Here is a 56020-nt window from a genome sequence, read left to right on the forward strand (position 1 = left end):
GGTACCCGCTCCGCGGGTACCGAGCCGCTGCGCGGCTCGAAAGCGAACCGGGTTGCTTCGCAACCCCGGGCGCAGTGCTGGAAAGCCGCTTCGCGGCTTTCGGATTTCCGCTTCGCTCCAATCCACGGGCCTCCGCTTCGCTCCACCCCGAACTGCGGGGCGGGTCCGCTTCGCTCCCCCACCCGGTTCCGGCTCTGCCGGAACAGCTGGCTACACGATGACGGTGTATCACCGCAGGTCTGTGTAGCATCCCGAGAACACGGCCACCCCCGGAACCGTGACACCCCATCACCCCGGCCCGAGTGCCAGCCACCAGGCAACAGGTGCGGATTCCGCTGCGCTCCACCCGCATCCGGAAGCACCTCCCCCGCAAGTGGGAGATGGCTTGAAACTCCCCCCGATAGAACACCGAACCGCTACCACGATACCCGTGCATCCCCTGTACATGCATTACATGCATTGCATTATGCATCACCGATGTGCTGTGTAGCATCCCGAGCCAATCACCACCCCCTCTCAGGAGGGCCTGTTAGGGGTTCGAGGAGAGGACGCGGGGCCCGTCACCCCTTCGGATGAGGGCCGGTGCCGGGCTGACCGCATCGTCGTGGCCAGCGTAGTGACGGGCCCCGCGCTGTGGGGGCTGGCCTGAGTGATACGTGCAGGTCAACCCATGGAGCGGACGCGCTCCGCGCGGCGACTGAGAGAGGCGGGGAGCGGCGTCCGCAAATCGCCGCCTGACGGTCGTTCGCGGGTCGGGGGCGGAAAGAAGGGTCACTGGCTCGCGATCGGCGCTCTCCGGGGCGCACAGGGGCCTTCTCGGGCCTCCCTCAGGCCGTGGGTCCACCCGAGAGTGGAGGCGGTGGGCGGACGGCGCACCGATGGTCGGCGGCGTGGGGGCCGGGAGGCGGCCTGGGCCGCTGTGTGCCGGGCGATCGTCCGCCGGAGGCCGCCGGGGAGGGGCGGGGCCCGTTCGCCGCTCCAGCGGCCGCAGACGGCTTCGGGCGCTGGCGGCCGACGAGCTGAGCGGCCCGGCACGATCAGACCGGCGGTCGACCTCAGAAACCGGCGATGACTGGCGGTCCGGCCCGGCAGAATCAGCGGTTCATTCACGCTCTTGGGGGAGCCATGCAGGAACTCCGCTTCGACGACATTCGGTTCACCACGGCGGTCGACAGTGCCCAGACATGGCTGCGCCCCGCGCTGGGCGGCCACGAGCTGAGCGTGCAGCTCGCCGTCGGGGTGTCGCCGTTCGCGGAGGCAGGGAAGATCCTCGCCCTGGAGGCGGAGCTGTTCGGCTTCGGCGCAGCGCCGGCGCAGCGATCCCGGCTCGGCCGGATCACGGCGAACCTCGCGTACACCCCCGTCGTGACGGTCCACCGGGTGAACCTGGTGTTCCCGCTGACATCGCTGCAGGTCCACGCGATCGAGGAAGCCCGCAACGGTGACGTGCGGTTCGAGATCGACCTGAACGCCACCCTGCCGCAGGCGGCCGGATACCCAGGGTGCGCCCAGACCACGGAGAGCATCACCCTGGCCAAGAGCACCTGGGAGCAGCAGATCGCGCAGCTCGGGCCGTCCGCGGCCTTCGAGATGGCCGTGCCCTACCCGCTCGGCGACCCGCAGCGCGCCGAGGTCGGCCGGCTGCTCCGGGAAGCGCAGCGGCTGCTGACCACCGGGGAGATCCGGGCGTCGATCCTGGAAGTCCGGCGGGCGCTGGAGTGGATCCAGCACCACGTGGACTGGGACAGGCCCGGGTCGAAGAAGCTCGCCAACCAGTGCCACCAGTCCGAGCGCTGGTGGCGCATCCAGGAAGCCCTCTACAGCCAGACGTCCGGCGCCATGCACAACGACCCGGTCACCAAGGACTTCCTCTACGACCGGGCCGAGGCGGAGACGCTCCTGGCGATGACCGCCGCACTGCTGCGGAACGTACCCGCTACGACTCCCCAGACCGCCCCGGCCCCCCGCCCGTGATCCGGGACCACCGCACCAAGGGCGGCGCCGCCCAGCTCGGCGCTGCCGGCCCTGGCCTGGCCGGACCGTTCGGCGTCTGGCCCGCCGACGGCCACCAGGACGACGAGGACGAGGACCACGAGCCCGCCGACGAGGCGGGGGAGACGAGGAGCGCATGACCGAGGACCGCGGCATCGCCGGCCCGTATATCGAGTACGACGGACTGCCCGTCCTGCACGGGACGGAGGTGAAGCTGCCGCTGATCCACCCGTACGCCCTGGTGCCCGCCTCCGGCCGCTACATCACGCCCGGCGGCGGGCGGCTGACCATCCGGAAGGCGGAGGAGAAGGCCGCCCACCTGCGGATCACGCTGGACCACCTCGGCTGTCCCGCTCAGTGCACTGAGGAGAAGGACGCCGTCTACCGGCGCCTCGCTCTGGCCGTCGAGGGCTACTGCGTCGCCGCAGGTTGCCGCCACCACCCCGCGTTCTCGGACGGGGTGCTGCGCTGCTTCGAGGTGCGTACCGGCGCCGTCCCGCTCACCGTGTTCATGCGCGCCGTGCTCGCGGTCGAACTGGGCGACCTCAGCCTCGCCAACAGGCTCATCGAGGAGGCCGAGGCCCGGTGCGGGCCCGTCCGTCGGGCGGAGGAACCGGACACGACAATGTGACCGGACTTGCAACCGCGGGGGCGCCCTGGGAAGAGGCGCTCCCGAGAGAACCACACGTCTCAACCCCGGAAACGCCGACCTCGCCCCCGCGGTGGCTCGGGCTCTGGCTCCACCCGCGTGCCCAGTGAACGCACCCAGCGTGCACCTGCTTCGTCGGCGCATACGAGCGTCAGGTGCACGTCCGTCTCGCGCGTGTGGTAGTCAAGTTCCACATACACATCGTGCAGTGCACCGGGACTCGACGTCCCCAGGTCGATCGACGGCTCGCGACGGTAGTCCCAGGCCAAATCGGGGTCGTACGCGCCCCGCATCCCCTCGACTCCGTCCCCCGTCGCGCTGACCGCCACGGAGGCGAGCCGCGGACCGGACGCCTGCTCGATCTTCACCAGAGCGCGAGGCACATTCACGTCCGACTCGTCGGTGTAGGCGCGCTCCACGGAGAAGACAGGTCCCCTGTTCTCGAAGCGGTCCTTCTCCTCCCCCTCGATCTGCCGCCGCATCAGCTCCACCTGCTCCCGCGCGGCCTTGGCAGCATCCTTCGCCGTCTTCGTCTGCGACGACGTGTAGACGATGCCCACCACGCTCACGACCACGGCGACTATCGCAGTGATCAACTCGCCGCCCACTCGTCCCCCTTCTTCGCGCCTCTCCCCGAGGCGCGGCTCTGCCTGGGCCGCCAGTATCAGCGCTGGGCACCGGCGGGTGGCTTCGGCCTGGGCCTGAAGCGGCGGCACCGCAGGTCGTGGGCCTGCCCTCAGCCGGTTTTGCGCAGAAGCGAGATGGTCGGCGTGACACGCCATCGTGCGGTGAGGCCCCGTGCAGCATGTGCAGGTTGCAGAGCTGAGGGGTCCCGGAGCCCATGTCATTTGGTCATCCCAGTTGAACTTTCACCTGGGACTGTCAGGTTGATCTTTCAATTGGCCCTTTCATGTACCCGCTGGGGCGTGCACCTCCGGTAGGGCTGAATCGTTTGGTTTGGGTGCGCTGGGATGGCTATCTTCAGGGCCATGAAGAGGACATCGCACACCGAGCAGGACATGAAGGAACACAAGGCGACCGGCAGGGACACCCGGGCGCAGGTTCTTGAGCGCTCGATCCGGTCCAACGTGCCCTTGCGCAAGGTGTTCGTCCAGGCCCCCAAGGGGGCCGCGAGCCGCCACGGCCCACTCAAGGACTTCGTGACGGGCAGAGACCTCCGGGGCCTGAAGGCGTACCTGATGATCGTGGCCGCGTGCAGCAACGGTGTCTCCGGCTGGTCCACGAGGCACGACAGTGCGGTGTGGGCACGGCTGATGGACATCCAGGCGACCGCGACCGATCAGTCCGCCCGAACTGGCGCCTGGCGGGCGCTGCGCCGGCTGGAGGTTCGGAACCTGATCAAGTGCAGCCGCGCGGGCGCCATGATCACGGTCACCCTGCTGCGGGAGGACGGCAGCGGCAGGGCGTACGACCGCCCTGACGGGAAAACCGAGGAGGACCGCTTTCTGCAGATCCCGACCACGTTCTGGACGAAGGGGTACGACGAGAGCTTGGACCTGCCGGCCCTCGCTCTGCTCTTGGTCATCGCCCGGGAGAAGGCGTGGTCCGCCTTCCCTGCCGAGAAGGCGCCCGAGTGGTACGGCTGGTCGGCGGACACTCACGAACGCGGGCTGAAGAAGCTCCTCGACCTCGGTCTCGTGGAGCGCATCAAGGTCTTCAAGAAGGCTCCGCTCACCCCGGCCGGCGTCACCGTGACGTACCTCTACCAGCGGACCGCGATCGCCAGGCCCCGCAAGGCCCGCAAGGCCGCGCCGGCCACCACGAAGTCCACAACCGCGAAGAAGAGCGCCGCGAGCCCTTCCCGGAACAAGGGGTGACCTGATCAACCAGACCCAGGGGGGACCCCACACCGAAGGCGGACAGAAGCCAGCCTGGCTGGACGAGTCCTTCCACGAGAACAGCGAGAACGGCTTCTACATCCTCGCCGCCACCATCATCGACCCCGCCGTCACCGACGACGTCCGTGCGGCCATGCGGGCGCTGAAGGGACAGCGGGACACCAGCAAGTCCCACTGGACCGAGATGGACCATCGGCAGCGTCGCGACGCCGCCGAGCTCGTAGCCACCCAGAACGGCCTGCACGTGGTGGCCGTTGGTACACCAGTGCCCAAGCGGCGACAGGAACGGGCCCGGAGCAAGTCGCTGACTGCGCTCGTCATCGAACTGCACGCGTTCGAGGTCGACCGGCTCTTCATCGAGGCACGCGAGACCACACTCAACAAAAAGGACATCAGCACGGTCGCCCGTGCCCGGCAAACGGTCCTGCCCAAGGGGGCCGTGTTCCGTGCCGATCATGTGCCCGGTCATACGGAGCCGCTGCTCTGGATCTCCGACATCGTCGCGGGAGCCGTTCACGCCCAGCGCAAGGGCGATCCGCGGTACACCATGCTGCTCGGGGAAACTCTGCTCGACTTCGATGTGCCCACCGACTGCTGAAGCGCCCCGGAAATGCGCCGAGCCAGGCTCCCGGTCTGCCCCAGGTCACCTGGCTCCACTTCCGGCGACCCGCGGTCACCGACTTACCCAACACACTACAGGTCACTTTGCAGGGCGCCAACAGCCTCGATGTCACCGCCATCGTGCGGCGGCTTCCAGCGCTGGCCCGTGATCCAAACACCCGACGGGCAAGGGAGGGGTGTCAGCGGGCTGCTGACACCCCTCCCCCATATAAGTAGCTTTATAGACACCATCTCAGCAATCTTTTTCGCTAGCGAAAAAGATTGCTCATAGAGCTGATCCATCGACTTCAATGATGGTTCCGGATGCCTCTGCAGCGATTTCCGGTGTACTGCGATTCAGCTTTGACTTGAGGTTCTCGAAGCCCCTTCTGGCATACGGGGCGGCCTTGACCGCCGCAGCGGTCACCACGATGCCCACTGCGGCGGCGCCCGCCATGGCCAGCTTGAGCATGGCCTCCGCCTCGGCCTGCGTGAGCCTGGCCCTGTCGTCCGCGAGGGCTTCGGCCTCGGCGCGGGTAAGCAGGTCGCCGTCAGCCGAGTAGAGCACGCTGTGGCCGACGAGGTGGTTACCTTCGTCGCGCAGGAGGCCGTTGCGGCCGCCCGGCGCGATATTCGACTGCGAGAGGCGGGTGTCGACCGGGTACTCAACGATCATTCTCTCTCGGACCATCCCGGGCCCGACTTCAGTGCTCATGGGGCAACTGCAGGGACCGAAAAGGCGGCTGAAAGGTGGAACCCCTCTGACCACGGGTGCCGTTCCCTCGGTGCGGCTGACCCGGCAGGACAAGGACCTGGTCGCCGTCGAGCCCATGGCCCGGTTCACCGGTGCCTACTGGAACCCCGAGCCGTCCATGCCGCTCTCCGAGTTCGTCGGCAGAGTCCTCACCTCGCGGTTCGTCTCGCACGCTCCACGCACGCCGAACCGTCACGTGGTCCGGCCGGTAACGCTGGTGTGGGGCCACCCCAAGTGCGTACTGGCGGAGGCCAAGAAGCTGGGAGATGAGGAAAAGCAGCAGCGGGTAGCGCAGGAGGAGCAGGAGCGTGCCGAGCGGCGGGGGTACGCCCGGGAAGAGGCCGCGTTCGCCGAACGTATGGCACGCTCCGACCCGGACCGGGCGGCCCTGGCCCGGCACTCCGCCCGACTGCCCGGAATCGAACGAGCCAAGGCCCACGCCGCACGCCATGTTCCTCACCCGCGTGACTGTCGGCTGGAGTGTGGGAGACAGCCGCTACTCCAGCGGAGTCCCGCTCGTTAACGAGCGCGGGGCCCTGCTGGCCATCTTCGACCCGCTCCCGCTTACCGGCCCCTGCCCCGACTTCCTCCTGGACGTCGGGCTGCCGATGCTCTTCCTCACGGAGAAACGACGCGAGCGCTTCGAGGAGCACCGAGCTACGAGTGAGCGATTGCGCCGGTTGTGCCAGCAGGACGTAGCCGCGGCGCCCCGCGACGACGAGCGGTCGCCGCGCCCCTAAGCGGACGCAGCGGCGCCCTGCGTCCCGCGGGCGTGGAGGGCCGCAAGGGCATGGCCCTTGCGTGGCCGCGATCGAGACCCCACATTCGACCACTTGGTCTCGTTCGCCGCTTTGGAATCCGTGAAGATGTTCGAGGTTGGCAGACGGTTCGGCGAGTGCAACTCAGGCCAGATGCACTCAAGACGCCCATGACCCTGCGAGTTCTTCATGGGCCTGACAGGAATGGGGACCACTGCTCGCTCAGAGTGTGGTAAGCGTCACGCTTCGCGTTCTATGGCGTGAGGGGCTACTGGGGCACGGCAGGCCAGCTGGGGCCCCTGGCATTACACGGCAAACCGGGCTGGAACGATGAGGATTCGAAGAGGATTGGATCCCGTCGTCCCCTTCTTCCGTGTTACTTCCCGGTAAAGGAGAAGCGGTTGAAGAGGTTCCGAATCTGCTCCCCCGTCAGGCGAAGTAACTTTCTGCGGAGTTGAGCGTTGTGCCGCCCCTGGAGGGCGCCTGGCTGTAGTCGCAACCCGGTAGAGTCTGTCTATCGCCTTTCCCTTTGGGAGCTTCGGTCGTCTTTCTCGATCGGGGTCGACCGCCCCGGGAGGGAGGTGATGCGAGATGGAAGCAACCCCGCCTAAGTGCGGGGAGAGTCGGACCCGCAAGGTCGTGAAGCAGGCTCTCGGCTGGTTGGCACTTCAAGGGCTCAGCGCCCTGCTGCGTCACCTGCTGGACCTGTAAACGGCGACGGGCCCCCTGGTGGAACAGGGAGCCCGTACGGAGCCGAAGCTCCCATTCGCCGGCCTCGCGCCCCCACCTACGGTCTAGCTAACCAAGGGGGCGTGGGGCCACTCTTCTGTGCGCAGGGCGCATGGAGAGGTGTTCCCCCACCGTGCGCTCGATGAGCTCCAACTTCGCTCATTTACCCGCGTCCAGCTAGCTGTTTGGCCACTAAAAAAGGTCTTTCAGCAGGCCCGAACCTTCCGTTACGCTTCGGAGTCACCGACTGGTGGAAACAAACGGTACCTCTAAACCGGTCCCCACCGGTAGTTGAAGGGGATGACCATGGCGCGTGGCCTGGCGGACTTCGATCCATCTGCTCTCCTTGAGTTCCGGACCAGGTACCTCGAGCTAGACGGCAACGGAGTGCCCAGCACGGGGTCCCTGACGGCCAAGGCTCTCGCGGCACGGGTAGGTACGACGAAGTCACAGATCCTGGCCTACGAAAACGGGCACCAGACGCCGGATCCGAAGCGGATTCGTGAGCTTGCAGAGGCCCTGAACGTGGTGCCCCACATGTTGATGCGTAGAGGGCGTCGTCAGCACTGGGACCTGGCGGACATCCGCCGCGCGAGCGGACTCACGGCCAAAGAGGTTGTGAAGGCGCTCTGCATCTCGCCGAAGTCCTACCGCAGGTTCGAGCAGAACGGGATCGTCCCTGCCCGACGCCCCGCGTTCCTTGATGACGTGGCGCAGGTCCTGGGTGTGCAGCAGCGCGCGTTGCAAAGGGCCATCGACAACGTCGCCGCTGTGAAAGACCGGCGTCAACTGACAGCGGTTCTCACCGAAACCTTGGCGAACCGCTACGTGTCCAAGCCCGGTACTTGGAAGGGGCCCGACATCGACGACCCCTGCGTTACTCAGCTCTCGACGTTGTACGGGCGTCCCCCGCAGCGGATACGACGTCTCATGACGCACCTGCTCGGCGAGTTGCGGCAGATGACGGTACGGATGCAGCGGGAGAAGATCATCGCCGACTTCGACCCTGATCCAATGAGGCAACAGCGTGCGTGGGCGGCGATAGAACGGTGGAATGAGCTCTACGAGCAGGAGATCGAGAAGATCCCCCGACTGCTCGAAGGGTTTCATCGGTCAGCTCAGCCATCCGATGCTTGGCACGTCTTGGTGAACCTCTACGACGCGGGCCTACACCCCGAGGGGGCGTGGGTCTTCTCCACCCTGCTGGGGACCCCCGAGACTCTGCGGAGGCTGCCGCGTTCCCTGGTGTGGCAGCAAACGTTCGACGAGGTTGAGGCAGCTCAGCTCACAGGCAACGGCCGAGCGCATGTACGCAATTTCCAAGAGCTGTACGCGGCTCTCTACCCGGGCCTTCGGCGTCCAAAGCCCCAGGCGGTGCGGCAGGCTCAAGGAGCCACGCGAATGATTCGCCCCGAAGCGGCCTTCACTCTGCCCGGCCGGCAGGAGAGATTCGTGATCCCGAACTATGTGCTGGATGAGCTGCATCGCAAGGGCAAGAGCTCCATGGAGCTGACCGTGACGCCAAGCCTTCGCTTCACGCTGGGGTTGAACGGAAGCTCCATGGTGTCTGGGAGTCCGACTCGCCCTTCGATCTCCACAGACCTTTCAGCTACTTGATCAGCGGAGTAATTCCGCTAGCTAAAACACTAGCCATCGGCCTGCTAGCGGTCTGCGGACGCCAGCGATCCCATCCTTTCGGAGCGGCCCAGTTCAGGGCAGCCCTCACTCGCCAAATAGCCCGGCGCAAACAGCCTCCCCCGGGCCAACATGCTGCTGAGGAGGCTAGGTGCCCGCTTCCGCTGCCCGCGAGGGGCGGCCCCAGCCCCCGGCCCGCTCGATCGCGGCGAGCAGTGCCAGCTCCCAGCCGGCGGCCGCGAGCGAGGCCGTGTCGGGCAGGCCCGCGTCGGCGAGGACGGACAGCTGCATCGTGTGCTCGATGCCCTCCGCCCATGCGCCGCGCACCGCCTGGCGCTCGGCGATACGGGCCTGCAGCTCAGCGGTGGAGTTCTCCTCGCCCGCCTGGCGCAGCTCGGTGAGGTCACGGCCGCGGGCGGCGACGTCGTCCAGGAGGACGGCAGCCTTCTCGGCGTCCGGCACTGCCGGGGCCTGCACGGCGGTCGGCTTCACACCCCGGCGCAGCTGCTCCATGCGCGTGGGCAGCGGCTCCCAGGACGGCTGGCCGGCCATCTCGATGTTTGTGTCGACGACGGCGCGGGTCCAGGCGCGGGCCAGGCCGCGGGGCATCAGCGGCGTCCCGGCCGGGACGGCCTGGCCGTCCTGATGGTTGCCGTGCAGGGAGACCCACAGCGCGATCGCGGTGCCGCCGATGCGTTCCAGCAGCCGCAACCGCTCCGGTAACCACCTCTTGAGGGCCGCCCTCGACAGGCCGGACAGGGCGAGCAGCTCGGTGAACGCCTCCGCCTCGCTCCAGCCCTGCGGCCGACGCACCACCCGCAGGTCCTCCAGCGTCGGGGAGAGGTCCTCGATCGTGCGGGCGCACATCTCGCCCGCCCGGATGCCGGTGTCGGAGACGACCGCGCCGATCGCGAGCATCCGCAGCTGGCTGGTGGTCGCGTCGAGGGAGTCGGCGAGCTCGGTGAGCTGGGAGCGCAGCAGGGAGCGGGGGCGCTTGGCGACGGGTGCCTTGCGTGGCGGGTCCGGCTGCGGCGGGAGCTCGGCGAAGTACTCGGCGCCGCATGCCGTGACCAGCAGCTTGAGGACTTCCAGGCGGATCTGCTCGGAGTGGTCGGAGCCCTTGGCCGGGTCGGCGGCCGTACGCACGCGCAGCTGCCCGGTGCGGGCCAGGCGCAGGTAGGCGTCGACCGGGTCGGCGGTGAAGACCTGGCGGACGCCTGCGGTGTCGGCAGCGAGGGGGTGCTCGGCGTGGGCCAGGGCGCGGGTGTACTCGTTCGCCACCCACTTCACCTGGCGGGCCCGGGAGGCGGACACCGAGGGCCAGGACGTCACCTCGGCGGCCGCCACGGCGAGCAGTTCGGCGCCGGTCAGCCTGCTGTCGACGACGTCAACGACCCTGTCTTCGGCGCTCATGACGCCGCCGTGTCGCGCGCGGAGGTGACCCGGTAGCGGGCGGCGGAGCGCTCGCTGATCAGCTTCTTCACGTCGGTCAGGGCCTGCGCGGCGTCGGCAGCCCGCGTACCGGTCGGCTTCACCGCCTCGCCGTCGTGGGGGGCGAGGCGGAAGCGCGAAACGGCCAGAAGGCCGGCGAGCCCCGCCCGGCTCCCGTCGGTGGCCAGCAGCTCCCCGATGCTGTGAACGGCGGCCCGGATGTCGGCGTCGCCGTCGAGGTTCTGCAGGTTCCACGCGCCGGACGTGTCGTAGAACCGTTCGGCGACGTCCCGGATCGTGTCGGCGTTCTCCTCGCACCAAGCCGCCTCGGCCCGGTCGCGGGCCTTGTCCAGGCGTTGCGCGGCAACGTCGCGGCCGTGGTAGCTCTTGGCGCCGCGTTCCAGGCGCAGGGCGCGGGTCTCGGCGGACTGCCGGGTGCCCAGGCCCGTCGCGTCAGCGATCTTCTGCCAAGAGCTGCCGCGGTCACGCGCGGCGCGGATGAGCTTCAGCTCCATGGCGTCCAGGCGCTGACGGGCCTCGTCGATCTGCGAGAGGGCGGCGAGGACGTCTTCCGCCGGCACTTCGGGCCGCTCCTGGCCGCGCGGTGCGTAGCCGTTGAGAGCGGCCGCCACGGCAGTGATCGCCTTCGCCGTCATGATGACCGGTAACGCTCGCTGGCACGCGGGCGCCCCGGCACGAGCCGGACGCTGGGAACGGTCACCGCCGCACCCGATGCCGAGCCCTATGAGCTGGCCTGATGAGTCGGGCGAGCGGATTGGAGGAACTGCAGATGATGACTCGTCCGACGACGGCCCGCCGCGTCGCCATGCTCAACAACAAGGGGGGCGTCGGGAAATCCGGCACCACGGTCCGCGTTGCCGAGGGCCTGGCGAAAGCCGGTAAGAGGGTGCTCGTTGTCGACATGGACCCGCAGGGCAACAGCTCCGGAATGCTCGGCTGGCGGTACGACCCCCAGCTGAAGCAGCCGACGATCAGCCAGGCCATCAAGGCCAACACGGACCCCAACGAGGCACTGGGGTGTGCCCGCGCAGTCTTCCAGCCGATTGGCTGGAAGTGCACCTACGCCGAGCGGATCCAGATCGCCCCCGCGCGGCTCCCGCTGGAAAACCGGATGTCGGAGGCCGGGATCGGTGGCGCCTGGCTCCGGCTGAAGCAGGCCCTGGAAGGCGCCGACGACGGATTCGACTACGTGCTGATCGACTGCCCTCCCAGCCTGCTCCACCTCACCCAGCTCGCTCTCGCGGCCGCGCACGACGCGGTGGTCGTCACCGACGCCGACGTCTACGCCGTCGAGGGTGCGATCCGAGCACGCGACCTCATCGTGAAGAAGGCGGCCACCCACCTGAGCAACCCGGACCTGCAGATCCGGGGCGTGATCCTCAACAAGTACAAGGACACCATCCGTCAGCGGGAGCAGCGCGACTCGATCCACAGCATCTTCGGCCCGCTGGTGTGGGACCCGAAGGTGAAGTTCATCGAGTCCCTGGCGACCGCCAACAACAACGCCGTCTCCCTTGAGGAGTTCAAGGGCGACCGGGTCTCGGAGATCCGCGCGACCTACGAACTGCTCACCCAGACCTTCCTGAAGGAGATTCCGCTCCCGTGAGCCCGGACATCCGTACCGCAGAGAACCCGGAGCTGCCGGACGACGATGACGACATCGCCGTCGGCGGCGACGTGAGGTCGCCGAAGAAGCGCGCGGCCGGCGCTCCGAACAGCCGCAAGCAGCTCGGCCGTCCGGAGCGCCGGCGCGGTCGCAAGCCCGGTCCGACCCGGGTGATGATGAACGTACGCGTCCTGTTGGAGACCGACGACCTAGTCACCGAGATCGGCGAGGAGACCGGCATGGGCCCGCAGGACATCACCGATGCCGCGATCGCCCACTACGCCGCCTATCTGCGGCGGACGGGGAAGCTCCCCAAGGCCGCCAAGCGCGACCAGGAGGAGCAGACCGAAGCGTCCTGACCTCTTTCTCGCCAGCGGCCCCGCAGAAGGCCCACGGGGCCGCTGGCTGTTTCGCTACGAAGGTGACCACTCACCAACGGCCTCCACATCGGCCATCCGGCACAGCAGCGAGCAAGGAGCGTGACCAGCGCCACACTGAATTTCTGGGAAGGTGTTCACCCTTTTCCGTCCCGCGATGCCTGTAGTGGGCAGAGTCGGGGCGCTAGGTCCCGACCGTTCACGGATGGAGTACTGGTGGGGCCGGAGCTGTTGAACGTGGCGGGCGGTTCAGTGGTGATCGTCCTGCTTGGGCTGGTCTTGCGGCCCCGAAAGAACGGCGCGGGCCTGTGGGACGTGCTCCACGAACTGGCCCGGGGCCGGACCGCCAGCGGAATGGAGCGCGAGCGGCGCGCCACCCTCTCGGTGTTGCTGCGTAGGCTGCCGGACCGCCGAGTTCAGGTGGAAGATGTCGTCCACGGACGGCGGACGGTCATTGGCGAACGCGCTGGTACCCCTAGTCGGACGCGTTGACCCGGGCGGCAGAAGGGGGCAGCTCATGGCCCGTGCAGGCTCACTGAGGGCAGACGCAGATGACTACGACCAGTTCTTCCTGCGTTGGGAACCGCAGGTAAGACGCTATTTGCTGTGGCTTGAGGGGGATCATTCGGTAATCGACGATGCGGCCCAGGAGACAATGCTGGCCGCACACACCTACTGGGACTTCGTCAACCACCTGGATAAGCCGCAGGCGTGGCTGTTCAAGGTGGCCGGCCAGCGACTGCAGCGCGTCCATGCCTCTCGGCAACGGCATGGCCTGAGTACTGACCCCGGCGAACTGCCGCAGAGTGAAGGGCCAAACGACGTAGGGTTACGAGAGAGGGAGCTCGTCCTTCTTGAGGCGATGCGCAAACTGCCCGGCCGGCAACGCACGGCGATGGCACTGCGCTGGCAACTCGACTTACCCAACGACGAGATCGCGACCGTCATGGGAGTGTCTGTGAACACGGTGAAGACCTGTTTGCGCCTGGGGCGCGACACCCTGAAAACCCTTGTTGCAGACGTCAGTGGAGGTGAACGATGAGCATCGAGCGCCACCTGTACGGCACGGCCACGGCCGTCTCTGAAATGTGGACAGACGAGAACGCCGCCCGCGCCCGGCTGGCCGCCCTGCATGAGCGAGCCCGTCGCGAGACGTCGGATCAGAACCCACTGGCTCCTTCAAGGGCGCCCCGCGAGCCGTCCGCCGCCGCGCCAGCGCTTCCTGCTTCCCAACGAAGGTCGGAGCACCCGCTGCATGAGGTCGTCTTCCTGACGGTGGCCGAAGTCGCCAACATCATGAGTGTCTCCAAGATTACGGTCTACCGCCTGGTCCACAGCGGACACCTCCCGGCCATCCGCGTCGGCCGTTCCTTCCGTGTGCCCGAACAAGCCGTCTATGAGTATCTGCGGGAGAGCTGGCAGGGCGCCGAAGTCGACAACCGGTGACCTGAGCTACCGCCGGGAACATCGGTTGCTAAGCGGCCGCACTCGCGGCGGAACCTGCAAGGCAGGCTCCGCAAGCCGGGGAGGATAGATCCTGCCGCCACTTCCCGCCGGGATGCCCAGAAGATCAAATACGTAGCAAACCGCCTACTCTAAAGCTTTCTTTTTCGCTAGCGGAATTGATACCCAAGCGGGGAGCTATATACATGATTGATATTGAGAGCTGCATGGGGCCCCAGTGAGCTAAACCGTTGCGGCCTCGGGGTCGTCGGCCCGAACGACCCCCTCGAGGCACTGACCACCCGACCCTTTCGGATCGGTAGTCCCCGCTCAGCGGGGCCAGGCGGCTGGAGTGCTCGGCGGCAGTGGGATCTCGTCCAGCCGCAGCCACCGCTCCTGGCCTCTTTGATCCGGGAGGCGGAACCGTACGTCCTGCGCCTCGTCCGACTCGTACGGGGCGTCTCCGACTGCCTGCAGCAGGGCGTGCAGCCTCGGGTGGGGGGCCTGCATCGCCCGGTCGCGTACGCCCTCGGTGCGCAGGGCGGCCAGCATGAGGGAGGCGGTGTTCACTCCGGTGCGCAGGTGTCCGTCGGCGTGGGCGATCGCCTCCGGGTGTTCCACGATGGAGGCCAGGGCCTCGGGGCCGGCGACGGTGTACGTCAGCACCAGGTCGCCGCGCTGCATGATCACTTGCGCCCCCGGCTCCACCAGCGAGCCGTCCTCGCGGGTCACCATGGCCACCTTGCCGACCATTGGGCCCATGCCGATCTTTCGGACCTCGTCGAACTGCTCGATCGTCGGGTCCACGAACCGTTCGGAGTCGGGGAGTGCGAGGGCGCAGTGCCCGTTCCACTCGGTTCCCGTCCAGGTCGGTGTGAGCGAACCGTAGAGGGTTCCGGCACCGTTCTTCTTCTGGATGGCCACGGTGACCGGCAGCAGTTCGGCTCGCACTCCCAGCTGGCCGTAGGCGTTCCGCAGCGTCATGCACGCATCGACGCAGATGTTCGCCGGCGCGCGTCCGTCGGAGAGGGCCGCCCATAGGAATGGCAGCACCAGTTCCACGATCTGGTCCGGCTTGGCGTGCTCCAGCATCCGCGCCGTGAGATCCATGCTCCCCGGCAGTGCCGTAGCCGCCCTGCGCGGACGCGGTACGGAGGGACGGGCGACCCGCTTCTGCGGTGTCCGGTGCTTCTTGCCCCGCTGCTGCTTCGACATGGGCAGAGCCTAAGGATCTCAACCGGCCTTCCGACAGAGCACGTTCCGGCCGTGATCCCGGCCTGCGGGCCCCTTCCCGAACGGGCGGTCAACGGCTGGCCGGCGAGGGTATGCATCGCGGCATGAACCAACTCACCCGACGCCGCTGGATCTTCTCCCCCATCACTTCATGGCAGGCCAGGCGGCTTTCACGGACGACCGGCATCGACCACAACGCCGCATGGGTCAAGCTCCGCACCGCCACCCACCCCGAGGAAGCCGTCTACGCCTCGCGCCGGTTACCCGGCGGGCAGGACGGCCAGTAGCAGCGAAGCCCCCGGACCATGCGGCCCGGGGGCTTGGTGGTGTCCGCAGTCAGCGCTGGCTGTCGCCGGGGGCGAGCAGGCTGGTGACTTCGGCGAGGGCGGCCGCGCCGGGCTTGAAGTACTTCCTGGCAGCGCTGACGGACTTGTGGCGGGACTTCGCCATGAACAGCAGCATGGAAACGCCCTGCTCGCCGAGATGCGTCAGGCCGGAGTGGCGGAACTCGTGCGGGTCCCAGCCGGTGCCCTCCTCGCCGCCGACGCAGGTGTGCCGGTCCAGCAGGGCGCGCAGCTGACCGCGAGAGGCGGGCCAGACCGGTGTCGGGGCAGACGTCGCGCGGGGTGAGGAGCTTGCCCGGGCCGGGCCTGCGGTGGGTGACGAACAGCGGCCCACGCGTACGGTCCCCGATCAGCCGGGGCAGCAACCGGGCGGTGCCGGCGTCCCAGTAGATCGTCTCCGTCGCGTAGTCCTCGCGGGCCTGACCGCGTCAGCGGACGGCCTTGGCGCCCTTGGCTTTGACCGGGCACTGGCGGCCGCCAACGTTGAGGTCTTCGATGTTGACGCCGAGCAGCTCGTCGGCGCGGGCGACGGTCTCGTAGAGCATCCGGTAGGTGACCTTCTCGCGCAGGCCGACGTCGCGCCGGGCGATCAAGCGGTCGATGGCGGTCTTCGAGCGGACCGGGGTGTCCGAGCCCGGGTCGGGCATCCGCTTGCACCAGGCCGGGATGCGCGGCGGCTCAAGGCCCGTGTCGTGGCACCAGACGAGCCAGCCGCCGACCGCTCCTCGGCGGGCATTCCAGGTGCTGGCGGCCGCCGCGCCCCAGAGCTGTTCGAGCGCCTGGCCGATCTCGTCGTCGGCGACGGCCGACAGGGGCCGGCCCTCGCCGAGCTCGGGGACGACCTTGCCAAGCGCCGTGGTGTAACTCCGGCGGGTGTTGGCGATGGTGATCTGGTCCAGGTAGCGGTCGGCGGCGGTGCACACGGTCGCCACTCCGGAGCCGGTCTTGAGGGGGACGACGGTCGCCACGGATCTCCTTGCCACAGATAACGGGCCCCCTGGGCGTAGGACGGCGGGGACGTTCTCGCTGGTCACCGAACACCTAGTACAGATAACAGAGCAGTTACTGCACTATCAACGCGACTTGGACAACGGTCTCCCCGGAGAACGTCAGGCGTCAGGCCAAGATCCCGCTCTCGCCGAGGTCGGCGGCGGCCGCGCTCAAGAAGGCCCGGTACGCCGTACGCGCTCGCGTCACCAGGAGTTCGAGATCAGGTGCCTCCGGGTTGAACCCGTCCGCCATCAGGAGCTGGGCGTATCCGGGTGACGGTGGTGTGAGGGGTCCGCCGTCCAGGTCGTGCCCCTTGAGGGTCGCGATCGCGCGGCCGGTTGCCCGACTGAGGAGGACACACCACTTGGCCACCTGCTCCGCAGCCTCGGCAACCGGTGGCGTGGCGTCCAACTGCAGGAGGACCCGCTGAGTATCGACATCGCCCTGCCGGTACTTGAGCGCCTCATTCCAGCGCTTGTGGGCTTTCTCGGTCCACGCCTCACGCTGCTCAGGGAAGCGCTCAACCCGCGCCAGCGGGATCAGCGTGGTGGAGAGCTTGTCCAGGTAGTCGTCGACCGTCTTCGCATAGCTGGTGTAGGTGGCCCGCCTCGACTCCCGCAGGGCCCGGAGGGTCTCGACCCTCACCTGGTGGCGGGTGGTACTGCGGCTGAGGAACGCCGCGGTGGCCCCGGCCGCCGCTGTGCCGACGGCTCCGACGGTGGCACCGAGCACGGCGGCGAGTCCTGCGTCCATCGCACCACTGTGGCGACCGCCGTCCGAACAGCGCGAGACGATGATCAGCCATCTACATCCGGACAGCCGCCCACCCGGGGTCCACGGCCGCCGTCGCCGCCGCACCTTCTCCCCGCATCCCCATCCGCCCCGTACACCGCTGATCGACTTCCGTGAGAACGACCCCGCGGGCGGATCGCGCATCCACTACCAGGTCCGCCCCTGGCAACAGAGCAGTTATCTGCGCCATGGGCGATGTCCGATCTGCCCGCTGTCGGGAGGGGACACCTTTTTTCCCGCCCGACAACCAAGGAGGACTCTCTTGCCCATCGAGATGTGGCTTCTGCTGCCGATCACCATGGTGGTCGGCTCGCTCTGCGCGCTGGCCGTCTGCCTGTTCGCCCTGCACCGCGCCAAGCCGGGTGACATCGTCGCCCTCACCCGGGAGCTGCCGGACGTCATTGCGGCCTTCCAGCGTCACCGACGCAAGCGGTGACCCGGCATGGCAGCGCATCAAAGCACCAGCGGCCTCCTGAGCGCAGAGCGGTCCGGTCCTCCGTCTCTCAGGAGGCGGAGGACCGGGCCGGGTACCCGCGGTACCCGCCCGTCAGGAAGTCCGCCGGTGCGTGTCGGCGGCGCCCCAGGCGCGCTCCTTCAGCTCCATCCGGGCGACCGGCCCGTCGGCGACCTGCGTCCAGTGCGGGTCCCGGGTGATCCGGGTGGACAGCCGGAGCAGCCGCCTGCGCAGGGGCGCGGTCTGTTCGGCCGGCGCCTCCGCCATGCGGCCGTAGGTCGCGTACCAGTCGATCTGTGCCTGAAGAAGCCCCTCGGGGAAGACGTGCGCCATACCCGCCATTAGATCAGTTGTTCGATTTTCGACGCGACTCGGCCGCACTGGTGACGTGCCGCGACGTTCGGAGGGGGGCGTCGTTCTTGGTGCAGGGAACGACCGAACCGACGGGCACCGGGATGGGCAAGGACGCCAAGCGCGCGAAGCCGGCCCGCAGGGACAGGCGGCTGCGGGACACTGGGCGTGCGGGCGCCACGGTGACCGTGCACGAGGTGCGCACGCCCGAGGACATCGCCGACGCCCTGGCCGTGATGCTGCCGCAGCCCAAGTCGGGAGACTGGCGGCCCCACGTCCTCGGTGCGGACAGGCTGTCTCTGCGGGCCGGAACCGATTCCTGGCCGCTCCTCAACGGACATCGCGTCCCGGAGGAGATGTGCGCCGCCCTCCGGATGGAGCGGCCCGAGGAGGCCGGCGACTTCGTCCTGGAGGATCTGGTCGCGATGGCCCGGAAGGATGGGTCCGCCGGATCTGAGCGGCCTCGGCGCCGCCCTCAGCAGCATGGGCGGGTGTTCCGGCCGTCAGCTCGACCACGAGGACGGCAGCATGTCCTGCTCGCGGGGCCTGGACTGTCCCGGTGTCGCGCTGCCGCACGCCGGGTGGACCGACTGCCGCTCGCACGGGCCCTGCGCGCACTGCGACGGGCCACCGGTCCGCTGGGAGTGCGACCGGCAGACGGGCTGACCACACCGGGCCGAACGGCGCGCCTCCGGGAACGCCGGCGCGCCGTACACGACCGAGGACGCCGCCGCTTGTCGGCGGACAGGTCGTGTACGGCAACGAACCGCCCCTGGGGCGATCAGAAGAGCGTCTCGGTGTCCCTCTGCTCGCCCAACGGGAAGAGCGAGTCCAAGAACGCCTCTCTACTCGCCTTGGCTGCATGCCGACGCAGAGCAGGGTCGGCGGCCCGGCGCTTCACCCGCGAGGTGGGCACGGTGATCTTGGCGACAAAGGTGTGCCGCTGTCGCGGGACCATCGGCCGGTAGTACTCCGGCCCGCGCATGCCGGAACCCCTGCCCTTGTCACCGACCACCACCGACATGTCCTCCCCGCCGGTTCCCTGGCGGTCTCGGACGGGCCGGGGCATGGCCCACATCTCGCTCAGGCCCGCGTCCTCCTGCTTCTCGAAGCGCCACGCCCGGTTCCAGGCGTCCTCCCACACCTTCCAGTCGGGCGGAACCTCGCAGGCTCGCAGGAAGCCCCGGAACTGTTCGAGGGTGTGCGGCACCATCTGCTTATTCACCACGCGGTGGGCGGAACTGCGCGGAAGAACCCCGAACTCGCCGGCCCTCTTCTCCATGGTCCGCAGCGACGGCGCGCCCGCCTGCTCGTACACGTCTCGCAGGGCGGCGCTCAGGTCGGCGAAATCCCGAACGAGCCGGGGAGACGGTGCCGGGTGCCGAGCGTGCTGGTCACGGACATGCTCACGTCTGGCCTGCCGCCATAGCCTGCGGGCCTCTTCGGGCGGCGCATCACACGCCTGGGCGTATGCCAGTACCGGCGTGAGCCGGGGAACCGAAGCGCCAGAGGCAGCGCGCTGCAGGGTCGTGGCATGCAGCCCGGCACGATCAGCAAGTTCGCGGTAGGTCAGTCCAGCCCAGGCCCGTTGCATCCGCAGCCACTCCGCCAGCCGGCGCAGCCCCACGTTGGACGTGGTGATCTCTTTCTCGCGGCGTCCCACAGCACCTCCTTCAGGGAGCCGTCAGAGCGGCCTTGAGCACCGTCCTGACGGCCCGGAAGGAGAGACGGGTACTGAGCGCGATGGTGGCTCCGGCGATGAGGCCGGCCCCCGCAAGCAGCTGCAGGACTTCAAGGGCGGGTACCCCCGTGAGAGCCGTGAGGGCCGCCGTGATGACGACCACGACGATGATCACGATGGCTTCGGCCCCATTGAGGCGGCGGGCACTGGGCGATCCGTGCTCCACGCAGGGTCTGGTGGAGGGGTGGTGCTTGGACATGGGTGTCCCTGATTCTGTTCAGTTCGGCGGCCTCGCGGCCGCCGAACGCCTGGCTCCATCTGAGTTGCACCACAGGACAGTTGCCGCCGTCCCCGGCGTGGTGCGTGGACAAGATGTTGGCACCCCAGGAACGCCAATTCCCTCGTGGCGGTGGCTAATCGCGCATTTTGATGCGCCACTGTCCCCGCAAGCCCATGCGCAGGTGTGGACCTCTTCTCCGCATTGGGTGGGAACGGCACGTTGAACCCGCATGTCTGAGCTGCGGGTTGTCCGGGTGCGAACGTTGCTGTCAGTGAGCAGTGATAAGGCGAATTGATGCGCGCGCGCTTCAATCTTTGTTGCGTCCCGTACGCGCTGCTGTCACGATCCGGGCCGTACGGGTCGTGCACCTTATGTGTACAACCTCGCCCTGGTGACTCCTGGCTCCATCCACTGATCAGCAGGGAACTGAGTTTCGCGTTGCCGCGCGGACTCGCCGGAGGCCGTTGCCGCAGACGCGGCGCCGGCCTCCTTTCGTTGCCCACGAGAAAGCCGAGCAAGGGCGCTCTTCCCCGGAGGGGAAGAGGTGTCGGCGCTGGTTCCGGCTGACCCGCGCCTCCTGACCTGCGCGGACAGGGCCGCTCGCCAAGACCAGGGTCAACGAGTTGGGCAACCCTGAGCGCCACTCGAGTCCGGCAACCCCGATCGCAACGAGGAGGGCGACCTGTTGGGCGACCGTCGCCGGTCCGTCGGCGAACGACCGGGTCGGGCCGCCGCGCAGGCCGGCCGGGGGACTGGAGGAGAAGGCCCTCTTCCCCCGTGGGGAAGAGGTGTCGGCGGGCGAGCTGGATGACCCGCAGTCCCTGACCTGGGAGAAGACGGCTCCGCGGAATGGCCCCCGGCAACCTGTAGAGCAACGTGTAAGGCAACCCGTACGGCAACCGGTACAGCAATCTGTACGGCAACCTGCAGGGCAACCGTCCCGGCCGGAGTCGCCGAAATGCCGCCGGGAAGTGACCCAAACGATGACCCTTGCAGGTCAGAGCAGCGATGCCGTCATGACGGCATGACGGGCCTACGTCATGCCGTCACTTGCGGTCGGTGGCCAGCGCGGCGAGCAAACGCCTGGCCATGGGGGCTCCGTACCAGGTTCCGTTCCGAGTCCCCTTTGGAGTTCCGTTTGGAGTTCTGTTCCGGGTCCCGTTTCGGGTCCCCTTGCTCCACCACGAGACGAGGGCGAAGGCGCAGCTCAGCAGCCTGGACAAGGGGGCCCGGGCGCGCCGACTACTTCCCTGGGGACCCCTCTGGCTCCCTGGCGATGCCCGGCCCGAGGGTCCGCCGGCCTTTGTGCTCGGCCACCGCCTGGTGCTCGACGTCGTCCAGGAGCCGCTCGGGCTCGACGCGCTCGACGGGCAGCAGCCGCGGTGCGGGCCCGGCCGGGGGCGTGGTCCTGGTGCTCGGGCCGGTGACGAGTCGTCGTCGCGCGGTGCTCATGGGAGGAGTCTCCCGCCTCCGGCACGCGCGCGTGTGCACCCTCGCGACCGGTCGCGGAGCGGCGTTTCGGGGCCCCCGGTATCGGAGCGGAGTGACGAAATCTTGGTCCTCCTCGCTCAGGTCGCCTCCTGAGTCGCGCCCTCGGTCGTCTCCTGCGTGCCGCCCTGGGTGCTCTCCTGAGTCGCGTCCTGGGTCGCATCGCTCGACCCTCGCGCAGGGCCTTGAAGACGTCGTCTGACCTGGACGACAAGGGGTGCGCAGAGCGCCGGTCGCGGCGCCGACTACTTCCCTGGGAGCTCGTCTTCCCGTGAGGAAGTGCCGGCCTGGTCTCGCCGGGTCCCTGGAGCCCGGCGCGCCGGCCGTGCGAATGCTGCGCCGGACCCGCCCAACGACGACCGCCAGGAACACGAACTACTGCCGGGCGTGGTCAGAAGGGGGCCCGGCTGTTCGCTCATCGAGTGCCTCCAGGGGCGAGCGGGCGTGTGCCACTACAGGTATCGGGCGGGCGCGGGATCGGTGTCGTCCACGGCAGCCTTCGCCCTGGGTGACGTGACGGACGCGTGGTTGGGGCGGGTACTCATCGGCCGGACCTCTTCTTGTGGAGGGCCCGCCCGCACACGGTCATGTCGTCATCCGTTCCCCAGCTTCAGAAGGCGCCTAACGGCACCTCGGCGGAGGTCATCGGAATCAGGGCCTCCCAGCTCTGCCCGTGCGCGACGCAGAGCAGAACGTCCGCGAGCTCCGGGTGGCGGTAGGCCGCCACGCCGGGACGAGGTGAAGTGGGGGCGGGCTGGGTGCTCATCGTGGCCTCCTGGAAGGGCGTCGTTTCACCGTACGCGCGCCGGACCGCCCTCCAGGCGGTCATCGGCAAACCGCCCTTGGGCCCGCGGCGTTGACAGCACAGAGCCGGGGCCGGCACGAGTGGCCCCGTGCCGGCCCCGGCCGCTGTTCCTCTCTGCTCAGGCTCCGCCGTCCCGCTGCGCGGCCTTCGCGATCTCCTCGGCCAGCGCTCTGGTAGCGCGCTCCTGCTCTTCGAGCTCGCGGCGCAGCTGTTCCTGGATCTCCTGGGCGTCCATGAGACTTCCTCTTTCTCGTGATGGTGTGCGGGTGGTGGGTATTAGCTCAGTGCGGTGAGGGTGAGGGCGGCGGCGGCCAGGACCAAAACGTGCGCGGCCTGGTCGACGTGGGCGGCACCGCCGGCGGCGGCCCACTTCTGCTGACGGGCGATCCGCATCCAGGCAGCGACGGGCCACCGGCGATCGATCCAGGCATGGGTGGCGCCGATCAGCGCGACCGCGGCCGCGCCGGGCAGGACGCCGACGCTCTCGTCCAGGACGACGGCGGCGGCGACCAGGACGAGCAAGCAGGCGATGACGTGTGTGGTGGCGTGGGTGAGGTTCGCCCGCCACCCGGCCGCGCCGCGGTTGGCTTTGTGGCTGGCCTGGTGGTCGGTCTGCAGCGGGTAGTCCGCGAGTAAATGGGCGACGTAGAGCAGGACGAAGAGGGATGGGAACATGGTCTTCTCCGGTGGCTGGGGCTGTCGGGGGCGTGGGGGCGGCCGGTCTCCTGGCAGTGATTACGGCCGCCCCGAGGCGCACTACTTCTCGTCGTCAGAGTCGGAGAAGGTGACGTTGCCGTGGCCGTAGAACATGCCGCCCTTGATGCCTGTGTGGACCCCGCCGAACACTCCACCGACGATGCCGCCGTTCGCGTCCGTCTGGGCCCCGCCGTTGCTGTTGTTGACGTCGGAGCGGGTGATGTGGAAACCCATGGTGGTGGCCTCTCTGAGGTAGGTGATCGGTGGTGGGTGGTCAGATGCCGATGTGGCGACGGGACGGAGTCGTACATCCGCCTCACCGCGGACTGCCGCTCCGGGGCGTCCAGAACGATGCCGGCGATCCGGCGCCAGGACAGGCCGTAGCTGTCCCTGAGCCGGACGACCTGAACAGCCGCACGCCGCTCCAGAGGCGGGCGAGCGCGGTGGTGTGCTGCGCGGCGAGCAGGGCCTGATCCCCGCTCTCGGCGACGTCACCGCCGCCCAAAGCCTCCAGCGCGTAGGCGAGCTGGTCGGGTTCCACGGCCTTGGCGAGGTAACCGGTGAGGTCGTCCTCCGGGGTCCAGGTGATCTCTGCCGCGAACCCGCCGCCTACACGCCCACGCCGGGCGCCCGGACGGGCCGTCGGTCTGGGACGACGGAGACGTTCCCTGACGACGCTCGCCCGGGCCGCGCACATGCGAACCGGATGATCAAAGTCCGATTCGGCCAGCACTTCCACCACGGTCATGACCCGACACGCGCCGGAGTCACGAGCCGGGCAGCACCAAGCCGCCCAACATCCCTGCCACTAATATTGGCACCTGGCCTGCGGCACACACGGATGCACTACACCGCAAAAAAGATAGTTCCCCATACTTGATGAAGCTGGTTATTCTACCGATGATGTAACCGTCGGCACCTGTGTGACACCAAAGTCCGGTAATCGATAATTCGACAAGGAGACGCGCAAGCATGACAAGTGACTCTAGGCCCGCCACAGGTAAGGATCGTTCACCTAAGCTTCCACCCTCTGAGCTAACAGAGGAAGCAAGACGGCATCCAGGCGGTTGGGTATACGAAATAGATAATGGAATGGTGAGAGATCCATACGGCGAGGTGCCCCCCTCGGCCATCATCGGGGCGTGGAAGGTCGACTCAAATGGAAATCTTACTGGAGAATACCAGGAGAATAAAAATTACACGCCCAAGGCGTGATTAAAACTCGCCGCCCACATTTTAGGGTCCTTCGTATCCTCACCATTCACCTCGGACCGATCGCCAGGTTGTCATGCCTTCATGGTCGATTTCTGGGGCCCAGAACCTCTTCCTGCGGAAGGTTCCTTCGATGGCCTTAAAAAGACGCATTGGATTTCCCGCTCGAAAGATCGCCGGCCCAGTCACGATTTTTTCCCAGAACCTATCCTGCCGCCACACGGAGACAACTGCCCCCACTGGCGCCGGCGCAAAAAGAGGAACCAAGTCGCGTTCCACGACAGGTCGAGCTCTAGGGATTAGATAGACAAGTAGGGAACCTTGGGCGTGACTTGCTGGCGAGGGCCTGGCATTGATTCGGGCGCCATTGCAGCATATGAGGATTCCTCTATCATCCAGTTCTCGCCGCACCTCACGAAGAGCTTCGAAAAGATCGACGCCTGTCGCGGACAGCGTTTCCCCCTCTGCAGTGATGACATGTAGGCCCCATGGGGGTTCATCTTCATAACATACGAGCCATTTCTGCTCAGCACCTCCCGGAATTCTTGCACATACAAACGTTTTGTGCATCATGGACGGTATCCAGGGTTCTCTATCACTTGATCCGTTGGCATGCCCCAACTCCAGCGCACGGCCCTTACTATCCTATACCCAGGAATTGCGGGAAAGATTATTTCCTTCTCGGCTCTGAATACGTACCCGAACCCGAGAGCCTTGTTCATATCTATGCCTACCCCAGGGGATTCAATTTCGTAAACCCACGTGGTGCCTTTCGCCTTCTGCGGAAACATGGCAGCAAGACCCGCTCTCTTACTCGTCCCCACCACCGACGATGAACCAGCGTTATACCAACCGTACTGCTTGAGATCGAGCGGGGCATCCATCGGCGAAGTCTGGAACCCCGTAGAGAAGACCTCAGAAGGGTCACGGCTGTCGCCACGAAAAACTCGCCCAGGACTTACTACAGCCTTACTGGGGGCGTTGACTCCTGGGAAGGGGTTCGCGACAGGAGCTTTACCCTTTAGAGCTCGAAGCCAATTAACCGCCGGTCCTATGAGGCTACTGCTCGCCCCGCCCACCGCGCCCAGTAGAAGGTCCCAGGGGCCTGTAGGACGGCAGTTGACTTTGTTGACTGCCCAGGAAAATCCAGCACCGACACCAGCGTTGACCGCTGTCGAGGCGGCGATGCCGCGCCACCCGGACAGTCCAAGTGCACGCGTTGCGGCCTGCCCTGCACCCGGCATGAGAAGACCAGCGATAGCCCCTGTGACGGCTCCTTCCCCGGTCGCCTTGCCGAAGTCGCTCCAGGAAAAGCCACCATTGCGATGCTTGAAGGCGTAGATGCTTCCCTCTACCACGCCGCCGACGGCAGCACCGAATCCTGCGGATATGCACAGGGGGCAGCGGCCGGATGGGTCTGTGAGGTTGGTGGGTTGGTTGTCGGCGTAGGAATAGTTACTTCTGGCGGGCTGTACTGCGTCGCGGTTGAGAGGGTCCTGGCTGGTAAACCGGCCGAGGACCGGGTCGTAGTTGCGGGCGCGCAGGTAGTAGTGCGCAGATTCAGTCATGGGCTCTGCGTATTGCCCGGTGTAGGTGAAGGGGTTAGCTGGCGCTGTCGTGACGAGTTTGTTGGTGGCGGACTTCCCGAACGCGCTGTAGCTATAGGTGTACTGGTTCGTTCCGACCGCATTGGTAAGCGCTGTGATGGAGCCCTGGCCGTCGCGGTGGTAGTAGAAGGGTCCTGCGCCCGTCTTTACGGTCTCGACCTGTCCCTGGGCGTCGTAGGTATAACTGCTTTGAAGCTGTCCAATTCCATTCGTCTCGGCTGCGACAGTGGTCAGCGGAGTAGAGATGTCCCAATAGGAGGTGCGTTGACGGGTCCCGTTCTTGGCTGCGGCGGTTCTATTTCCGTCGGCGTCGTAGGTGAATGTGACAGTATCGGGGCCGTTCTTGGTGGTGATGAGTTGGTTGCCGGCGTCATAGGTGAGAAGGTCGTTGCCATTGCTGGTTTGGTTGCCGTCGGCGTCGTAGGTGAAGGCATGGGTGGTGCCCCCGGTGGTATGAGTCAGTTGGTCGGCTTCGTCGTAGGTGTAACTGGTAGTGACACCGACGGTGGTTGATGTGGCTCGATTGCCCACCTTGTCGTAGGTGTAGGCGGTATCAGGAGTTGTTTTGGGGCAGGTTTCGGCTTTGGTTGCTGAGGTGCACTCGGTCAGAAGTTGGCCGGTGCTGTCGTAGGTGAAGTAGCGGAATGATTCCGTCTTTCCCTGAGTAACGGAGTCAATCCTCAGGGGCTGTCCGACGGGGTTGAGAATCTGCTGCCAGTTGGTAAGGGTTGTATTCCCCTTGGTGCTCTTTACTGCCGTGAGTTGGCCAGCGTTATCGTAGCTACGACTTTCAGTGTGGCCGTTGCCTGCGGGAAGTGTGGTGGTGGTGAGGTTTCCGGCCTGGTCATAGGCATAACTTATGGTGGTGTTGTTGGCCGTCTCTGAGATGCGACGGCCGTCGTTGTCATAGCTATATGTGGCGCTGGTGTTCGTTATCTGGGAGGCCGTGGAGCGTGACTTGAGGTTGCCGTTGCCATCTCCATGCCAGGCGAGCAAGTGACCGGCCGTGTCGGTGGCAACGGCATCGAGGGTCGCACCGGCGTCGAACTTGCCGGCCAGTGGCTGTCCGTAGTTCTCCCAGCTGTCAGCTTGGGTGATCCGGGTTCCGAAGGTGCCGTCACCCTTGCCGGGGTAGAAGTAGGTGAGTTTGGCTGTGGTGCTGCGGCTGAGGAAGTCCTGCTTGCCGTCGCCGTTGAAATCACCGGGCGTGAGGTTCATGGGGCCCCAGCCGGTTCCCAGGTCAGCTCTAGTACCGAACAGCCCGTTGCCGGTCCCTGGGTAGAAGTAAAGGGTTCCATCGGATTTTATGGCAAGGAGGTCCGGCTTGGTGTCGTTGTTGAAGTCGAGGCTTGCGATGCGGTAAGTGCCCCAGCCAGAGCCAATGGCAATTCGGGTTCCGAAGGTGCCGTCACCCTTGCCGGGGTAGAAATACATTTTGTCTTCGGATGCGTTGATCGCGAGGAAGTCTTGGTTGCCGTCCTTGTTGAAGTCGGCTGCTGTGAGAGACATTGCCGCCCACCCCGAACCGCGGTCGGAAGGGGTGTCAAATCCTCCCTTGCCGTTGCCGTCGTAGCGCAGCAGATGCCCGGTGGATTTCTCGATCGCCAGGAGGTCGAGTTTGCCGTCCCCTGAGTACTCGATGAGTAGTGCCTGGCTGAAGCCGGATCCCGAGCCAGCGATTGTGGTCCCATCGACAAAGGTTCCGTCGGCCGAGCCGAGGTAGGTACGGATGCCGCTATCACCATCCGTGCGGAGCACGTCGGTGATGCCGTCGTCGTTCAGGTCTCCGGTGAGGGTCTGGGCTGCTCCGGTCCAGTCCAGGGCCTGTTCTTGTGTGGGTGCGGACCGTTTGGTGAGGCGGCCTTCGGCGTCGTAGGCGTAGGTGAAGGCGCCACCGCCAGTAGTGGGGGTGACTGCGGTGAGTCGCCCTGTCTTGTCATAGGTGAAGGCGCGGGTGCTGAAGGCGTCCGTGACTCGGCTGGGGTGCCCTATGGCGTCATAGCTGTATGAGACGGCTGGGGTGCCGTCGGAGTACGTTCGTCTGGTGACTTGCCCGCGGACGTCGTAGGTGTTTGAGATGGTCTGGCCACGGGCGTTGGTCAGCTTGGTGAGGTTGCCTTCGGGGTCGTACTGGTAGGTCTGGGACCGATCGAGAGGATCTGTAGTACTGGCAAGGCGTCCTGCGTTGTCGTAGGTGTACGACGTGGCGTGCTGGTTGGCGTCGGTCCGTTTGGTCATGTTGCCGAGCGCGTCGTACTCCATGGTCGTTGCCCCGTTGTCGGGAGCCACGATCTTCTTCAGCCGTCCGAGGCTGTCGTACTCGTAGGAGGTTTTCTTTCCTCGGGGGTCGGTGCGCTCGACCATGTTGTTGAGTTGGTCATAGACTGCATCAACCTTGTTGCCAAGAGGATCGCTCTGGCTGGTGATGTTGCCCGCGGCGTCATAGGCAGTGCGCCAGGTGTACTCGTCCGGGTCAGCACCAGCGATGTTGCCGCGCGGGTCTACCAGTCCGATCTGACGGCCGCTGTCGTCGTAGCTGTAGGTGGTCTTGAATCCGAGTGGTGAAGTTTCTGAGATCAGGTTGCTTGCGGCGTCGTACTCGTACCTGACGATCTTTCCAGTCCGGTCCTTGACCGATTTGAGTCGCCCGACTTTGTCGTAGGTGTTGGTCGTAACTTTCCCGAGGGCATCGGTTGTCGTGAGGACATTTCCCTCACCGTCATACGTGGTCTCGGTGGTGTGTCCTAGCGGATTCGTCACCTTCACCGGACGGTTTTCCGCGTCGTAGTCAGTCTGCGTGGTGTTTCCAGCAGGATCAGTAACTGTGATCTGATTTCCGACTTTGTCGTAGCCGTAGGTCCAGGTGAAGGGCTTCGGGTCCGCTCCCTCGATGTTGCCTCGTGGAGTGGTTATCGAGGTGATGTGCTGGGCTTTGTCGTAGGTACGTGTGGTCTTGGCACCTGTGACATCGGTGGTGGTGACAGGGTTGCCCATGACGTCGTAGGCGGAACTGACGGTCTGCCCCGCCGGATTTTTGGTCTGGGTAAGTTGGTTGGCGGCATCATAGGTGTAGATGGTGGTCTTGCCAGCCGCGTCCGTGGTCGTGGCCAGGTTGCCAGCTGCATCGTAGGTATAGGTCGTCTGCTGACTCTTCGGACCGGCGACATTCAGAAGACGGTTAGCTTCGTCATAGCTGTACTTGGTCGTATATTCAGCCGGGTCCTTGCCGCTGATGTTCCCCCTGGGGTCAACAGTCGAAGCGACTCTCCCAGAGTCATCGAAGGTCTGGGTGGCACGTGAGCCATCTGGGTAGGTCACCGATATCTGATGGCCGGCACTGTCGTATCCGTAATGTGTAATTTTGCCACGGGGGTCCGTGACGGATTCCAACTGCCCTCGGGTCGTATAAGTGAATTTAGTGCTGTTGCTTAGCCCATCGACGATGCTGTCCAGCAAACCGCCGCCATTGTAGGTGTATGTAGTCTCACGCAATTGAGGGTCAGTGTACTTGGTGACATTTTCGCTACTATCGTAGGCGTACTCGAATTGACCCGAAGCCGGCTTTTGGATACCGGTTAGCCGTTGATTTTCATTATATGTGTACCGGGTTACTTTTCCTTCGGGGTCCGTGATCTTGCTGACGTTCGCGGAACTGTCATAACCGTAGAACGTCTTATTTCCGAACGGGTCGTACTGGGCGGTGATGATATTGCCAGAATAGGCATCTGTCCAGACGCCGCCGTCCGGAGCCGTAGTGTCTGTTGTGGACCCGTTGTAGGAGAACTTAGTCACCCGGCCCAGGGCATCTTGCTGGCTGGTTACCTGCCCTTCGCTGTTATAGATGTTTCGGACCGGATAATTTCCCCTAGCGTCCTTAATCGATTCCAACCGACCGGAGGCGTCATACCCGTAAATGGTGTTGCTCTCGTCAAGTCCAGTGACTCCGGACAGTCGCCCTGCAGAGTATGCGTAGTCGACGGTTCGTCCATCGGCAAGAACAATGCGGTTAAGCAGGTCACCGCTATAGCTCGCCGTCGTTACGCGCCCGGCAGAGTCGGTCGCGCTTGTCACACGGCCAGCCTCGCGGTGATAAGTCACGCCATTACCTGACCGGTCCTTTCGTGAGAGCAGCGCACCGTCCTTACTAAAGGCGTAGGTCACTTTCTGCGGCGTTATAAGTGCATATGTATCATCGGACAGCTTAGCGAGGCTCGATCGGGACGTCACCGGCGTGGTGAACGAGGATCCGTCCTTCTCGTACACGTAACTGGCGCCATTCTCGGAGACATAAGTAACTGCCCCATTACTCCCTATGACAAGCCGGGCATCCCACGGAAGCGACCAACCCGGACCAAGCGACCGGCCTGTATCTTCGGCAGAAAGACCAGCGGGATCAGCAGAGTTGGTCGAGGAATAGTGGCGGGTCAGATTAATTCCGCCACCAGGAGAGGACTCATAGACATCATCAACTTCGATCGAGAACGCCCCGGTAGCCGTGTTAACCGAAGATCCCCGATAAGTCTGGGGCTGCGAAAAGGCTGCTATGGAAGATCCGCAGCGACTGCTACAGTCTGCCGTCTGACCGTCAGGGATGCTACCTAGGAGCTCCGCATAGGTAGCAACCAAGCCTGTTCTGTTATTGTCCGTCGTAGTTACCTCTGCCTGTATACCAAAGTCTCCAGGAGTTCCCGTTCCTTCGTCGCACTGGTCCGCAGCCACTGCGGTATTAAAGGTGAAGACCGGGTTGTCAGCGGGCTTGTTGTAGAAATCCCAAAGAGAGGAGTGTGTGACCCCTTTTTGCCCAAGGTCATACTCCTTAGAGACTCCCCGACACACGACAATCCATGTTACTTTTACGGGGTGGAGAGCATCGATTACATTTCCTTCTGCATCCCAACGCTCATCAGAGTTGGTTGCCTCAACCACGCCTGTAACGTTTTCACCTAGAATAACAGTTCCGTGGTCATCATCAGCATATTCAACGTAGGCTCGAATTCCCCCTTCGGCGCCGTAGATACGAATGTAGTTCGCTGACCCCCACCAGAGTTGATCGTCTGGAGAAGACGCGCTGCCGTGGGCTCCTGCATCTTTCTGTGCGGCAGCATACTGACGCAGATCCTGCTTCCGCCTCTCCTCAGGAGAGCTCGGTGACGAGGTCGGAGGAAGAGACTTTTGGGCGTAAGCACGATCCCTCAGCACTTGATCGTGCCGCTCTTTCAGTGTCATTGCCTTTTTTTTCACGGCCGGGCGGGGCCCCTCTTTGGAGGCCCCAACTCCGGCCACTGACTGCTTCTGCGGCAGTGCGACCGCATTGGCGCCAAACAGACTAAGAACTACGCCGAAGACTACGAGACATGTGATCATCGACCGGAGCAACGAACGGCTGGATCTCATATTTCCCCCCACAGCTAGCCCTCTAAAGACACCTGGCCATGATCTTTAAATAGCAGAAGAGAACGCTACCGAAGGCGCCGCGTTCATGACATGGAACACAGTAAGAGTGACACACGTCACTCCGGAATCAATAGTTCCACCCTGTTAACTAAAGGCTGTCCCGTAACTACTGGTGCCCCTCGGCAGAGTCCGGTATGGGCCGATTGGTCGAGGGCTCACTGCGGGTGGCAAGCCGGGCTGCAACAGGACAATCCGGCTCTCCGAGGTGACACTGGCCGGCCCGGCTCTGAGTTACGGGACAGCCTTTACAACGCCTAACAGAATGGGCGCTGCGGGCTGAGCTACAGAGATCCCGGCTCGCTGTCGGCGACAAACCGCGTCAAGGATTGCTCCAGCAGTTCCAGAAACTGCCGCAGGTCGTCCGCTACCTTGTCGAGCTCGGGCTCGTCCAGTGATGACGTCCGCGTCCGATGAACTGACCCGTCAGGGCCCGCAACGTAGAACAGGCCGCCGCCGTTCGAGCCGATGGCAACCTTCTGGTCCGCGCCGGCATCGACAGCGCCGTTCTCCTGGAATCGCAGAAGGACGTCGCTTGCCGCGTCGAGGAAATAGCCGTTGCCGACGTCCGCCCAGGTGACGTTGCCGATGCTGTCGTAGAAAGTGACCAGGTCAGCCGGGATGAGACCCGCTTGAGCAAGCGCGCGAGCCGCAGTTTGATCGTCGCGGCTGGCCGACCGGACCTCGTTGGTGCCGGGAGGAAAACCGTGCCGACGCTCGAACTCGCCCGTCAACGCCACGAGGACCCTGGAGACTCTGCTTGTCCACGAGGCCAGCCAGGCGGGTGAAAGCGAACTGTCACTCATGAGGCTGGATCATTGCATAAGCCACGGAAACCAATGAGGTAACCCAGCGGCCTTGCACCCCGACGTCAAGACAGTGTCTTGAGTTGTCGGTGGGTGATGAGGCAGCAGGCGAGCTTCAGGAACGCTTCGTGGATGTCGGCCCGCCGTTCCCACCGGATCCGCAGCCGTCGGAAGCCGTGCAGCCAGGCAAAACTCCTCTCCACGACCCAGCGGTAGGTGCCCAGCCCGGTGCCGTGTCGGGTGCCGCGTCGGGCGATCGCGGGCACGACGCCACGGGCGCGGACCTGGTCGCGGTAGATGTCATGGTCGTAGCCGCGGTCGGCGAACAGCGAATCCGGCTTACGGCGGGGACGGCCGACCCGGCCGCGGACCGGCGGGATCGCGTCGAGCAGCGGCAGGAGCTGAGTGACGTCGTTGCGGTTGTCGCCGGTCAGAAGAACAGCCAGAGGGGTGCGGTGCCCGTCAGTGATCAAGTGGTGTTTGGAGCCGGCGCGGCCCCGGTCGACTGGCGAGGGGCCCGTCTGGCTCCCTCTTTTAGCGCCCTGACGTGGGAGGAGTCGACCATGCAGCGGGACCAGTCCAGCCGTGAGACCGCGTTCAGTTCGGCCAGCAGGACCTCGTGCAGCCGCTGCCAGACGCCGGCTTGGTTCCAGTCCCGTAAGCGGCGCCAGCACGTCATGCCCGAGCCCGAGCGGTCCGAGGACGAAGCGCGGCACCAGACGGCGCTGTCGGACGAGCACAAGGCGTACCAGGAGCGGATCTGTCGGGTGTCGTCGGCGGAGGGGTGGTTGGCTGGCAGCGAGGTGCGTACGGCGGTGGGGCCGCGGTCGTGGATCCAGACCGACACGCTCGTTCAGGGCGAAGCCGGGCTTTTGATTGGTTGGGAGATCCAGCTTTCGTCGGCCGGGCGGGAGGGGCCGCGCAGTGTGAAGGCGCGTGCGAACAAGGCGGCGAGGCTGGGGATCACCCCGGCGTGGCACACGGACCGTTCCGACTACGCGGCCCGGACTGACACGCACTGGACGCGGAGCAACAGGCTGCCGGCGCATGTGATCGAGAAGTCGGGTGATCTGCGTGTTGTGTCGGGGTTCCGCGTGCTGGACTTCTGGCGGTGCGACGCCCGGGCGCTGTATCGGTGTCCGGACACCTCGAATCGGTGCGGGAAGCAGCACGTCACGGTGAAGCCGCGGGACGTCTTTTTCGACGACCTCGTCCGCAGGACCGCCTCCGGGCTGATCGTGCCGGTCGAGCAGAAGCTCGGCGCGAAGACACACCGCTTCTGGGTCAGCGACTCCGACCGGGACCGGCTTGATGACCACAACGCCGGCCGCCCCGCTCTGCCACCGGTGGAGCCGGAGGCCGAACGCGAACTCCCCCACCGCGCGAGCCACCGGCCACCCACATGCCGTTCAGCTCCCTCCAAATCCACACCGGGCGAAGCGCAGCCCAGGGCCCTGTCCCCCGCCGGTCCGGTCGTCCCGGATCCGGTAGTACGGCTCACGCATATTGGAGCCTGGCCGCTCTTCACACCCTCCACCACGGTACCGACGCCTACACGTCCGGCTCCTTCTGCTCCTCCGGGCCCAGCAACAGTTCCGGCTCAACCGCGGCCGGCGGTTCCGTGCGCATCCTCGGCCTCGGCAGTAGTGCAGGGCGCGCCCACAGTCCCTCGGCAGACCGGCTGGAGCGCGCACCATGTTCTGGACTGGCGGTCGAACGATCACTGGGCACCGGAAGCACGGCCGTGCCGGCACTGCTCCCGCTATACGAATCTTCGCGACAACGACGGCGCCCCTTCCCACAAAACGTGTGCTGAGGGGGCAACGCTGGGACACCGGCCGGTATAGAGGGACGTGCTCCCCGGGCCTGAATTTGTGTGGAGCGGCATGCTGAGCGCGCGGCGAGACCAGTGAGGGCGGCCAAGTCAGGTGAGATGCGGCTCGATGCCAAATTGGTTGATGATGCCTGAAGCGAGCGACTGTACGGCAGCACGCAGATCTGCAATCCCGGCACGGGGAGCGAGCTCGTACGGTGTCTGGCGCACCACGACGGGGCAGCGGCCGGCTTTGGGAACGTCGAAGGCCCCGCGGTGTTGCTCCAGAACCGCGATGAAACCGGGGAACCTGCTCGTAGGTCCTGTTCGGTGTGAGTCGCTGTCGCAAACGATGGTGGCCAAGACATCCGACGAGGAGTTCAGGTGCCGGGTGCCTGCGGCCTCGTGGGCCAGGGCCAGGGCGTCACAGATTCCGTTCTGCACGACCTGTACCTCGACGGGGACGTGAAGGCCTACAGGCACCCGGGCCCTGTACGCCTGGCTTGAGACATCGACCGCGTATACGACGGTGCCATCGTGGTGGAGCTCGACCATGGCAAGGCGCCCAGCGGGGGGCCCTCCTGAGAGGGTAAGGAAGTTTCCGTCGATCCAGCGCCGCAGGCCGACACGGGCACTGCCGGTCAACGCATCGCGCATGGGGCTGCTTCCTCCGAATTCGCCGCGGAGCTTGGCCGCCGTGGACAGGGCCTTCCTCATCGCGAAGGCGGCCTCGTGGTGCTGGGGATCGGGAACCAGCAGCGGAAGTGGTCGAGACGGACGGGAGACCACGATCAGCCATGCTGTGGTGTTGTCGCCCTCACCGAGGACTACCTCGCGAGTTTCGGCGACGCACCGATCCAGCGCCTTGCCGGCGTCTTCCTGGCGCACGAACCGGTCTCGGTAGGCGCGCTCGATTTCGTGCTCCGACAGCCAGGTGGTGTGATCAGTGAAGCGGGCAGGAACGGCAAATGCCTGCTGCTCCTTATCGCGCGACGACGTTCCGAGCACGAAGTGCGGGGCCATGGGGCTCGCGGGGACGTCTACGACGAGGACCGTCCTTGTACGGTCAGGGGACTCCAGGGGATAGATGTCGACTCCGCCGACGAATGGCTGGGTGTGGGCACGAAGCCACTTGTACAGGTGCTCTGTAGCTATCTCATCGGGGTTCACCCCGTCGATGGCTCGGTCGTTGCGGACGCCATAGACGAGGAGGCCGCCACGGGCGTTGGCCATAGCGGCGACGTCCTTGGCGAACTCCGACCAGAGACCAGCCTCAGGTTTCTTCGGCAGGACGCGCTTCCAGTCGAGATCGTCTCGTTCACCGTCGATCTCTTTTGTGGCCCGCTCGATCATCTCAAACGTCAAAGGGCCTGGAGGGAGGCTGAGTTCTTGGTGGATCCGGGTCCATACGCTGACCATCGAGCCAGCATATAGATGCTGATCGTCGTACCACCCCCACCTTCGCTTCCTGGCGATGTAACGGCTCGACGAGGGACGTCGGCGTGCGCTTGTGCGGGCGCGTCCGGTCGGCAGCCCTGGCAGGCCAGTCGCGCACAGTACCCCGGTGGCAGTCGACCAGAACGGGTGCGTGTGCAGGAGGACCACGACATGCGCAGCAACCGCCGGCGCAGCGCGGTGGAGTAGCGGGACGGCCGCCGTACCTCAAAGCTGTGCGAGCTTGGCCGACCTCGCTGTCGGCGACGGACTTCAAGGGCCGGCCCGCGCGCGCTCGGGGACGACTTTGCCGAGCGTCGTGGTGTGGCTCCGGCGGGTGTTCGCCACGGTGAGGGAGTTCAGGTAGCGATCGCCCGGCGGCACGCATGCTCGCCGCAGAGGCGGTCCTGAAGGGGGGTCGCCACCCCTTGCCACAGATGACAGTTATCTGTGCGAGTGGTTCCGGACTATGCCGTGTGGGCTTTCAGTTGGCGCGGCTGAGGTCGCCCCGCCCTCAACCGGCGGGGGGGACCTTCCCCGGACCATGACACCGTTTACAGCTTGAGGTAGAGGGCGAGGGCGACCCAGGCGGCCAGGGCGAGCGTCAGGGCGGGAATGAGTTCCGGGCGCAGAACAGCGATGATTCCGGCGACGACCGCCCCAACAAAGGCGATCGCGGTGCGGTCTCGGTCGGCAGGCATGTCTCTCCTTCGGGAAGGTGTTCGCCGCTCCGGTCGAGCGACGCCGAGCGGCCGGGAGCGCGGTAGTCCGCCCCCGCTTTCGCGGCCGTCACTCCTTACACGTCCGATGGGGCCGAATCCGGATACGCGCCCACCCCTCACCATCAGGTTGGGCTTTGAAGCGGAGCGAATCGAGATCTAGTCGCGTCCGAGCCCAGATCCTTTCGAGTGTGCCCTCTTGGCGGACAGGCCGGCAGGGCTGCGAGTCGAGGGCCAGTACCTCGGCAAAACCCAACTCGACACGGTGCTCCCCGGTCTACGCAAGGCATCCCGCTGGGCCAGCCACAGAGGCAACAGGCAGACCCTGCCCACCGTGTGACCAGCAGCTACGCAACTTCTCCAAAAAAGTTCGGCGCAGGCATCCGGATTCGAAGGTCCCCGGACGTCTTGGGGGTGAAGGCACGCCCTTCGACCCGCTGAAGTTCTCTGGAAGGGAGACTGAGCCGATGGCTTGGCCCGCGATGGCAGGAGACGGGAGCAAGAGCCCTCCGTCCTGTCCACAGGGCGCCCGATCTGCGGCGCCCTTCCCCTCAGTGAGGGGAGGGGCACATGACTGAGGAGATGTGCCCCGACCTGTACGACGGCGACCCTCAAAGTCGCTTTACGGAACTGAGAACACCCCTGCTTCTCGCCGCGTATGCGCAGAGCAGCGACCGTCATCTCGCAGAGGACGCGGTCCAAACGACCATGGAGAAGGTGTTCAAGAGGTTCCTCCCCGAGCTAGCGAAGGTTAGCCCGGACCGCCTTGAGGCATACAGCCGAACGGTCCTCAAGAGGGTTTTTATTGACGAATACCGCAAAAATTCCAGGGTCGCCCTTATCCCGGTTTCGCCGGAAGCCCTTCCCGATGGCGTCTCGTCCATAGGGCTTCCGGAGGCCGCTTACCAGGAAGTTCGGGACGGCATTTATGAACTCGTATCACAGCTGCCCGAACGCCAGAAGGAAGTTGTTGAATCCTGCTTCCTGAGGGATGTCCACCCCTCGGAGGTTGCAGCAAAGATGGGCGTTAGCGAGGAAACCGTGAAACGGTATCTGCGAGCAGCGCTTACACGACTGGAGAAGGTTATGACGGCGTCGCCGGAGGAGGGGGTGTCAGCATGAGCAGTTGGTTTTCCTCGGAGGAGCGTGATGCCCTCGCCAGGCTGGTCCTGCTGGAGCTCTTCCAGCAGGCCCTGTGCGACGACCATCTACTGGGAGAAATGTCGGACCGTGTGGGGGGTCGGCCTTCGGGCCGGCCCCCGGCCGGGGCTGAAAACCGACTGACCGGCACATCCTTCCCGACGTCCACGCTTAATCATTTCCGCGAACTTGCGGGATTGCTCAAGCGTTCCGACGATGAAGGCCTGAGCGCTTCCGAACAACGACGGGTGGCAGAGCTATGGGAACTCCTCAACGAGCAGTCTTACGCCAATTACTGGTGGCAGATGGCTGCCGACTCTGGGGATGAGGACGCAAAGGATTACCTGGAAATCCTGAAGGCGGAGAAAAAGTTCGGGCCAGGGGAACGAGTCGCTTCTGCCAGTGATCGAATCTCCCACTACGTGACAGCACTCAACATCAGCAGGTTGGAGTGCTCCAGCGCTGGCCACCCCCAGGTAACGAAAACAGACATCGAAAGGCTGCTTTCGGAGATCGAAAAATTTCTCGCCAACCCGGACCAAGTAGCAGACGGGGGCCGACGAATCTAGCTTTCCGAAAATAACCATGCCTCTAAACCGAGGCATCGAAGAAGGGTTTCAGAATGACCTGATAAACCTGCAAGTCGTCCGTATCGGCTTGCAGGAGGAGAACTTCAGCAAAGTGCGGCGGTCGCCACCTCGGGGGATAGGCGACCGCCGCGCTGTCGTCTCCAGCCACTACGAACCGCAATGGACGACCTCCGCGCACATCACCCAGCTCGAACGACGCCTGTGTTCCAGTGATGTCCGGTCTGCCCATTGTCGGGAGGGGACGCCTTTCCGCACCCAACAACCGAGTACTCCACCATCCGGCGGACTGGAGCCCTTTCTGAAGGGCTTCGGCTGCGGTTTCGGATAGGCCGCGCAGGGTCAGCCGCCGGTGGTCCGTGACGCGATGAGCCGGCCTGGATCACGCATCGGGCAGGCCGTCGAAGCTGGTCAGCTGTAGTCGAGGGCGGCGTGCTCTATGTCGGTGAACTCGACAAGGAGGCCCTCCGCGCGCCGTCCGTTGTCGCGGAAATAGACCTCCTGGAGCCCTTCGGCGACTATGTCCCGCAGCTCCTGCTCGCCCGCACCGATGTCCTGTGCGGCGAAGAGACGGGCCGCGTAGGTGGGTGGGAGGGCTTGGGTGATCCACCGGATGCGGCTGTCGTCCGTCGTTCCGGGGGCGGCGGTGTAGCCGAAGCGGGCGCGGGCTTCGACGATGATGCCGGTCGAGGTGGCGGCCTGGCGGCGGGCGCGCTCGCGGACCCGGGGCTGCCAGTGGCGGCGCACTTCGTCGGCGAGGTCGGGGCGGGGTCGACGGATCTGGCCCTTGAGGTAGCGCTCGACGGTGCGCTGGGAGACGCCCAGGGTCTGCGCGACCGCGCGGGTAGAGCCCTTGGCCTGCTTGACGAGGTAGCGGATCTGGGCCACGGGTGTGGCGGGGATGGGGCGGGTGAACGTGGCGGCCGCGGCCTGGTCGAGGCTTTCACCGATGATGCCCATCGGCTACTCCTCTCAATGATCGTCTGTACGGGTCTGTGAGCGGTGATCTCCGCCCCGGGCAGGAATCCGGCTCGGGGATGGGTGATCGTCAGCGAGCGCGCCACATAGAGGTGTTGTGGGGTGCGTGGGGCTGGCGGGTCATCGCCGGGTCAGGTCTGCTGCATGTCGACGAAGCGGGAGTAGTGGCCCTGGAAGGCGACGGTGACGGTGGCGGTGGGGCCGTTGCGGTGCTTGGCGACGATGAGGTCGGCCTCGCCGGCGCGGGGGGATTCCTTGTCGTAGGCGTCCTCGCGGTGGAGCAGGATGACCATGTCGGCGTCCTGCTCGATGGAGCCTGACTCGCGTAGGTCGGCCACCATCGGCTTCTTGTCCGTGCGCTGTTCAGGGCCGCGGTTGAGCTGTGACAGGGCGATGACCGGGACCTGGAGTTCTTTGGCCATCGTCTTGATGTTGCGGGAGATGTCGCTGACTTCCTGCTGGCGGGACTCGGGGCGGCGGCCGCCGGACTGCAGGAGCTGGATGTAGTCGATGACGACGAGGTCCAGGCCGCCGTTCTGCTTGAGGCGGCGGCACTGGGCTTTGATCTGGGTGAGCGTGTTGACGTGGCTGTCGCTGAAGACGACGGGGGCGGAGCGGACCCGGTCGGAGATGCGGGCGATGCGCTGCCAGTCCTCGGAGGTGGTGGTGCCGCTGCGCAGGTGGTGCAGGCCGACGCGGGCTTCGGCGGACAGGATGCGCATGCCGATCTCGCTGGTGCTCATCTCCAGGCTGAAGACGGCGCTGCGCAGGCGGTGCTTGATGGAGGCGGCGCGCACGAAGTCGACGGCGAGGGTCGACTTGCCCATCGCGGGGCGGGCGGCGACCACGATCATCTGGCCGGGCAGGAACCCGTTGGTCAGGGCGTCCAGGTCGACGAACCCGGTGGGGATTCCCTGTTCGCGGCCGTCGCGTTCGATGGCCTCGGCCTCGTCGACCGCGTTCTGGAAGACCTCGTCCATGAAGGTGTAGCCGGTGGCGGCGTCGGTGGTCTGGGTGACCTGGGCCAGGGCGGCCGCGGCGGCGTCCAGGATGTCGTCGGCTTCGCCCGCGCCGGTGGTGGCCATCTGGGCGATGTGGTTGCCGGTCTGGGCCAGGCGGCGCAGCTTGGCGCGGTCGAGGACGATTTCGGCGTCGTGGACGGCCAGGGCGGCGTTGGGGCAGGCATCGACGAGCTGGGAGATGTAGGCGTGGCCGCCGACGCGTTCCAGGTCGCCCTGGACGGTGAGCTGGTGTCCGAGGCTGATGGGGGTGATGTCGGTGCCGGCCGCGTACAGGTCGGTGATTGCCAGCCAGATCGTTTCGTGGGCGGGCTTGTAGAACGCGGCGGCTCCAAGGGGCTCGAGGGCCTTGGCGATGTCGCCGATGGCGTCCTTCGACAGGATCGCGCCGCCCAGGGAGGACTTCTCCGCAGCCTCGTTGTGCTGGGCGGGGCGGTCCAGCAGGGAGAACGGCGCACCGCTCTCGTCCTGGTCCTGGTTGTTGTTCGAGGGGCGGCGGCTGCTCGGTACGGTGGTCACGTGCACTCCTGACGGTGTCATGGCTGGTGGGGTGCCTCGCGGGCCGCCCCCTGGCCGGGGTGGCCCGCTCCCACATGGTCGTAGCGGGGATCGGGTCGGGTCAGACGTTCAGGGCCGCGTCGTGGGCCTGGAGGCGCCGGGCATGCTCGGTCTCCTGCGCCAGGTGCTGGCGCTCCCAGTCGGTGAGCACCGGCTCACCGCGGCGTGCGGCCTCGTCCGCGGTCGCACCGGCCGCCAGGCCCTGGACGTAGGCGGCGACATCGGCCGGCACCTGCTCCTCACGGGCCGCAGCGGACTGCGTGTCCGGCCCGGCATCGGCTGCAGCTTCGGCGGCTGCCTTAGCGGCTCGCTCCTGCCTGCGCTTGATGACCAGGCACGAGTGGCAGTCCTCGGCGCGGAAGTCCGGGTGGCGCGTGCACATTCCGGCCTTGGCAGCCGGCCGGGACGCCCGGGCCTTGCGGGTGCGGTCCGGGAGCGTCGCGATCCGCCGGTGCTCCAGCAGCCACTCGTAGTTCTGGCCGCCGCCCGGATTCGCCATCAGCGCCTGACGCAGCTGCTCGTTGAACTCCCAGCCCCGCTCGGCCGTCACCGACGCGAGCTTCGGGGCCAGGCGCTGTGCCGACTGCGCAGGGAGCTCCCACGGCCCGGTCAGCGTCAGCAGGAACACCCGAGCTTCCTCGACCCGCTCCGGGCTCACGTCCTCAGGCAGGGCCGCGGCGCCCTGGGCGTCGGCCTGGTCCTCCAGGGCGAGCTGCTGGCCCGGCACCTGCCCGGCCGCCGACCGGGACCGGGCCTGTTCCAGGGCGCGGCGCACGGCGCGGTAGCGCGGCAGGTCCTCGATCCGCTCACGGAGCACCGAGGTGATGCCGCGGCGGGCCGAGGCACGCCGGGTCAGCTGCTGAACGAGATCCGCGCCCAGCTCCCAGCCCTGGGCCTGGACCGCTTCGGCGAGCAGCGGGGCGAACTCGGCCGCGGTTCGTCGGCCGCACGCCCAGTGTCCGGGGAGCTCCGCGAGGAACTCGGAGGCGGCCGCGATGGCTGTTGCGTCTGTTGCGGGAGCGCCAGCCGGAACGGCGGTGACGGAGGAGGACGTAGGGGAGGAGGAATCCTCCTCCTCCCTATAGGGGGGAGTGGGGGGGGCGACGTCGGATCCGTTGGAATCCAACGTGTCGCGCTGACCTGCATAGACGTTGGAATCCAACGCGTCGGATTCCAACGTGTCCGATTCCGATCCGCTGGAATCCAACGTGTCGCGCTGACCTGCATAGACGTTGGAATCCAACGCGTCGGAGCGGGGGGTGGAGCGCCGTTCCGTTGAAAATCCACGTGTCGGGCTGACCTGCGAAGACGTGGATGCCCGCGGGGAGGCGCGGTCGGGGTTGTTCGCAGGGTTTCGGTACACGGCGAACGCCCATCGCGGCCTGCCTGCCTCGGCGTCGTACCCATCGCGCTCGCGGTGGACGTGCCCGGCCTTGCGCAGGCGCTTCATCACGCCTCGGAGGCGCGTGTCGCCCATCTTCCAGCCCGACGCCTGGAACTCGGCGGCCAGAGCGTTCACGGCCGAAGGCAGCTCCGGGTCTCGGAGCAGCAGACGCAGGAGCACGCCGTAGTCCTCAGGCTGCAGGTCGGGTGAGAACGCGAGCGGTGCCGGGACCACTACCTCTTCCGGGGGCTCCCATGCCCGGCGGATCTGGGCACTGAGGAACTCGTTCTGGGACATGTCCTTCATCGGGCCACCTCCGTGGTGCGGAGGGGGCAGGAAGGGGCGAGAGAGGGCTGGTCACATGAGGGCGTCATACGCATAGAGGTGGGAAGGGGCGCGCGCGTGTGACATGTCGGAATCGTGCGGGACGAGGGACGCATCCGCTGACTCGGGACCGGCAGGGCTGTGTACAAGGGCCGCACAGCCTGAAAAGGAGCGGTCGCTCCCGCAGCGCGGGCAACGATCTTGATGTGCGTCCCGTGAGGTGGGGCGGGGGCGGCCTGGGCGGCAGAAATGGTGGTCACGCCAACCCCAAGGCGCCGATGCGTCTCAGACGTGACAGTGAACTTCAAAAAAAATGCCGGGCCGGCGGCCGCGACGTGGCCGCGGCGACGGGTGGGCGGGCGGTACATAGTGGGTCGATCTCCCCTGATAGGGGAGCCGTGAGCGGCGGGTGTGACCTGACCGGGGGCCCAGATGGTGGCGTTCCGCGAGGTGGGACGCTTATTCTGGGTACAGGTGACTGCGCGGACCCATGGTCCACGGGCATCACCCCGGCGAGGTCACCTCACCGGACACGACTCGGCTTGCTTGGCGGCTGGCGAGTCGGTAGCTATGAGGCCGTTCTCTCTGCCAGGAGAGGGCGGCCTCGCTGCGTTGGTCGTCTAAGGCGGCTGGTCACTTCTCATGCAGACGCCCCTCAGCGGCAGCGTCGGGATGCTTCGAGGCCAGCCTTTGAAGGAGATGCGCGTACGCGCGACGATTCCCGCGGTGAGGCTGGGCTTGCCCTGCCTCCCACCGCGAGATCGCTAGTCGCTTGACCCCGATGGCTTCAGCGACCTCGTTCTGCGTGAGGCCAGCTGCAACGCGGAGTTGGCGACGGACCTGGGGCGTGGGGAGAGTGCCCTCCTCCACCAGGGCGTCAATTCGCCTTAGCGGATCGGACATCGAGACCTCCAGCCTAGGGAACCATTCCGGAAAACATACACGGTCTCTAGGATCTTCAGCAGCGAGAACGAAGGTGTCGCAGCGATCATGCATCTTCCCCTCCACTGAGTTCGGTCCCGCTGACGTGAGAACGCGCCAGAAATCAAGCTAGTCAAGGGCATCGGCCCGTTCGGCGAGCTCCAGCAGTGCATGCGAAGCGTTCGCGCCAGCGACCAGCACCAATTCACGGATGGCTGCCCGAGCAGCCTGGTGTGTCTGAATCGTTTCCGGAGCGAGGGTCTCAGCGCGCAGCAGACAGTCGAGGGCTTCACCGCCATGTCGCCTCTGCGCGTGAGCTCGCCCCAGGTCCATCAACAGCCGTCCCTGTCGTTCGGGCGACAGGCCCTCTGCGTCCAGGGCGAGCCCGATGTCGAGAGCCTCGCCGGCGTCGCCGAGGTCTACAGCGATGCTGACCGCTTGGATTTCTACGTTGACCGGTCCGAACTCGAGGTTGAAATCGTTCCGGTTCTCGCCGAGCTCCGCCGCGATAGCGCGTGCCTCAGTGATCTCTCCCTTGGCCTCGGTCCTGGCGCCCGCCCGTGCGTGAACGAGTGCGAGAGCCAGATGGAGGGCTCCAAGGACGGACAGAGCTTGCGGTGGCCGGTCGTCCTGCGCTTTCAGGGCATCGATAGCGACCTGAGCGGCATGTTCGGCCTGGCCCAGACTGCGCAACCGCACAAACGCGTGCGTCATACGGAAGACACCAGCGCAGGCATGCAGCGGATCACCGGACCGCTCGGCAGCGAAGATCGCACGATCTGCGGCGACCCATGCAGCGTCGGCCTCATCCTGGCGGACGAACGCTGCCGAAAGGGCCTGGTAGGCCCGCGAGAGCAGAAGGAATAGCTCCGGTTGAGCCTCGTTGGGCGCTGCGCGAACTGCACGCTCAAGCTCGGGGAGCAGCTCCACAGCCAAGGCGCTGACCTGCGCCATCTGAGCCGCATGCGTAAGTTCCCAGAGGTCGTTGACATCTTTTCGCAACGCCTCGGTGGATCTTGAGGCCTCAGGGACGGGCCCGGGGCCGGCCAGCAAGGTATGAAGTGCGGGGTGGCCGGAGATCAGCCGTCGCGTCTCGTCTAGGTCGTTAGACAGTGACAGGGGTGCGGGGTGTTGTGATGGCCCGCTTCCCTCTGCGTCGGGTCGCAACTGCTGTACCGAAACGCCTAGTCCATCGGCGATTTGCTGCAGCAGATCCATGCGCTGGACAGGCTGGATTCCCCGCTCAACCTGGGACATCCAGCTGCTTGTCTTCCCAAGGGCTGCGGCGAACTCGGCTTGGGTACGTCCCTGCTCCTTCCTGAGCTTCTGGACGCGTTGACCAAAGACTCGATCCTGAGGATCGACGTCCCGCCCTGTCGGCTTCATGGACCCTCCGTTCCAGGGCGCTTGCTGAGCTCTGTCATCTCGTTCAGGAACACCACGTCCGTGCTGGTGAGGAACTGTTCACGCTCCTTCAGGAAGTGCCGTGTGTGAGCCTGGTCCTCGTGAGCTCCAAAGGCGTTGCGATCTGCATAGAGCTCGTAGAAGACACGGGTAAGTGGCTCATCTACGGGCGTGTGCACCACGTAGACGAGGGTTCCAGGCTCCGCGCGGATCGCTTCCACGACCTCGGCAACCAGGGCGTCGAACCGCAGGGCCGCGTCTCCGTCCCGCAGGGTGAACCGCACCGTTAGCGCGAATCCGGTGAACACGGGGCCCCCTTCGTCTTCATGTCGCTTAGTCATGGACACATTCTCACATTCAAAGCTGCAGTGCTAGATAGCACCAAAAGTGTTGACTAGCACTTGTGGTGCTAGTAACGTTCGGCTTGCTCGCCCTCACCGCAAGGAGTGGGCGAGACGTACCACCGCGTAACAGCAGGGACCCTCTCTCTTCAGAGGCGGTGGCAGTGGGGTGAGCCGAGCTCCCCCGGCCGGCCTGTACTGAATAGCTCCACCGGATCTACCTCGAACAGCGCCTGCTGCGCTGTCTGTCCGTCAGGAATCAACCTGCCCGCGTGGCCGGACCTGGCGCGGCAGAGAAGGCAGCAGCCTCCTCACCTGCCCCCCGATTCAGGAGGACCCGATGCCCCGCAAACGCCCCGGCCGCGTACGGACCAAGCACACCAATGGCCGCGCTGCCTTACTTCTCAGCACGATGAACCCCGCCGACTACAACGTCCGCCTGGGCGAGGTGCGGACGATCACCTGTCCCGACTGCCGTACTTGGCGCCGGATCATGGGCGACACAGTCCTCAAAATCCGCGAGCACCGCATCGACACGGTCTCGCAGGGAGAGAAGCCCCCCTCCTGCCCCGGTAGTGACCAACTCGTCGTCATCGACATTGATGTCCGGCGCTGGCAGGCCCGGCAGGACCGTCTGCTGCGAGACGCGATGCCGCAGGAGAACCGGCGCGCGGCGCGGCAGTTCTACAAGCCGCTTCCGAACCCTGCGACCCCGGTGTACCGCCTCGCCACCCGTGAACCGCAGCCCTTGGCCCGCCTGGTCCGACTGCTGGAGCAAGCCCGGCACGCCGGCCTTGCACACCGCGTCAACTGCTCCCTGTGCAATGGCAGCGGCCGATGCCAGACGGGTCGCGACCTGGAGATTACTTTCCAGGAGACGCGAGCCACCTGCCTGATTGCCCGCGAGCAGCAGGCCCGCGCCGAGCGGCTCGCCGTCCAGCAGGCCCGTAATGCCCGCGCTGCACAGGAGAGCGCCCGCAGCACGCAACTGCTCCTTGCAGGTCAGGCCGACCAGCTGCGTCGTGCCGTTCCGCACGGCGAGCGTCCCACCGAGGGGCCGCAGGTTCCCCTGGCTTCTCTGGCTCCTCGTCAGGCTGCCGTCCGGCGAGAGGGGAGCCAGCTTGCGTGCGAGCACTGCGGTGCTACCGAATCCAGCCTCGCCGACGCGGTCGATGCCGGATGGTGCCGGATCACCCGCCGCCTCCACTGCGGCCGATGCGCGACCCGTTTCCCAGAGTGGGCGCGCACCTCGTTCTGATCCTGAATTGCCGACGACGAACGACCACGGCCCCGGCCGGCCCGCGCTCCGCGGGGCGGCCGGGGCCGTGGCCTGCTCGTACAGCAGCCACAGGGCCAATCGGCCCCGAATACGACGAACCCCCGGGGTGGCACCCCCGGGGGTTCGTCTTCGCAGCTCACCCTCTCTGGAAGGGCAACATGCGCATGCACAGGATGACATCCACTCAGGCCCGGCACACGCGCCGGGCCGTACTCCAGGCCACGGTCGACGCCGGCGCACGCCGCTGCACCGACACCGACCCGGACATTTGGTTCCGCGCGGACCGCGAGCCGGCCGACGAGTGGCAGGCCCGTCGTACCGAGGCGATCCGGCTCTGCACCGGATGCCCCGTCCGGGCGGCGTGCGAGGAACTCGCCCTGCGCGACGGCGACGGCCGTGCCAGCCGGGACGACATGGTGCGCGCCGGGCTGACCGGCCCCGAACTCGCCGCCATCCGCACCGCTCAGGCCGTGCGCCTGGCCGCCGCGGTTCGCGCGGACCGGGACACCGAGCAGCGCGAGCTCCACGACCTGGTCGCCCAGGTCCAGCGCGAGGTCACCTCCACCCTGGACCGCACGGTCGAGGGGAGGCGGGTGCCGCCCGCCCGGGCGCAGGCCGAGCAGAACGTGCTGGTCGGCATGCTCACGGCTCGGATCCGCGAGATTCGGTCGGCCCGCCGGGCCCGGACCGGTTGGGAGGTCGCGGCATGACCACCGCCCTCACCCCCGCCCCGCGCGCCGGCGGAATCGACGACATCCGGCGCGAGGACGACGCCCGCGGCTACGAGCGTGACGAGACCGACCAGTTCCACCGGCTCGTCGACCGCCTGGTCTTCGACGGTGACTCGCGCGCCGAGGCTGCCGGCCGCCGGGCCCGTCGCACGCTCGCCGAGATGGCACCCGGCTACCAGCGCCAGCCGTTCCTGCGACTGGTCCGTCCGCTGACCTTCCAGCGAGCGGACGACGCGTGCGTGCTGTGCGGGTTCTGGAAGTGCCGCTGCGGCGGCGCGGCCCCCGCTCCGGCACCGGCCGCGCACAGCACGGCGGGGGTGGCCCGATGACCTGCACCTCCTGCGGCGGGACCGGCCAGCAGATGGTCACCGTCAACCACGTCGGCGCCGACGGCGTCCCGTTCCAGTCCCTCGAGATGCAGCCCTGCACCCCATGCGGCGGCACCGGCCAGAAGTAGCAGCCGGTGCATCGCATACGAGCCGCCCGGGCCGCGCAGAAACGCGCGGCCCGGGCCATCACCGCACGCGGCCTGGCCCACCCACTCACCCGCCTCCTGCTCGCGGCCGCCGCCACGGCGGCCGCGCAGGCATGGGAGGCCGGCCACCGCGTCGCCGAAATCCACCCCGCACAACCCGAACGGACCCATCACGGTGGCTGACAGCCTCCACACCCGCTACATGGCCGCCAGCACCGCATGGCGCACCCACCGCAACAGCTGCCCGCCGTGCCAGAACAGCCAGCCCTGCCCCGCAGGTGCCTCGCTGTACGAGCAGTTCACCCGGCTGCAGGACGCCTACCTCGCCCAGCAGAGACGCAAGGGCTGACCGCCCGACCTTTCGCATCCCCTCATCCGGGCATCGCCCCGGCCAGATGCCATCCCAGGAGGCGCTATGCGCACCATCCGCCGCGACGGCTGGACCGCCGCCGACTACGACTCCGAGCAGATCCTCCGCCACGAGCTCGGGCACCGCGACGCCGCGGCCCGCCTGAACCGGGCCCGCCGCCCCCACCCGGTCCGCCGGGCCTGGCGCACCCTGCGCACCCGGCTGCACCGTCTCGCCCCGAACACCCCGCGCATCGACTGGGCCGCCGCCCGGGCGGCGGCCGCCGCCGTTCACCGCGGCGACGGCGACGAGGCCGACCGCATCGTCATGGCCACGGTTGACCCCCACTCCACCGCCTTTGCGACGTTCCGCCTGCTCAACACCAAGTGACTTCCGTCTGTCGGTTGCCTCCCCCGCCCGTCCCGGCCCCGTGCCGGTACGGGCGGGGCCGAGGGGAGCCGGACAGCCCGGATCTACCGGCCTCGCGCCGGTGCACACAAGGAGCCCCGCATGGCACAGCAGCCGCAGACACAGCCCGCCGTTCGACCGGCGACGCGCTACATCCCGGGCGACATCGTCCTGTTCCGCGACGTCGAACGGTTCTGGCTCGGCCTGCCCGGCCACACCGTCGTCGGCCGGGTGGAACGGTCCTGGACGCACGCCGACACCCGCAAGGTCCTCTACGACCTGGTCGAGCTGGGCGCCAATCGCCACCGAGACGGGATCGACCCCGCCTACATGCGGCCGCTCCCGGCGACGGACGCGATGCACGACATCGACACCGCGCCGCTCAGCGAGCCGGACACCGGGGCGATGACGGCGGCCGCCGTCGCCTGGCTGCGCCAGCACCTCGGGCAGGACAGCAGCACGCTGCCCGCCCGTCCCTGACCACCTGCCCCACGCACGCGGCCCTCCGGGCCCCCGGCATTCGAGCTGCCGGGGCCCCGGAGGGCCTGGTCATGACCCTACCGACCGACGCCGGCCCGCAGTGACCTCTTGCACGAGGCGCCGGAACGTAAGAGAGGACATCCCCCGTGGCCAACACCACCACCCGGCGCAGGCGGAAGCCCGCCCCAGCCGCCGCCCCAGCCGCGAAGCCCCGCACCAGGCGCGCCAAGGCGCCCGCCTCCATCCCCGCCCAGACCACCGCCTCTGAGGAGACGGTGCCGCTGGTGCACCCGGAGGCCGATCCGGTCCTGGCCGACGCCGCCGACCGTGCCGCCGACCTTCGGGACCAGGCCGCCGCCGATGTCGCCAGTGTCCTCGCCGACGGCGAGGCCCGCGCGACCGAGCTGCTGGACGGCGCGCGCGCAGAAGCGGCCTCGATCACCGAGACCGCTGCGAGCGAGCAGTCCCGCATCCTGGCCTCCGCCCGGGCCGACGCCGACCAGGTCCGTGCCCATGCCGATGCGAAGGCCAAGCAGCTGCTCGCCGACGCCCGCTCGGAGGCCGACACCGTCATGGTGAAGGCGACCGGCGAGGCCGATCAGGTCCTTGCTGCCGCTCGCACGGCTGCCGAGCAGTTGCTCGCCGGCGCGCGGCGGCAGGCCGATGAGGTCACCACCACGGCGGCTACGCAGGCGGAACAGGTCCGCACCGAGGCCAAGCGGGCCGCGGCGAAGACCCTCGCCGACGCGGAGGCGGCGCGTTCCGAGCTGCTCGCGGCTGCGGAGCGCACCGCGACGCAGACCCGCAGCCGCGCCGCCACCGACGCCGAAGAGGCGCTGGAGCGGGCGCGGGGCGAGGCGGACCGGATGCGTGAGAGTGCGGGCGACCAGGCCGCGCAGGTGCGGGCCGGGGCGGAGCGGATGGCCGCCGGCCTTCGTGCCGACGCGGACCGTGCTCTGGCCGACGCCCGTACCTCCGCTGAAGAGCTGCGGGCCGCCACGGACAGGGACGTCACCCGGCTGCGCGAGCAGGCGGAGACGGACGCGGCGACGGCCCGGGAAGCGGCGGCGCAGGCTGCGGCCGACCAGACCGCCGCCGCGCAAGCCCTCGCCGAAGCGGAGCGGGTCCTGGAGGCGGCGACGGAGCGCACGGTGCAGAGGGCGCGGCGCCGGGAGATCCGGGCCGAATCCCGCGCCGTGCGGCGCAAGGCCCGCGATGAGGCCCGGCCCGCCGGAGGCGTTCCGGCGCTGTCCGGGCAGGAGCTGGTCCTGGTCGTCGGGATCATCCTGGCGGCCGCGACCGTCTCCACCCTCGGTCTGCTCTCCTCCTACACCGCGCTGGAGACCAAGGCCGCCACATGGGGCTGGGACTGGCCGTGGCTGCTGCCTGTCGGTATCGACGTCGCCATCCCCGCGTTCACCGGCGCCAGCCTCATCCTCATCCGGATGGGCATGGAGCTGCGCTGGATCCGCTGGGTGCCCCGCGCGCTGACGGCGGTGACCGTCTACCTGAACTGGACCGCGTCGGACTCGGCGGCCGGCCGTCTCGGGCACGCCGCCCTCACCCTGCTGTGGGTCGTGTTCTCCGAGATCGCCTCCCACGTCTACGCGACACGGATCGGCGCGGTCACCGGCAAGGTGCGGATGGAGACGGTGCGCCGCTCCCGCTGGATCCTCGCTCCGCTCCCCACCGCCCGGCTGCGCCGCCGGATGATCCTGTGGGAGATCACCTCCTACGAGGAGGCGCTCACCCGCCTCCAGGAGCAGACCTACCTGCGAGCGCAGCTCAAGGAGGAGTACGGGTGGCGGTGGCGGAGCAAGGCTCCGCTGGAGCAGCGGATGGCGCTCAAGCTCGGCTCCGCGCCCGCCGCGCTCGCCGACACGCTCGCCCCCGAGGACGCTCACACCGTCGAACGGGTGGAGGAGAGCGCCCGCGCTCACCCCGACGTGAGCGCGCTCGCCCCCGCAAAGGCGGACGGCGAGCGCGAGCGCCTGGCGCTCACCTCCGGCGCTCACGAGGGTGAGCGCGCCACGAAGGATGACGACGCTCAGCGAGCGGACGACGCGCTCACGCGCAGCGAGAGCGACGCGCTCACCAAGCGCCGCCACGCTCGTATCCGTCGGCTCTACACCGAGCTCGGGCGCCGTCCGCAGTGGACGGAGATCCGCGACGCGCTCACCGATGCGGGCCTGTCCGAGGAGCCGGTCTCCCGCCCGACCGCGCAGCGTCTGCGCGCTCAGGTCGAAGAGGGCACCCCGAGCGCTCGCTGAGCGCGCCGCGCTCGCCCCCGGTGAGCGCCTCACGCGCTCACCGTCTGGCAGCACCCCTGCCGCTCATGGTCGCCCCCGGTCCGCGCTCGCCCACGCTCCCGAGCGTGAGCGCGGACCGGTGACGGCCACGGCCGGCAGGCCGCACGCCCGCACCCCGCCCCGAGCAGGGCGCCGGCGAGCCGCCTCGTACCGAGCACGATCCCGGCCCCGCACGCATGCCTCGGGGACACGGACCCATGAACCCACTCCCCTCCCCACCCCCGAGACCTGGAGGTCTTCCCCATGACCGAGAACAGCAGGTGGACGTCGGACCACCTGATGAAGCCCGGCGGCACCGCCCTGTACGGCGCCCAGCAGCGCGAGCGGCTGCGGCAGATGGCCGACGACGTGAGGGCGCTGCTCAACGAGTACCGCGCCGACCTGGAGAACATCGACATCGAGGGCGACAAGCCTTTCGAGGCCCGAATTCGTGCTTATCTGGCGTCGCGTCCGCTGGCGAAGCTCGAAAGCGACCTGCGGGACGCCGTGAATCACGCTGGAAAGCTGGACGCGGAATTCCAGAAGCGCTACGTCGAATTGCCGGAGAAGCGCGCGGAGAACGCGGAGAGGAAGGCGCTGGAGAAGGCGCGGAAGAAGGGCCTGAGCACCGCACGCGCGGTCAGCTCCGCCGGGCAGCTCAACGGCCTCTCGAACGCCCTGACCGAGCCGACCGGTGACGGGAAGGCGATCGCGAAGAAGACCAGCACGGACGGTGGCGATCACACCTTCCTGGACTTCCTGGAAAAGAGGGCCTGATAAGTGGCTGTCCAGCTTTCCAAGGGTCAGGTCGCCCGCTGGGACAAGCGCCTGGCGGAGACCACGACGAACAAGGCGCGGGCGACCGCGATGTGGGACCTGGCCCGCCTCCTGGCGGGCACCGACGACGCGGCGTGGGCCGACCTGGTCGTGCTGCTCCAGGGCTGGACCTTGGAGCAGCAGGGCCGGCGGCCTTCGCCGTAACGCTCCGCGCTCATCACCGCTCATCATCACCGCCTCACTCCGTGAATCCAGGGGCCCATCACGCGCGCCTATACGCGCGCGTAAGGGCCCCCGGGTTCGCCACGCTGAGTGACTGACCGAAGGAGACGGCCGATGGCCGACGACGACGCCGGGGGGACCGTCTACGGCTTCCCCGGCGGGCTGACGATCCCGGGTCCGGTGGGCAGCACCCCACCGCCCGGCGCCGCCACCCCCTCCCTGCCCGCGCTGCCCGCCCTGGCACCCCCGCCCTCCCTCCTGGTGGCCGGGAATTCCAGCGTCGGGAGCAGCGATACAACGACTACCGCGAACGCGGACCCCGGAATCCCCGAAAGTCCGCAAGGGGTCGGAATTGCCGCCATGTCGGTGGTGATGATGGCCGGTATTACCGTCGCCGCAATGCGCGGCGCATGGAATGCCAGCGCTTATCTGAAAGCCCGACACGAACACCACCGGGCAATTGCAGATCAGCAGCGGGCGACGGCCGATAAAGCCTCGATCGGGGCGGAAGCGGCCCGCCAGAAAATCCGCCTGCAGTCCGGCCCGGAATTCGGGCGCGGCACCCGCACAACAGGCGGCGGGGGTGGCCGGACAAAATCTGGAAAGAACAACACTCCGAGTACCTTCCGCTCCTCCGGCGGCACCAAGCCGCAGGGCGGGGGCGGAAGCATGACGCCCAGCAAGACGCCTGGCGGCGGCTCTGGCGGCCGAACGCCCACGCTGGGCAGCGGAGGGCGGCCAGGCTCCGGCGGAGGTCGCAGGGGCACCCTGGGGTCCTCCGCAGGAAAGGGCGGCGAAAAAGGCGGATCGGGGGGCGGAAAGACCCCGACAACCGGCACGCGGAACAACTCCGGCGGCCTCTCCGGAGCCGTGCGCGACCGTGCCGCGGACCGGGTCCGCAACGGCCCCAAGCCAAAGACCCCGACGCCGACGAACACCCGCACCCCGGGAATCCGGGACGCCGCCCGCGACCGTGCCGCCGAGCGCATCCGCAACGGCCCCAAGCCCAAAACCCCGACGACCGGCACGTCCGGCACGGACGGCAAGGGCAAGGACACCAAGGGGACGACCAAGCCGGACCGCGGCCCCCGGGTCCGGGACGCGGCGCGGGCCCGGGTCGCCGACCGCATCACCACCGGCTCCTGGACGCCGACCGGCCGCAAGCCGGTCGACCTCACCAAGAAGGGCTCGGGATCGTCGGCCACCCCGGCGACGATCCGCGGGGCGCTGCGTCACCGCACGGTCGGCCGGATCCTCAACGGCAAGAAGGCCAAGCCCGATCCGGCGACGCGGCCGAAGGTCGACTTGACCAAGAAGCCCAAGACCGGCACCAGCGGCCCGGGAACGTCGGCGACACCGACGACGATCCGCGGGGCGCTGCGCCACCGGGCCGTCGACCGGATCCTCAACGGGAAGAAGGCCAAGCCCGATCCGGCCGCCGCAGCTGCTCCGGCGAGCCCGAAGGCGGACCTGACCAAGAAGCCCAAGACCGGCCCGCCCAGCGCGGGCGGCACGGCGGCGACACCGAAGGTCAGCCTCACGAAGAAGCCGAAGCCCACTCCGGGCGGCGGCCCGGCCGGCCCCGGCGGGACCGCCCCGAAGGTGAACCTCCGCAAGAGGGTCCGGCTCACGAAGAGGCCGGGCAAGCCCGGCTCCGGCCCGGCCGCCACCGGCGGCACGGGTACGACCGGGCCGAAGCCGACCAGCCCCAAGTCGACCAGGGCCAGCAGCACCGGCCCGAAGTCGAAGGGCGACAAGTCCCGCACCCGCCGCGGCTGGTGGGAACGGGCCAGCTCCCGCCGCTCCGGACGCTCCGAGCCCGACCCGTCCAGCACCACCAGCTCCGACACCACGCCGGGGCCGGGTGGGGCACCGGACGGCGGCTTCGGGCCGCCCCCGGGCTGGGGCTACGCACAGGGAGCGACGATCACCGTCGAACAGGTCGGCGGTGAGGCATGGACCGCCCGCCGCAAGGAGAACCGCCGTGCGGCCGGCATCCCGGCCGGGGCTATTCCCGCATCACGAACAGGAGGAACCGGAGTGACCGTGCCCATCCCGGCGAAGGCACCCAGTACCCAGTACGCGGACAGCGACCTGACGATCTACGACGTCATCGACTCCGACGCCGACATGGCGGAGGAGATCATGGCGGGCGTCGACGAGGCCAACGCCGCGGCTGAGGGCTGCGAAAGGATGATGACGAAGCTGGAGGCCCTCCACCAGAAAATCGTCGACCTCAAGGTCCCCGGCGTCCTGGAGGGCTGGGTGCTGATCCTTGCGGAGAAGGCCGTCAGCGTGAAGGCGAAGGCGGAGGCCCTGGCGGAGAAGCTCCCCGCCGCCTCCGAGGCCATCGCTACCGCCGGTGAGAACGCGGCGCGCCGCCACAAGCCGCTCGCCGACGTCACCCGCGATCACGGCCACGCCGCACCCGCTGAGCGCGACTACCACGTCGAATAGGAGAAACCCACGTGTCTGATCTCGTTCCCGTGATCGGCGGAGCCCTGGAGAAGACGGGCTCCGTCATCGTCGGCGCGGTCCGCTTCGGCATCGTCGTCGCGCAGCTGACCGTCGCCAGCGCCACCATGGCGGGCCTGTCCCACCAGGTCCGCTCCACGTTCAGGTACGTGGAGGAATGCGCGAGCTCGGTCGACCGGCTTGCCGACCTCGCCGCGTCCAAGGCCGTCGACCAGTCCACCGTCAACGAGCACCGCGAAGCGGCGACCGTGATGCGGGACTGCAAGGAGGAGGCGGAGGCCATGGCGGTGGAGTGCGAGGAGATGTCCTCGCTGTTCCACGAGACCGCCGACGGCCACATCGCCGACTACGGCGCGGTCGCGGATGCCGCCAACAACATGCCCGACGGCATCGAGATGGCCGACCGCACCTTCTACAGCAACCGCTGACCACCCCCAGAACAGGAGAGAGACGATGAGGAGCCGGAAGCTCAACAACGCCATCAACCGCGAGGACCAGGCGGAGGCCGTCGACAGGCTGAACGCCGCCGACCGGACCACCTGCTACCCGCACCAGTCGTGGACCGCCGACTGCGCCGACCAGCACGCCCCGGGCGGCACCGGCCGGGGCATCGACGAGCCGATCGACCTCGACTACCTCCGCGGCAACCAGAGCTGACCGACCACCCCCACCAGCACTAAGGGCGGCGAACCCACGACGGGTTCGCCGCCCTTCCCCATGCCCTTGAAGGAGAGCTCACCGATGATCCGCCTCGGACCCCTGCGCAGCCGCTTTGCCCTGGCCCGCAACGCCTTCGGCCGCGTCGCCACCGTGGCCGGCACCGGCGCGCTCGCCACCGGCACCTTCACCCACGACTTCTACGGTCCCTCCGTCCTGGCCGCCCTCGGCTGCGCCGGATGGGGCGCCCTGTGGTCGGCGACCCTGCCACGCGACGCGGTCGGCAACACCGCGATGGGCCTGTACCTGGCCCCCTCGCTGTCCATGACCGCGCTGCTCACCGTGCAGCGCCTGGTGCCCGGCATCGACTGGTACTGGCAGCTGCTCGCCGACGCCGGATGGAGCGCCATGGTGCTGTACGTACGCCCGGCCTGCATGGCCCGGATCCTGGTCGGCCGCGAGAGGTCGCTGACCCCCGAAGCCATCGAGCAGACCCAGGAGCTCCTGGTCGCCGACACCGGTCAGGACGGGCCTCAGCACCCGATGGCCACCTTCTGGGCGAGCCACGTCGCCATCGAGGGCGGCGCCGCCCCGAACACCGTGCTGGAGCAGATCGAGCGGACCGGCGACGACTCCATGAGCGCCGTCATCCGCTCCACCCTCCCCGGCAAGCCGGTCCCCAGGATCGACCTGCTGGAGCTGTCCGCGGCCATCAACTGGCCCGAGGACGACATCGGGATCACCCCCGTGCCCCGCCGGGGCGCCGGAGTCCGTCGGCTCATCGTCGGCCAGGCCCCCGAGCAGGCCCTGGACCTCTACACCGCCTGGGAAAAGCTCATCGCCCCCAAGGGCATGCCCGGCACGGTCATCACCAAGATCCGCACCGTCGACATCCCCGACGAGAACCCCAAGGAGCTCCCCGCATGAGCAGGATCTTCGAGCTGACGGTGGAAGCACCGCCCGGCGACATCATCAGCTACCACCCGATGCGCCTGGCCGACGCGCTCGGCATCAAGGACGTCAACCGCCTCGCGGTCGAAACCAACGGCACGTCCAAGGCCCTGGTCACCATCTACCCCGACGACCCCCTCGCCCAGGTCATCCTGGCCGACCCGCAGATGCTCCTCATGGACGCCAAGGGCCGCATCTACATCGGCCGCTACCACAACGGCCGGGCCTCCCTGCTGCGCCTGTATGACCCCAAGTCCGGCTC

General features: G+C 67.2%; 56 protein-coding genes and 3 pseudogenes (1 of these 59 cut by a window edge). 32 read left to right on the forward strand and 27 right to left on the reverse strand.

Annotated elements, in window-relative coordinates; translation table 11 throughout:
* Window positions 1–1125 precede the first annotated feature (1125 nt).
* The 3 genes from AB0L33_RS30040 to AB0L33_RS30050 are packed head-to-tail and all read left to right on the forward strand — an operon-like array spanning window position 1126 to window position 2623.
* Window positions 1126–1974: a hypothetical protein gene (locus tag AB0L33_RS30040; RefSeq protein ID WP_365686466.1), complete on the forward strand. Its 849-nt coding sequence runs from the start codon at window positions 1126–1128 to the stop codon at window positions 1972–1974.
* Window positions 1971–2132: a hypothetical protein gene (locus AB0L33_RS30045; RefSeq protein ID WP_365686468.1), complete on the forward strand. Its 162-nt coding sequence runs from the start codon at window positions 1971–1973 to the stop codon at window positions 2130–2132. The genes AB0L33_RS30040 and AB0L33_RS30045 overlap by 4 nt, the downstream gene beginning before the upstream one ends.
* Window positions 2129–2623 (forward strand): DUF6420 family protein, encoded by a 495-nt coding sequence (locus tag AB0L33_RS30050; RefSeq protein WP_365686469.1) that lies wholly within the window; start codon window positions 2129–2131, stop codon window positions 2621–2623. The genes AB0L33_RS30045 and AB0L33_RS30050 overlap by 4 nt, the downstream gene beginning before the upstream one ends.
* Window positions 2624–2682: 59 nt before the next feature.
* Here the strand turns inward: AB0L33_RS30050 and AB0L33_RS30055 are convergent, their stop codons facing one another.
* Complete coding sequence (locus AB0L33_RS30055) at window positions 2683–3249, reverse strand: hypothetical protein (protein WP_365686472.1); 567 nt, start codon at window positions 3247–3249, stop codon at window positions 2683–2685.
* Window positions 3250–3630: 381 nt separating this feature from the next.
* Between AB0L33_RS30055 and AB0L33_RS30060 the strand changes: the two genes are divergently transcribed.
* Complete coding sequence (locus AB0L33_RS30060; protein WP_365686474.1) at window positions 3631–4479, forward strand: hypothetical protein; 849 nt, start codon at window positions 3631–3633, stop codon at window positions 4477–4479.
* Window positions 4480–4633: 154 nt separating this feature from the next.
* Window positions 4634–5098, forward strand: a complete 465-nt coding sequence (locus AB0L33_RS30065) for a hypothetical protein (protein ID WP_365686476.1) — start codon at window positions 4634–4636, stop codon at window positions 5096–5098.
* A 288-nt stretch (window positions 5099–5386) separates the two neighbouring features.
* Here the strand turns inward: AB0L33_RS30065 and AB0L33_RS30070 are convergent, their stop codons facing one another.
* On the reverse strand, window positions 5387–5815 hold the full coding sequence (locus AB0L33_RS30070; RefSeq protein ID WP_365686478.1) for a hypothetical protein: 429 nt from the start codon (window positions 5813–5815) through the stop codon (window positions 5387–5389).
* Window positions 5816–6318: 503 nt separating this feature from the next.
* Between AB0L33_RS30070 and AB0L33_RS30075 the strand changes: the two genes are divergently transcribed.
* Together AB0L33_RS30075 and AB0L33_RS30080 are read left to right on the forward strand one after the other, a co-directional pair.
* The gene (locus AB0L33_RS30075; protein ID WP_365686479.1) at window positions 6319–6594 is read left to right on the forward strand and encodes a hypothetical protein; all 276 of its coding nucleotides are present in this window, start codon (window positions 6319–6321) and stop codon (window positions 6592–6594) included.
* Window positions 6595–7647: 1053 nt separating this feature from the next.
* Window positions 7648–8958 carry a helix-turn-helix domain-containing protein gene (locus AB0L33_RS30080; protein ID WP_365686480.1) on the forward strand — a complete coding sequence of 437 codons (1311 nt, stop codon included), beginning with the start codon at window positions 7648–7650 and terminating at the stop codon, window positions 8956–8958.
* Between the two features lie 165 nt (window positions 8959–9123).
* Here AB0L33_RS30080 and AB0L33_RS30085 read toward each other — a convergent pair whose 3' ends face one another.
* Window positions 9124–10389, reverse strand: a complete 1266-nt coding sequence (locus AB0L33_RS30085; RefSeq protein ID WP_365686481.1) for a hypothetical protein — start codon at window positions 10387–10389, stop codon at window positions 9124–9126.
* The gene (locus AB0L33_RS30090; RefSeq protein ID WP_365686482.1) at window positions 10386–11063 is read right to left on the reverse strand and encodes a hypothetical protein; all 678 of its coding nucleotides are present in this window, start codon (window positions 11061–11063) and stop codon (window positions 10386–10388) included. Before AB0L33_RS30090 ends, AB0L33_RS30085 begins: the two co-directional genes overlap by 4 nt.
* 134 nt (window positions 11064–11197) lie before the next feature.
* On the opposite strand from AB0L33_RS30090, the gene AB0L33_RS30095 reads away from it, so the two are divergent.
* The 4 genes from AB0L33_RS30095 to AB0L33_RS30110 all read left to right on the forward strand — a co-directional run bounded on the left by AB0L33_RS30095 (window position 11198) and on the right by AB0L33_RS30110 (window position 13857).
* Complete coding sequence (locus tag AB0L33_RS30095) at window positions 11198–12034, forward strand: ParA family protein (protein ID WP_365686483.1); 837 nt, start codon at window positions 11198–11200, stop codon at window positions 12032–12034.
* Window positions 12031–12393: a hypothetical protein gene (locus AB0L33_RS30100; RefSeq protein WP_365686484.1), complete on the forward strand. Its 363-nt coding sequence runs from the start codon at window positions 12031–12033 to the stop codon at window positions 12391–12393. The genes AB0L33_RS30095 and AB0L33_RS30100 overlap by 4 nt, the downstream gene beginning before the upstream one ends.
* A gap of 535 nt (window positions 12394–12928) precedes the next feature.
* Complete coding sequence (locus tag AB0L33_RS30105; RefSeq protein ID WP_365686485.1) at window positions 12929–13453, forward strand: sigma-70 family RNA polymerase sigma factor; 525 nt, start codon at window positions 12929–12931, stop codon at window positions 13451–13453.
* A gap of 209 nt (window positions 13454–13662) precedes the next feature.
* A complete protein-coding gene (locus AB0L33_RS30110) occupies window positions 13663–13857 on the forward strand; it encodes a helix-turn-helix domain-containing protein (RefSeq protein WP_365686575.1) in 195 nt (64 codons plus the stop codon).
* Between the two features lie 327 nt (window positions 13858–14184).
* On the opposite strand, the gene AB0L33_RS30115 is transcribed toward AB0L33_RS30110, so the two are convergent.
* A complete protein-coding gene (locus AB0L33_RS30115; protein ID WP_365686486.1) occupies window positions 14185–15069 on the reverse strand; it encodes a hypothetical protein in 885 nt (294 codons plus the stop codon).
* Between the two features lie 122 nt (window positions 15070–15191).
* Between AB0L33_RS30115 and AB0L33_RS30120 the strand changes: the two genes are divergently transcribed.
* Window positions 15192–15374 (forward strand): hypothetical protein, encoded by a 183-nt coding sequence (locus tag AB0L33_RS30120; protein ID WP_365686487.1) that lies wholly within the window; start codon window positions 15192–15194, stop codon window positions 15372–15374.
* Window positions 15375–15423: 49 nt separating this feature from the next.
* On the opposite strand, the pseudogene AB0L33_RS30125 reads toward AB0L33_RS30120, so the two are convergent.
* Both AB0L33_RS30125 and AB0L33_RS30130 read right to left on the reverse strand, forming a co-directional pair.
* Window positions 15424–16399: pseudogene (locus AB0L33_RS30125) on the reverse strand (site-specific integrase).
* A 148-nt stretch (window positions 16400–16547) separates the two neighbouring features.
* Window positions 16548–17174 (reverse strand): hypothetical protein, encoded by a 627-nt coding sequence (locus AB0L33_RS30130; RefSeq protein ID WP_365686488.1) that lies wholly within the window; start codon window positions 17172–17174, stop codon window positions 16548–16550.
* A 301-nt stretch (window positions 17175–17475) separates the two neighbouring features.
* Between AB0L33_RS30130 and AB0L33_RS30135 the strand changes: the two genes are divergently transcribed.
* Window positions 17476–17649: a hypothetical protein gene (locus tag AB0L33_RS30135; protein WP_161207907.1), complete on the forward strand. Its 174-nt coding sequence runs from the start codon at window positions 17476–17478 to the stop codon at window positions 17647–17649.
* Between the two features lie 111 nt (window positions 17650–17760).
* On the opposite strand, the gene AB0L33_RS30140 is transcribed toward AB0L33_RS30135, so the two are convergent.
* A complete protein-coding gene (locus AB0L33_RS30140) occupies window positions 17761–18000 on the reverse strand; it encodes a hypothetical protein (protein ID WP_365686489.1) in 240 nt (79 codons plus the stop codon).
* 456 nt (window positions 18001–18456) lie between these two features.
* On the opposite strand from AB0L33_RS30140, the gene AB0L33_RS30145 reads away from it, so the two are divergent.
* Window positions 18457–18684 carry a hypothetical protein gene (locus AB0L33_RS30145; protein ID WP_365686490.1) on the forward strand — a complete coding sequence of 76 codons (228 nt, stop codon included), beginning with the start codon at window positions 18457–18459 and terminating at the stop codon, window positions 18682–18684.
* Window positions 18685–18799: 115 nt separating this feature from the next.
* Here AB0L33_RS30145 and AB0L33_RS30150 read toward each other — a convergent pair whose 3' ends face one another.
* From AB0L33_RS30150 to AB0L33_RS30210, 13 genes and pseudogenes are all read right to left on the reverse strand, one after another.
* The gene (locus AB0L33_RS30150) at window positions 18800–19681 is read right to left on the reverse strand and encodes a helix-turn-helix transcriptional regulator (RefSeq protein ID WP_365686491.1); all 882 of its coding nucleotides are present in this window, start codon (window positions 19679–19681) and stop codon (window positions 18800–18802) included.
* A 10-nt stretch (window positions 19682–19691) separates the two neighbouring features.
* Complete coding sequence (locus AB0L33_RS30155) at window positions 19692–19958, reverse strand: hypothetical protein (RefSeq protein WP_365686492.1); 267 nt, start codon at window positions 19956–19958, stop codon at window positions 19692–19694.
* Between the two features lie 1263 nt (window positions 19959–21221).
* Window positions 21222–21431: a hypothetical protein gene (locus AB0L33_RS30160; RefSeq protein WP_365686493.1), complete on the reverse strand. Its 210-nt coding sequence runs from the start codon at window positions 21429–21431 to the stop codon at window positions 21222–21224.
* 646 nt (window positions 21432–22077) lie between these two features.
* The gene (locus AB0L33_RS30165) at window positions 22078–22233 is read right to left on the reverse strand and encodes a hypothetical protein (protein WP_365686494.1); all 156 of its coding nucleotides are present in this window, start codon (window positions 22231–22233) and stop codon (window positions 22078–22080) included.
* A gap of 315 nt (window positions 22234–22548) precedes the next feature.
* Window positions 22549–22947 (reverse strand): DUF3307 domain-containing protein, encoded by a 399-nt coding sequence (locus AB0L33_RS30170; protein ID WP_365686495.1) that lies wholly within the window; start codon window positions 22945–22947, stop codon window positions 22549–22551.
* An 81-nt stretch (window positions 22948–23028) separates the two neighbouring features.
* Window positions 23029–23202 carry a hypothetical protein gene (locus tag AB0L33_RS30175; RefSeq protein ID WP_365686496.1) on the reverse strand — a complete coding sequence of 58 codons (174 nt, stop codon included), beginning with the start codon at window positions 23200–23202 and terminating at the stop codon, window positions 23029–23031.
* Between the two features lie 82 nt (window positions 23203–23284).
* Complete coding sequence (locus tag AB0L33_RS30180) at window positions 23285–23716, reverse strand: hypothetical protein (RefSeq protein WP_365686497.1); 432 nt, start codon at window positions 23714–23716, stop codon at window positions 23285–23287.
* 1033 nt (window positions 23717–24749) lie between these two features.
* Window positions 24750–30050 (reverse strand): FG-GAP-like repeat-containing protein, encoded by a 5301-nt coding sequence (locus tag AB0L33_RS30185; RefSeq protein ID WP_365686576.1) that lies wholly within the window; start codon window positions 30048–30050, stop codon window positions 24750–24752.
* 6 nt (window positions 30051–30056) lie between these two features.
* Window positions 30057–31181, reverse strand: a pseudogene (locus tag AB0L33_RS30190) (DUF6531 domain-containing protein); the annotation flags it as partial.
* A gap of 341 nt (window positions 31182–31522) precedes the next feature.
* The gene (locus AB0L33_RS30195) at window positions 31523–31972 is read right to left on the reverse strand and encodes an SMI1/KNR4 family protein (RefSeq protein ID WP_365686577.1); all 450 of its coding nucleotides are present in this window, start codon (window positions 31970–31972) and stop codon (window positions 31523–31525) included.
* A gap of 137 nt (window positions 31973–32109) precedes the next feature.
* A pseudogene (locus AB0L33_RS30200) lies at window positions 32110–32732 on the reverse strand (IS5 family transposase); the annotation flags it as partial.
* 1236 nt (window positions 32733–33968) lie between these two features.
* Window positions 33969–35210 (reverse strand): ATP-binding protein, encoded by a 1242-nt coding sequence (locus AB0L33_RS30205; protein WP_365686498.1) that lies wholly within the window; start codon window positions 35208–35210, stop codon window positions 33969–33971.
* 635 nt (window positions 35211–35845) lie between these two features.
* Window positions 35846–35992 carry a hypothetical protein gene (locus tag AB0L33_RS30210; protein ID WP_365686499.1) on the reverse strand — a complete coding sequence of 49 codons (147 nt, stop codon included), beginning with the start codon at window positions 35990–35992 and terminating at the stop codon, window positions 35846–35848.
* 588 nt (window positions 35993–36580) lie between these two features.
* Between AB0L33_RS30210 and AB0L33_RS30215 the strand changes: the two genes are divergently transcribed.
* The gene (locus AB0L33_RS30215) at window positions 36581–37132 is read left to right on the forward strand and encodes a sigma-70 family RNA polymerase sigma factor (protein WP_365686500.1); all 552 of its coding nucleotides are present in this window, start codon (window positions 36581–36583) and stop codon (window positions 37130–37132) included.
* Window positions 37129–37719 carry a hypothetical protein gene (locus AB0L33_RS30220; RefSeq protein ID WP_365686501.1) on the forward strand — a complete coding sequence of 197 codons (591 nt, stop codon included), beginning with the start codon at window positions 37129–37131 and terminating at the stop codon, window positions 37717–37719. Before AB0L33_RS30215 ends, AB0L33_RS30220 begins: the two co-directional genes overlap by 4 nt.
* A gap of 429 nt (window positions 37720–38148) precedes the next feature.
* Here AB0L33_RS30220 and AB0L33_RS30225 read toward each other — a convergent pair whose 3' ends face one another.
* From AB0L33_RS30225 to AB0L33_RS30250, 6 genes are all read right to left on the reverse strand, one after another.
* Window positions 38149–38697, reverse strand: coding sequence for an XRE family transcriptional regulator (locus AB0L33_RS30225; protein ID WP_365686502.1), 549 nt, complete (start codon window positions 38695–38697; stop codon window positions 38149–38151).
* Between the two features lie 149 nt (window positions 38698–38846).
* Window positions 38847–40253 (reverse strand): replicative DNA helicase, encoded by a 1407-nt coding sequence (dnaB, locus tag AB0L33_RS30230; RefSeq protein WP_365686503.1) that lies wholly within the window; start codon window positions 40251–40253, stop codon window positions 38847–38849.
* Window positions 40254–40353: 100 nt separating this feature from the next.
* Window positions 40354–41982 carry a hypothetical protein gene (locus AB0L33_RS30235; protein WP_365686504.1) on the reverse strand — a complete coding sequence of 543 codons (1629 nt, stop codon included), beginning with the start codon at window positions 41980–41982 and terminating at the stop codon, window positions 40354–40356.
* A 651-nt stretch (window positions 41983–42633) separates the two neighbouring features.
* Window positions 42634–42996 carry a helix-turn-helix transcriptional regulator gene (locus tag AB0L33_RS30240; RefSeq protein ID WP_365686505.1) on the reverse strand — a complete coding sequence of 121 codons (363 nt, stop codon included), beginning with the start codon at window positions 42994–42996 and terminating at the stop codon, window positions 42634–42636.
* A gap of 54 nt (window positions 42997–43050) precedes the next feature.
* Window positions 43051–44307 carry a helix-turn-helix domain-containing protein gene (locus tag AB0L33_RS30245; protein ID WP_365686506.1) on the reverse strand — a complete coding sequence of 419 codons (1257 nt, stop codon included), beginning with the start codon at window positions 44305–44307 and terminating at the stop codon, window positions 43051–43053.
* A complete protein-coding gene (locus AB0L33_RS30250) occupies window positions 44304–44633 on the reverse strand; it encodes an antibiotic biosynthesis monooxygenase (protein ID WP_365686507.1) in 330 nt (109 codons plus the stop codon). Before AB0L33_RS30250 ends, AB0L33_RS30245 begins: the two co-directional genes overlap by 4 nt.
* A gap of 373 nt (window positions 44634–45006) precedes the next feature.
* On the opposite strand from AB0L33_RS30250, the gene AB0L33_RS30255 reads away from it, so the two are divergent.
* The 16 genes from AB0L33_RS30255 to AB0L33_RS30330 form a co-directional block, all read left to right on the forward strand.
* The gene (locus AB0L33_RS30255) at window positions 45007–45924 is read left to right on the forward strand and encodes a hypothetical protein (protein WP_365686508.1); all 918 of its coding nucleotides are present in this window, start codon (window positions 45007–45009) and stop codon (window positions 45922–45924) included.
* 194 nt (window positions 45925–46118) lie between these two features.
* The gene (locus tag AB0L33_RS30260) at window positions 46119–46655 is read left to right on the forward strand and encodes a WhiB family transcriptional regulator (protein WP_365686509.1); all 537 of its coding nucleotides are present in this window, start codon (window positions 46119–46121) and stop codon (window positions 46653–46655) included.
* Complete coding sequence (locus AB0L33_RS30265) at window positions 46652–47005, forward strand: hypothetical protein (protein WP_365686510.1); 354 nt, start codon at window positions 46652–46654, stop codon at window positions 47003–47005. Before AB0L33_RS30260 ends, AB0L33_RS30265 begins: the two co-directional genes overlap by 4 nt.
* Window positions 47002–47133: a hypothetical protein gene (locus AB0L33_RS30270; protein WP_365686511.1), complete on the forward strand. Its 132-nt coding sequence runs from the start codon at window positions 47002–47004 to the stop codon at window positions 47131–47133. The genes AB0L33_RS30265 and AB0L33_RS30270 overlap by 4 nt, the downstream gene beginning before the upstream one ends.
* Before the next feature lie 6 nt (window positions 47134–47139).
* Complete coding sequence (locus tag AB0L33_RS30275) at window positions 47140–47334, forward strand: hypothetical protein (RefSeq protein ID WP_365686512.1); 195 nt, start codon at window positions 47140–47142, stop codon at window positions 47332–47334.
* Window positions 47327–47500 carry a hypothetical protein gene (locus AB0L33_RS30280; protein ID WP_365686513.1) on the forward strand — a complete coding sequence of 58 codons (174 nt, stop codon included), beginning with the start codon at window positions 47327–47329 and terminating at the stop codon, window positions 47498–47500. Before AB0L33_RS30275 ends, AB0L33_RS30280 begins: the two co-directional genes overlap by 8 nt.
* A 66-nt stretch (window positions 47501–47566) precedes the next feature.
* Window positions 47567–47890 carry a hypothetical protein gene (locus AB0L33_RS30285; protein WP_365686514.1) on the forward strand — a complete coding sequence of 108 codons (324 nt, stop codon included), beginning with the start codon at window positions 47567–47569 and terminating at the stop codon, window positions 47888–47890.
* Window positions 47891–48010: 120 nt separating this feature from the next.
* Complete coding sequence (locus AB0L33_RS30290; protein ID WP_365686515.1) at window positions 48011–48388, forward strand: hypothetical protein; 378 nt, start codon at window positions 48011–48013, stop codon at window positions 48386–48388.
* A gap of 146 nt (window positions 48389–48534) precedes the next feature.
* The gene (locus tag AB0L33_RS30295) at window positions 48535–50658 is read left to right on the forward strand and encodes a DUF2637 domain-containing protein (protein WP_365686516.1); all 2124 of its coding nucleotides are present in this window, start codon (window positions 48535–48537) and stop codon (window positions 50656–50658) included.
* A 282-nt stretch (window positions 50659–50940) separates the two neighbouring features.
* Entirely contained in the window at window positions 50941–51453 is a 513-nt protein-coding gene (locus AB0L33_RS30300) for a hypothetical protein (protein WP_365686517.1), read from the forward strand.
* 3 nt (window positions 51454–51456) lie between these two features.
* A complete protein-coding gene (locus AB0L33_RS30305) occupies window positions 51457–51657 on the forward strand; it encodes a hypothetical protein (RefSeq protein ID WP_365686518.1) in 201 nt (66 codons plus the stop codon).
* Between the two features lie 888 nt (window positions 51658–52545).
* Window positions 52546–54132 carry a hypothetical protein gene (locus tag AB0L33_RS30310; RefSeq protein ID WP_365686519.1) on the forward strand — a complete coding sequence of 529 codons (1587 nt, stop codon included), beginning with the start codon at window positions 52546–52548 and terminating at the stop codon, window positions 54130–54132.
* 11 nt (window positions 54133–54143) lie between these two features.
* Window positions 54144–54578, forward strand: a complete 435-nt coding sequence (locus AB0L33_RS30315) for a hypothetical protein (RefSeq protein ID WP_365686520.1) — start codon at window positions 54144–54146, stop codon at window positions 54576–54578.
* A 25-nt stretch (window positions 54579–54603) separates the two neighbouring features.
* The gene (locus AB0L33_RS30320; RefSeq protein WP_365686521.1) at window positions 54604–54807 is read left to right on the forward strand and encodes a hypothetical protein; all 204 of its coding nucleotides are present in this window, start codon (window positions 54604–54606) and stop codon (window positions 54805–54807) included.
* Window positions 54808–54891: 84 nt separating this feature from the next.
* The gene (locus AB0L33_RS30325; protein ID WP_365686522.1) at window positions 54892–55734 is read left to right on the forward strand and encodes a hypothetical protein; all 843 of its coding nucleotides are present in this window, start codon (window positions 54892–54894) and stop codon (window positions 55732–55734) included.
* Window positions 55731–56020, forward strand: the 5' portion of a protein-coding gene (locus tag AB0L33_RS30330; RefSeq protein WP_365686523.1) for a transfer protein. The gene runs 1144 nt beyond the window's last position; only the first 290 of its 1434 coding nucleotides appear in the window; its start codon is at window positions 55731–55733; the stop codon falls past the right edge of the window. The genes AB0L33_RS30325 and AB0L33_RS30330 overlap by 4 nt, the downstream gene beginning before the upstream one ends.

The sequence above is a fragment of the Streptomyces sp. NPDC052299 genome (assembly GCF_040679335.1).
Classification (GTDB): domain Bacteria; phylum Actinomycetota; class Actinomycetes; order Streptomycetales; family Streptomycetaceae; genus Streptomyces.

Excerpts from the sequence above, each read along its gene's own strand:
- AB0L33_RS30040 (WP_365686466.1), top strand. The coding sequence starts at position 1,126 with ATGCAGGAACTCCGCTTCGACGACATTCGGTTCACCACGGCGGTCGAC.
- AB0L33_RS30050 (WP_365686469.1), top strand. The coding sequence starts at position 2,129 with ATGACCGAGGACCGCGGCATCGCCGGCCCGTATATCGAGTACGACGGA.
- AB0L33_RS30060 (WP_365686474.1), top strand. The coding sequence starts at position 3,631 with ATGAAGAGGACATCGCACACCGAGCAGGACATGAAGGAACACAAGGCG.
- AB0L33_RS30065 (WP_365686476.1), top strand. The coding sequence starts at position 4,634 with ATGCGGGCGCTGAAGGGACAGCGGGACACCAGCAAGTCCCACTGGACC.
- AB0L33_RS30070 (WP_365686478.1), bottom strand. The coding sequence starts at position 5,815 with ATGAGCACTGAAGTCGGGCCCGGGATGGTCCGAGAGAGAATGATCGTT.
- AB0L33_RS30080 (WP_365686480.1), top strand. The coding sequence starts at position 7,648 with ATGGCGCGTGGCCTGGCGGACTTCGATCCATCTGCTCTCCTTGAGTTC.
- AB0L33_RS30085 (WP_365686481.1), bottom strand. The coding sequence starts at position 10,389 with ATGAGCGCCGAAGACAGGGTCGTTGACGTCGTCGACAGCAGGCTGACC.
- AB0L33_RS30090 (WP_365686482.1), bottom strand. The coding sequence starts at position 11,063 with ATGACGGCGAAGGCGATCACTGCCGTGGCGGCCGCTCTCAACGGCTAC.
- AB0L33_RS30095 (WP_365686483.1), top strand. The coding sequence starts at position 11,198 with ATGATGACTCGTCCGACGACGGCCCGCCGCGTCGCCATGCTCAACAAC.
- AB0L33_RS30105 (WP_365686485.1), top strand. The coding sequence starts at position 12,929 with ATGGCCCGTGCAGGCTCACTGAGGGCAGACGCAGATGACTACGACCAG.
- AB0L33_RS30115 (WP_365686486.1), bottom strand. The coding sequence starts at position 15,069 with ATGTCGAAGCAGCAGCGGGGCAAGAAGCACCGGACACCGCAGAAGCGG.
- AB0L33_RS30120 (WP_365686487.1), top strand. The coding sequence starts at position 15,192 with ATGAACCAACTCACCCGACGCCGCTGGATCTTCTCCCCCATCACTTCA.
- AB0L33_RS30130 (WP_365686488.1), bottom strand. The coding sequence starts at position 17,174 with ATGGACGCAGGACTCGCCGCCGTGCTCGGTGCCACCGTCGGAGCCGTC.
- AB0L33_RS30140 (WP_365686489.1), bottom strand. The coding sequence starts at position 18,000 with ATGGCGCACGTCTTCCCCGAGGGGCTTCTTCAGGCACAGATCGACTGG.
- AB0L33_RS30145 (WP_365686490.1), top strand. The coding sequence starts at position 18,457 with ATGGGTCCGCCGGATCTGAGCGGCCTCGGCGCCGCCCTCAGCAGCATG.
- AB0L33_RS30155 (WP_365686492.1), bottom strand. The coding sequence starts at position 19,958 with ATGTCCAAGCACCACCCCTCCACCAGACCCTGCGTGGAGCACGGATCG.
- AB0L33_RS30160 (WP_365686493.1), bottom strand. The coding sequence starts at position 21,431 with ATGAGCACCGCGCGACGACGACTCGTCACCGGCCCGAGCACCAGGACC.
- AB0L33_RS30165 (WP_365686494.1), bottom strand. The coding sequence starts at position 22,233 with ATGAGCACCCAGCCCGCCCCCACTTCACCTCGTCCCGGCGTGGCGGCC.
- AB0L33_RS30170 (WP_365686495.1), bottom strand. The coding sequence starts at position 22,947 with ATGTTCCCATCCCTCTTCGTCCTGCTCTACGTCGCCCATTTACTCGCG.
- AB0L33_RS30175 (WP_365686496.1), bottom strand. The coding sequence starts at position 23,202 with ATGGGTTTCCACATCACCCGCTCCGACGTCAACAACAGCAACGGCGGG.
- AB0L33_RS30180 (WP_365686497.1), bottom strand. The coding sequence starts at position 23,716 with ATGACCGTGGTGGAAGTGCTGGCCGAATCGGACTTTGATCATCCGGTT.
- AB0L33_RS30205 (WP_365686498.1), bottom strand. The coding sequence starts at position 35,210 with ATGATCGAGCGGGCCACAAAAGAGATCGACGGTGAACGAGACGATCTC.
- AB0L33_RS30210 (WP_365686499.1), bottom strand. The coding sequence starts at position 35,992 with ATGCCTGCCGACCGAGACCGCACCGCGATCGCCTTTGTTGGGGCGGTC.
- AB0L33_RS30215 (WP_365686500.1), top strand. The coding sequence starts at position 36,581 with ATGACTGAGGAGATGTGCCCCGACCTGTACGACGGCGACCCTCAAAGT.
- AB0L33_RS30220 (WP_365686501.1), top strand. The coding sequence starts at position 37,129 with ATGAGCAGTTGGTTTTCCTCGGAGGAGCGTGATGCCCTCGCCAGGCTG.
- AB0L33_RS30225 (WP_365686502.1), bottom strand. The coding sequence starts at position 38,697 with ATGGGCATCATCGGTGAAAGCCTCGACCAGGCCGCGGCCGCCACGTTC.
- AB0L33_RS30235 (WP_365686504.1), bottom strand. The coding sequence starts at position 41,982 with ATGAAGGACATGTCCCAGAACGAGTTCCTCAGTGCCCAGATCCGCCGG.
- AB0L33_RS30240 (WP_365686505.1), bottom strand. The coding sequence starts at position 42,996 with ATGCATGATCGCTGCGACACCTTCGTTCTCGCTGCTGAAGATCCTAGA.
- AB0L33_RS30245 (WP_365686506.1), bottom strand. The coding sequence starts at position 44,307 with ATGAAGCCGACAGGGCGGGACGTCGATCCTCAGGATCGAGTCTTTGGT.
- AB0L33_RS30255 (WP_365686508.1), top strand. The coding sequence starts at position 45,007 with ATGCCCCGCAAACGCCCCGGCCGCGTACGGACCAAGCACACCAATGGC.
- AB0L33_RS30260 (WP_365686509.1), top strand. The coding sequence starts at position 46,119 with ATGACATCCACTCAGGCCCGGCACACGCGCCGGGCCGTACTCCAGGCC.
- AB0L33_RS30265 (WP_365686510.1), top strand. The coding sequence starts at position 46,652 with ATGACCACCGCCCTCACCCCCGCCCCGCGCGCCGGCGGAATCGACGAC.
- AB0L33_RS30270 (WP_365686511.1), top strand. The coding sequence starts at position 47,002 with ATGACCTGCACCTCCTGCGGCGGGACCGGCCAGCAGATGGTCACCGTC.
- AB0L33_RS30285 (WP_365686514.1), top strand. The coding sequence starts at position 47,567 with ATGCGCACCATCCGCCGCGACGGCTGGACCGCCGCCGACTACGACTCC.
- AB0L33_RS30290 (WP_365686515.1), top strand. The coding sequence starts at position 48,011 with ATGGCACAGCAGCCGCAGACACAGCCCGCCGTTCGACCGGCGACGCGC.
- AB0L33_RS30300 (WP_365686517.1), top strand. The coding sequence starts at position 50,941 with ATGACCGAGAACAGCAGGTGGACGTCGGACCACCTGATGAAGCCCGGC.
- AB0L33_RS30320 (WP_365686521.1), top strand. The coding sequence starts at position 54,604 with ATGAGGAGCCGGAAGCTCAACAACGCCATCAACCGCGAGGACCAGGCG.
- AB0L33_RS30325 (WP_365686522.1), top strand. The coding sequence starts at position 54,892 with ATGATCCGCCTCGGACCCCTGCGCAGCCGCTTTGCCCTGGCCCGCAAC.